The 57,671-nt window shown below is 43.1% G+C and carries 44 protein-coding genes, 15 tRNA genes, 3 rRNA genes and 2 pseudogenes (2 of these 64 cut by a window edge); 4 read left to right on the top strand and 60 right to left on the bottom strand.

Annotated elements, in window-relative coordinates; genetic code table 11:
- The 5 genes from I6G42_RS03540 to rpoB all read right to left on the bottom strand — a co-directional run.
- Positions 1 to 386: the 5' portion of a GNAT family N-acetyltransferase gene (locus I6G42_RS03540; protein ID WP_038804177.1), read on the bottom strand. The gene continues 136 nt to the left of window position 1, outside the view; the window shows 386 of its 522 coding nt (coding positions 1-386); the start codon lies at positions 384 to 386; its stop codon lies off the left edge, out of view.
- Positions 376 to 819, bottom strand: a complete 444-nt coding sequence (tsaE, locus tag I6G42_RS03535; protein ID WP_000288225.1) for a tRNA (adenosine(37)-N6)-threonylcarbamoyltransferase complex ATPase subunit type 1 TsaE — start codon at positions 817 to 819, stop codon at positions 376 to 378. Before tsaE ends, I6G42_RS03540 begins: the two co-directional genes overlap by 11 nt.
- 103 nt (positions 820 to 922) lie before the next feature.
- The gene (locus I6G42_RS03530; protein WP_080641267.1) at positions 923 to 1,546 is read right to left on the bottom strand and encodes a hypothetical protein; all 624 of its coding nucleotides are present in this window, start codon (positions 1,544 to 1,546) and stop codon (positions 923 to 925) included.
- A gap of 281 nt (positions 1,547 to 1,827) precedes the next feature.
- Positions 1,828 to 5,493, bottom strand: a complete 3,666-nt coding sequence (gene rpoC / locus I6G42_RS03525; RefSeq protein ID WP_038804178.1) for a DNA-directed RNA polymerase subunit beta' — start codon at positions 5,491 to 5,493, stop codon at positions 1,828 to 1,830.
- 32 nt (positions 5,494 to 5,525) lie between these two features.
- The gene (rpoB, locus tag I6G42_RS03520) at positions 5,526 to 9,128 is read right to left on the bottom strand and encodes a DNA-directed RNA polymerase subunit beta (protein WP_038804179.1); all 3,603 of its coding nucleotides are present in this window, start codon (positions 9,126 to 9,128) and stop codon (positions 5,526 to 5,528) included.
- Positions 9,129 to 9,571: 443 nt separating this feature from the next.
- Here rpoB and I6G42_RS03515 point away from each other — a divergent pair, with 443 nt between their 5' ends.
- Entirely contained in the window at positions 9,572 to 13,288 is a 3,717-nt protein-coding gene (locus tag I6G42_RS03515; protein WP_038804180.1) for a pullulanase, read from the top strand.
- A 309-nt stretch (positions 13,289 to 13,597) separates the two neighbouring features.
- Positions 13,598 to 14,875: pseudogene (locus I6G42_RS03510) on the top strand (transposase).
- Positions 14,876 to 14,950: 75 nt separating this feature from the next.
- Here the strand turns inward: I6G42_RS03510 and I6G42_RS03505 are convergent.
- The 19 genes from I6G42_RS03505 to pbp2a form a co-directional block, all read right to left on the bottom strand.
- Positions 14,951 to 15,024 (bottom strand) — tRNA-Pro (locus tag I6G42_RS03505).
- Between the two features lie 16 nt (positions 15,025 to 15,040).
- Positions 15,041 to 15,114: transfer RNA gene (locus I6G42_RS03500), tRNA-Arg, on the bottom strand.
- Positions 15,115 to 15,125: 11 nt separating this feature from the next.
- Positions 15,126 to 15,211 (bottom strand) — tRNA-Leu (locus I6G42_RS03495).
- A gap of 7 nt (positions 15,212 to 15,218) precedes the next feature.
- A tRNA-Gly gene (locus I6G42_RS03490) sits at positions 15,219 to 15,290 on the bottom strand.
- Between the two features lie 21 nt (positions 15,291 to 15,311).
- Positions 15,312 to 15,384 (bottom strand) — tRNA-Thr (locus I6G42_RS03485).
- A 12-nt stretch (positions 15,385 to 15,396) separates the two neighbouring features.
- A tRNA-Leu gene (locus I6G42_RS03480) sits at positions 15,397 to 15,478 on the bottom strand.
- A gap of 5 nt (positions 15,479 to 15,483) precedes the next feature.
- Positions 15,484 to 15,556 (bottom strand) — tRNA-Lys (locus I6G42_RS03475).
- 22 nt (positions 15,557 to 15,578) lie between these two features.
- Positions 15,579 to 15,651, bottom strand: a tRNA-Asp gene (locus tag I6G42_RS03470).
- Between the two features lie 2 nt (positions 15,652 to 15,653).
- Positions 15,654 to 15,726: transfer RNA gene (locus tag I6G42_RS03465), tRNA-Val, on the bottom strand.
- Between the two features lie 29 nt (positions 15,727 to 15,755).
- A 5S ribosomal RNA gene (rrf, locus tag I6G42_RS03460) occupies positions 15,756 to 15,871 on the bottom strand.
- Between the two features lie 77 nt (positions 15,872 to 15,948).
- Positions 15,949 to 18,852, bottom strand: a 23S ribosomal RNA gene (locus tag I6G42_RS03455).
- A gap of 122 nt (positions 18,853 to 18,974) precedes the next feature.
- Positions 18,975 to 19,047: transfer RNA gene (locus I6G42_RS03450), tRNA-Ala, on the bottom strand.
- A gap of 51 nt (positions 19,048 to 19,098) precedes the next feature.
- Positions 19,099 to 20,645, bottom strand: a 16S ribosomal RNA gene (locus I6G42_RS03445).
- The 16S, 23S and 5S rRNA genes sit together here with 11 tRNA genes alongside, the layout of an rRNA operon.
- 233 nt (positions 20,646 to 20,878) lie before the next feature.
- Positions 20,879 to 20,950 (bottom strand) — tRNA-Glu (locus I6G42_RS03440).
- A gap of 72 nt (positions 20,951 to 21,022) precedes the next feature.
- A complete protein-coding gene (locus I6G42_RS03435) occupies positions 21,023 to 21,496 on the bottom strand; it encodes a sigma-70 family RNA polymerase sigma factor (protein WP_197906202.1) in 474 nt (157 codons plus the stop codon).
- Positions 21,497 to 21,615: 119 nt separating this feature from the next.
- A complete protein-coding gene (gene nusG / locus I6G42_RS03430; RefSeq protein ID WP_000376732.1) occupies positions 21,616 to 22,152 on the bottom strand; it encodes a transcription termination/antitermination protein NusG in 537 nt (178 codons plus the stop codon).
- Between the two features lie 56 nt (positions 22,153 to 22,208).
- Positions 22,209 to 22,385 (bottom strand): preprotein translocase subunit SecE, encoded by a 177-nt coding sequence (gene secE, locus I6G42_RS03425; protein ID WP_000505776.1) that lies wholly within the window; start codon positions 22,383 to 22,385, stop codon positions 22,209 to 22,211.
- 9 nt (positions 22,386 to 22,394) lie between these two features.
- On the bottom strand, positions 22,395 to 22,547 hold the full coding sequence (gene rpmG, locus I6G42_RS03420) for a 50S ribosomal protein L33 (RefSeq protein WP_038804034.1): 153 nt from the start codon (positions 22,545 to 22,547) through the stop codon (positions 22,395 to 22,397).
- Between the two features lie 52 nt (positions 22,548 to 22,599).
- The gene (gene pbp2a, locus I6G42_RS03415; protein ID WP_038804035.1) at positions 22,600 to 24,795 is read right to left on the bottom strand and encodes a penicillin-binding protein PBP2A; all 2,196 of its coding nucleotides are present in this window, start codon (positions 24,793 to 24,795) and stop codon (positions 22,600 to 22,602) included.
- A gap of 86 nt (positions 24,796 to 24,881) precedes the next feature.
- Between pbp2a and I6G42_RS03410 the strand changes: the two genes are divergently transcribed.
- Positions 24,882 to 25,757, top strand: coding sequence for an RluA family pseudouridine synthase (locus I6G42_RS03410; RefSeq protein ID WP_152417900.1), 876 nt, complete (start codon positions 24,882 to 24,884; stop codon positions 25,755 to 25,757).
- 80 nt (positions 25,758 to 25,837) lie between these two features.
- Here the strand turns inward: I6G42_RS03410 and gap are convergent, their stop codons facing one another.
- The 24 genes and pseudogenes from gap to tgt all read right to left on the bottom strand — a co-directional run bounded on the left by gap (position 25,838) and on the right by tgt (position 48,057).
- Positions 25,838 to 26,848: a type I glyceraldehyde-3-phosphate dehydrogenase gene (gap, locus tag I6G42_RS03405; protein ID WP_038804036.1), complete on the bottom strand. Its 1,011-nt coding sequence runs from the start codon at positions 26,846 to 26,848 to the stop codon at positions 25,838 to 25,840.
- Between the two features lie 285 nt (positions 26,849 to 27,133).
- Positions 27,134 to 29,785 carry a bifunctional acetaldehyde-CoA/alcohol dehydrogenase gene (gene adhE / locus I6G42_RS03400; RefSeq protein WP_038804038.1) on the bottom strand — a complete coding sequence of 884 codons (2,652 nt, stop codon included), beginning with the start codon at positions 29,783 to 29,785 and terminating at the stop codon, positions 27,134 to 27,136.
- A 296-nt stretch (positions 29,786 to 30,081) separates the two neighbouring features.
- Complete coding sequence (locus I6G42_RS03395) at positions 30,082 to 30,495, bottom strand: MORN repeat-containing protein (RefSeq protein ID WP_000413120.1); 414 nt, start codon at positions 30,493 to 30,495, stop codon at positions 30,082 to 30,084.
- The gene (locus I6G42_RS03390) at positions 30,482 to 30,925 is read right to left on the bottom strand and encodes a low molecular weight protein-tyrosine-phosphatase (protein WP_038804039.1); all 444 of its coding nucleotides are present in this window, start codon (positions 30,923 to 30,925) and stop codon (positions 30,482 to 30,484) included. Before I6G42_RS03390 ends, I6G42_RS03395 begins: the two co-directional genes overlap by 14 nt.
- Positions 30,926 to 30,973: 48 nt before the next feature.
- Positions 30,974 to 31,294 carry a preprotein translocase subunit YajC gene (gene yajC / locus I6G42_RS03385; RefSeq protein ID WP_000371436.1) on the bottom strand — a complete coding sequence of 107 codons (321 nt, stop codon included), beginning with the start codon at positions 31,292 to 31,294 and terminating at the stop codon, positions 30,974 to 30,976.
- Positions 31,295 to 31,411: 117 nt separating this feature from the next.
- Positions 31,412 to 33,388, bottom strand: a complete 1,977-nt coding sequence (tkt, locus tag I6G42_RS03380; protein ID WP_038804040.1) for a transketolase — start codon at positions 33,386 to 33,388, stop codon at positions 31,412 to 31,414.
- Between the two features lie 118 nt (positions 33,389 to 33,506).
- Positions 33,507 to 34,130, bottom strand: a complete 624-nt coding sequence (locus I6G42_RS03375) for a hypothetical protein (RefSeq protein WP_038804041.1) — start codon at positions 34,128 to 34,130, stop codon at positions 33,507 to 33,509.
- Positions 34,131 to 34,181: 51 nt separating this feature from the next.
- A complete protein-coding gene (gene jag, locus I6G42_RS03370; protein WP_038804042.1) occupies positions 34,182 to 35,171 on the bottom strand; it encodes an RNA-binding cell elongation regulator Jag/EloR in 990 nt (329 codons plus the stop codon).
- A 17-nt stretch (positions 35,172 to 35,188) separates the two neighbouring features.
- Positions 35,189 to 36,001, bottom strand: a complete 813-nt coding sequence (locus tag I6G42_RS03365) for a YidC/Oxa1 family membrane protein insertase (protein WP_038804043.1) — start codon at positions 35,999 to 36,001, stop codon at positions 35,189 to 35,191.
- Positions 35,976 to 36,347: a ribonuclease P protein component gene (gene rnpA, locus I6G42_RS03360; RefSeq protein WP_000748124.1), complete on the bottom strand. Its 372-nt coding sequence runs from the start codon at positions 36,345 to 36,347 to the stop codon at positions 35,976 to 35,978. Before rnpA ends, I6G42_RS03365 begins: the two co-directional genes overlap by 26 nt.
- A 159-nt stretch (positions 36,348 to 36,506) precedes the next feature.
- The gene (locus I6G42_RS03355) at positions 36,507 to 37,697 is read right to left on the bottom strand and encodes an acetate kinase (RefSeq protein WP_038804045.1); all 1,191 of its coding nucleotides are present in this window, start codon (positions 37,695 to 37,697) and stop codon (positions 36,507 to 36,509) included.
- Between the two features lie 49 nt (positions 37,698 to 37,746).
- Positions 37,747 to 38,700: a class I SAM-dependent methyltransferase gene (locus tag I6G42_RS03350; RefSeq protein ID WP_038804046.1), complete on the bottom strand. Its 954-nt coding sequence runs from the start codon at positions 38,698 to 38,700 to the stop codon at positions 37,747 to 37,749.
- Positions 38,701 to 38,758: 58 nt separating this feature from the next.
- On the bottom strand, positions 38,759 to 39,349 hold the full coding sequence (locus tag I6G42_RS03345; RefSeq protein WP_038804047.1) for a class I SAM-dependent methyltransferase: 591 nt from the start codon (positions 39,347 to 39,349) through the stop codon (positions 38,759 to 38,761).
- A gap of 32 nt (positions 39,350 to 39,381) precedes the next feature.
- A pseudogene (comGG, locus tag I6G42_RS03340) lies at positions 39,382 to 39,794 on the bottom strand (competence type IV pilus minor pilin ComGG).
- On the bottom strand, positions 39,772 to 40,233 hold the full coding sequence (comGF, locus tag I6G42_RS03335) for a competence type IV pilus minor pilin ComGF (RefSeq protein WP_038804049.1): 462 nt from the start codon (positions 40,231 to 40,233) through the stop codon (positions 39,772 to 39,774). The pseudogene comGG and the gene comGF overlap by 23 nt, the downstream one beginning before the upstream one ends.
- A complete protein-coding gene (comGE, locus tag I6G42_RS03330; RefSeq protein WP_265101009.1) occupies positions 40,196 to 40,498 on the bottom strand; it encodes a competence type IV pilus minor pilin ComGE in 303 nt (100 codons plus the stop codon). The genes comGF and comGE overlap by 38 nt, the downstream gene beginning before the upstream one ends.
- Positions 40,461 to 40,895: a competence type IV pilus minor pilin ComGD gene (comGD, locus tag I6G42_RS03325; RefSeq protein ID WP_038804051.1), complete on the bottom strand. Its 435-nt coding sequence runs from the start codon at positions 40,893 to 40,895 to the stop codon at positions 40,461 to 40,463. Before comGD ends, comGE begins: the two co-directional genes overlap by 38 nt.
- Entirely contained in the window at positions 40,858 to 41,181 is a 324-nt protein-coding gene (comGC, locus tag I6G42_RS03320; protein WP_038804052.1) for a competence type IV pilus major pilin ComGC, read from the bottom strand. The genes comGD and comGC overlap by 38 nt, the downstream gene beginning before the upstream one ends.
- A 1-nt stretch (position 41,182) precedes the next feature.
- A complete protein-coding gene (gene comGB / locus I6G42_RS03315) occupies positions 41,183 to 42,199 on the bottom strand; it encodes a competence type IV pilus assembly protein ComGB (protein ID WP_068981894.1) in 1,017 nt (338 codons plus the stop codon).
- Positions 42,147 to 43,088, bottom strand: a complete 942-nt coding sequence (gene comGA / locus I6G42_RS03310) for a competence type IV pilus ATPase ComGA (protein WP_038804053.1) — start codon at positions 43,086 to 43,088, stop codon at positions 42,147 to 42,149. The genes comGB and comGA overlap by 53 nt, the downstream gene beginning before the upstream one ends.
- Before the next feature lie 69 nt (positions 43,089 to 43,157).
- Positions 43,158 to 43,523 (bottom strand): DUF1033 family protein, encoded by a 366-nt coding sequence (locus I6G42_RS03305; RefSeq protein ID WP_000286399.1) that lies wholly within the window; start codon positions 43,521 to 43,523, stop codon positions 43,158 to 43,160.
- Between the two features lie 148 nt (positions 43,524 to 43,671).
- Entirely contained in the window at positions 43,672 to 44,823 is a 1,152-nt protein-coding gene (nagA, locus tag I6G42_RS03300; RefSeq protein WP_038804054.1) for an N-acetylglucosamine-6-phosphate deacetylase, read from the bottom strand.
- A gap of 140 nt (positions 44,824 to 44,963) precedes the next feature.
- On the bottom strand, positions 44,964 to 46,781 hold the full coding sequence (locus I6G42_RS03295) for an acyltransferase family protein (RefSeq protein ID WP_038804055.1): 1,818 nt from the start codon (positions 46,779 to 46,781) through the stop codon (positions 44,964 to 44,966).
- Positions 46,782 to 46,914: 133 nt separating this feature from the next.
- Entirely contained in the window at positions 46,915 to 48,057 is a 1,143-nt protein-coding gene (tgt, locus tag I6G42_RS03290; protein WP_038804056.1) for a tRNA guanosine(34) transglycosylase Tgt, read from the bottom strand.
- A gap of 116 nt (positions 48,058 to 48,173) precedes the next feature.
- On the opposite strand from tgt, the gene I6G42_RS03285 reads away from it, so the two are divergent.
- Entirely contained in the window at positions 48,174 to 49,031 is an 858-nt protein-coding gene (locus I6G42_RS03285) for a DUF975 family protein (protein ID WP_038804057.1), read from the top strand.
- A gap of 40 nt (positions 49,032 to 49,071) precedes the next feature.
- Here I6G42_RS03285 and I6G42_RS03280 read toward each other — a convergent pair whose 3' ends face one another.
- The 12 genes from I6G42_RS03280 to I6G42_RS03225 form a co-directional block, all read right to left on the bottom strand.
- Positions 49,072 to 49,434 carry a DUF1304 domain-containing protein gene (locus I6G42_RS03280; RefSeq protein ID WP_038804058.1) on the bottom strand — a complete coding sequence of 121 codons (363 nt, stop codon included), beginning with the start codon at positions 49,432 to 49,434 and terminating at the stop codon, positions 49,072 to 49,074.
- A 10-nt stretch (positions 49,435 to 49,444) separates the two neighbouring features.
- Complete coding sequence (locus tag I6G42_RS03275) at positions 49,445 to 49,822, bottom strand: MarR family winged helix-turn-helix transcriptional regulator (protein WP_050562285.1); 378 nt, start codon at positions 49,820 to 49,822, stop codon at positions 49,445 to 49,447.
- A gap of 205 nt (positions 49,823 to 50,027) precedes the next feature.
- The gene (locus I6G42_RS03270; protein WP_038804060.1) at positions 50,028 to 50,891 is read right to left on the bottom strand and encodes a DUF2262 domain-containing protein; all 864 of its coding nucleotides are present in this window, start codon (positions 50,889 to 50,891) and stop codon (positions 50,028 to 50,030) included.
- Between the two features lie 149 nt (positions 50,892 to 51,040).
- Positions 51,041 to 52,249 carry a LysM peptidoglycan-binding domain-containing protein gene (locus tag I6G42_RS03265; RefSeq protein ID WP_038804061.1) on the bottom strand — a complete coding sequence of 403 codons (1,209 nt, stop codon included), beginning with the start codon at positions 52,247 to 52,249 and terminating at the stop codon, positions 51,041 to 51,043.
- Positions 52,250 to 52,414: 165 nt separating this feature from the next.
- Positions 52,415 to 53,035 carry an HAD family hydrolase gene (locus tag I6G42_RS03260; protein ID WP_038804062.1) on the bottom strand — a complete coding sequence of 207 codons (621 nt, stop codon included), beginning with the start codon at positions 53,033 to 53,035 and terminating at the stop codon, positions 52,415 to 52,417.
- A 3-nt stretch (positions 53,036 to 53,038) separates the two neighbouring features.
- On the bottom strand, positions 53,039 to 54,319 hold the full coding sequence (locus tag I6G42_RS03255) for an MATE family efflux transporter (RefSeq protein ID WP_038804063.1): 1,281 nt from the start codon (positions 54,317 to 54,319) through the stop codon (positions 53,039 to 53,041).
- A gap of 60 nt (positions 54,320 to 54,379) precedes the next feature.
- Entirely contained in the window at positions 54,380 to 55,864 is a 1,485-nt protein-coding gene (gene thrC, locus I6G42_RS03250; RefSeq protein WP_038804064.1) for a threonine synthase, read from the bottom strand.
- A 75-nt stretch (positions 55,865 to 55,939) separates the two neighbouring features.
- Positions 55,940 to 57,217 carry a glutamyl-tRNA synthetase gene (locus I6G42_RS03245; protein WP_038804065.1) on the bottom strand — a complete coding sequence of 426 codons (1,278 nt, stop codon included), beginning with the start codon at positions 57,215 to 57,217 and terminating at the stop codon, positions 55,940 to 55,942.
- Positions 57,218 to 57,400: 183 nt separating this feature from the next.
- Positions 57,401 to 57,484, bottom strand: a tRNA-Leu gene (locus tag I6G42_RS03240).
- A gap of 9 nt (positions 57,485 to 57,493) precedes the next feature.
- A tRNA-Gln gene (locus I6G42_RS03235) sits at positions 57,494 to 57,565 on the bottom strand.
- 13 nt (positions 57,566 to 57,578) lie between these two features.
- Positions 57,579 to 57,651, bottom strand: a tRNA-His gene (locus I6G42_RS03230).
- Between the two features lie 14 nt (positions 57,652 to 57,665).
- Positions 57,666 to 57,671 (bottom strand) — tRNA-Trp (locus I6G42_RS03225); it runs 65 nt beyond the window's last position.

Raw genomic sequence — 57,671 nt, 5'->3', positions numbered from 1 at the left:
TGTACACTGAGCTGCAACCGATGCAAAACTCCACTAGTTTTAGCCCACTCAATACCTTCTTCAAGGAGCATGCTTCCTAAGCCATGATTCCAAAACTTCCTTTGGATGACCAAAAAGATATCCCCGATGTGGCGAATCCGTATACGCTGCTCTGCCGTGATGTTCAAAACACCTGCAATTTCATCATTCAGGAAGGCTAGGAGAGTGATTTGGTTATCTGAAGTCGCTTGCTTTTCAATAAAAAGAGCCATTTCAGATTCTGTCATCAGGATACCATTTTCATCCAAACTGGTGAAATCTGTCTCCTGACCAACTAGATCCAAGAATGCAACCAAAGCAGCTGCATCATGAGCTTCAGCCTCACGAATACAAAGTTCATACTCCATCTTGAAGCTCCTTAATCAATTCCTCAGCACGAGGACCCTGAGCGGAAAAATAGAGGCGACGACCCTCAGCCTCTTTCAAGAGTTCCAATTCCAAGTAGGAATCTGGCAAATCCTCACCCAAAAGATGTCCCCACTCTATAACGGTCACACCATCACCAAAGAGAAACTCATCCAAGTCAATCGAATCAGCATCCCCCTCAATCCGATAGACATCCAAGTGGTAGAGCGGAAGGCGACCCTCATACTCTCTCACGATGGTGTAAGTTGGACTTTTGATCATCTGACGAATACCCAAGCCCTTGGCAAGACCCTTGGTAAAGGTTGTTTTACCAGCACCCAATTCCCCAGACAAGATCAAAACATCATTTTTTTGGAGCAAGGTCCCTAAGCGTTCTCCCAGATTGATCAGCTCTTCTTCATTTTTTGTGTACATATTACTATTATACCAAAAAGTTTTCTTTTATGTAAATTTTCTTTACAAACTTACTATAACAAATTTGGTAAAATAAGAGATTTTTATCGATCGAAAAGTGTTTTTAAAAGAATATACACACGGCGCTAACAAGTAAAATATCTCGGATCACATGACCGTAAAAGGAAAATTCTCTTCTCATAGATTTTGGAAATAAAAACCGAGCAAAAATGAATCCCAAACCGACATAAAAAACAATGGATAAAACTGTCATTGGATTTCTCAAGAACAGCAAGGTTGCCAGAACCGTCAGGACAACTGTTTTTTTCTTATTGAGAGTGCTTCCCAATTCTCGACTGTATTTTTCAAGCGGTAAAAAGACAAGTAAATCAATGCCAAACAAGAAAAAGAAGGAAGGCAAGAAAAGGTCTACCAACTCTTGCTGAAAAGCTGTCTGTGTTAAAATAGTCTCCGACAATACCAGACAGACACCTACTAGGTTTAAGACCAACAAGGTACTATAAAATAGTTTCACTTTTTTCTGACTGTTTATAATGCTATGAACATCCTGATCTCGAGTATAAAAGAAATTCATGCCCGCACACAGACCTGATGTCAATACGATAAACACTAGAAAATAGGCGCTTGACTGCTTTAAGGTTAAGATGGCTCCCTTCCACAGCAAGCAACTACTCAGACTAATCTGAAGCAAAGCCAGTAACAATAAGATGCGAATTGATTTTATCATTTTCAGTACCCCCTTCGTATACATGATTATACTCTGCAAGAAAGATAAAATCCCTCCCCTCTTCTCAAGTGTCCTATTTTAACGCTCAACTGACAAAAATGGAAAATTATTGGTGAGGATTATTTTTAAGCTCTGACAGACTCCTATCCGATATTTACTTTTTAAAAATGAACTATAAAAAATGGTTGAAGCGATTTGAGAGATATTGCGTCGTGCTCACCTAACCCCAATAGACAGAAGAGTAAAACAAAAGAGAACCCGAAGGCCCTCTTATTTGCTTTTTATTCTACTGTTTCTTCAACTTGGATTTCCACAGCTTCCTCTACTGGAGCATTTTCTGTCTCTTCTTGTTCTGGAGCCAGATATGCTTCTTCATTGATAGCTTGTGGTTCAAGGTTACGGTAGCGAGCCATACCAGTACCTGCTGGGATGATCTTACCGATGATAACATTTTCCTTGAGTCCAAGGAGATGGTCTTTCTTACCACGGATAGCTGCGTCTGTAAGGACACGAGTTGTTTCCTGGAAGGAAGCCGCTGACAAGAAACTGTTTGTTTCAAGTGAGGCTTTGGTGATTCCCATAAGGACTGGACGACCTGTCGCTGGAACTCCACCTGAGATAAGAACATCTTTGTTGGCATCTGTAAAGTCATTGATGTCCATGAGGGTACCCATGAGGAGGTCTGTGTCTCCTGGATCCATGACACGAACTTTACGGATCATTTGACGAACCATTACCTCGATGTGTTTGTCACCGATTTCTACCCCTTGGCTACGGTAAACTTTTTGTACTTCACCGAGAAGGTAGGTTTCAACTGACAAGACATCGCGAACAGCAAGGAGACGTTTCGGTTGGATAGAACCTTCTGTCAATGCTGCACCGCGAGAGACTTGGTCTCCAACTTCGACACGCATACGTGCTGTAAATGGCACCACGTATTCACCTTCGCCAGTTTCACCCTTAACGAAGACTTTCTTAGTACGAGTTGATGCGTCTTCTTCGATGGCTGTAACCTCACCCTTGACTTCAGTGATGACCGCTTCCCCTTTCGGATTGCGGGCTTCAAAGATTTCTTGGACACGAGGAAGACCTTGAGTGATATCGGTATTTGAGGCAACCCCACCCGTGTGGAAGGTACGCATTGTAAGCTGTGTACCAGGTTCCCCGATAGATTGGGCAGCGATTGTACCAACTGCTTCACCAACTTCAACCGCATCACCTGTCGCCAAGTTGATACCATAACAGTGACGGCAGACACCATGACGAGTGTTACATGTAAATACGGAACGGATGGTTACTTCTTCCACGCCAGCATTAACAATTTCACGCGCCTTGTCTTCTGTAATCAACTCATTTGGACCGATGATCACTGCACCAGTTTCTGGATGTTTAACAGTTTTCTTAGTGTAACGACCATTGAGGCGTTCTTCGAGAGACTCGATCATCTCTTTTCCTTCTGCGATAGAGCGGATCAAGAGACCACGGTCTGTTCCACAGTCGTCCTCACGGATGATCACATCTTGGGCAACGTCAACCAAACGACGAGTCAAGTAACCTGAGTCGGCTGTCTTAAGGGCTGTATCGGTCATACCTTTACGCGCACCGTGAGTTGAGAAGAACATTTCGAGTACTGACAAACCTTCACGGAAGTTTGAAAGGATTGGCAATTCCATGATACGTCCGTTCGGAGCAGCCATCAGACCACGCATACCGGCAAGCTGTGAGAAGTTTGAGATGTTACCACGAGCTCCAGAGTCCATCATCATAACGATTGGGTTCTTAGGATCTTGGTTGGCAACCAAACGTTTCTCTAATTTTTCACGGGCAGCACGCCATTCAGCTGTAACGGCATTGTAACGCTCGTCGTCTGTGATCATACCACGACGGAATTGTTTGGTGATTTGTTCTACACGTTTGTGTGATTCTTCAATGATTTCAGCCTTGTCATCAACGACTGGGATATCGGCAATACCCACTGTCAATCCCGCAAGAGTTGAGTGGTGGTAACCGAGGTTCTTCATGCGGTCAAGTAAGGCAGAAGTTTCTGTCGTACGGAAACGTTTGAAGATTTCAGCGATGATATTTCCAAGGTTTTTCTTCTTGAATGGAGGATTGAGTTCAAGATTGCGAATAGCTTCCTTGATGTCTCCACCTAGTGGCAAGAAGTATTTAGCTGGAACACCTTCTGTTAAGTTAGCATTTGTTGGTTCTTGCAAGTAAGGCAGACCCTCTGGCATGATGTCGTTGAAGAGGATTTTACCAACTGTTGTAAGCAAGACCTTGTGTTTTTGCTCTTCTGTCCATGGTTTGTTGAGGCTGTCTGTTGCAATACCAACACGTGAGTGGAGGTGAACATAACCATTACGGTAAGCCATAACAGCTTCGTCACGGTCTTTGAAGACCATTCCTTCACCTTCACGACCAGCTTCTTCCATAGTCAAGTAGTAGTTACCCAAAACCATGTCCTGAGATGGAGTAACAACTGGTTTACCATCTTTCGGGTTCAAGATATGCTCAGCAGCAAGCATGAGGATACGCGCTTCTGCTTGAGCTTCTTCTGAAAGCGGTACGTGGATGGCCATTTGGTCACCGTCAAAGTCGGCATTGTAGGCTTCACAGACAAGCGGGTGCAAGCGAAGGGCCTTACCATCGATTAAGACTGGCTCGAAAGCTTGGATACCCAAACGGTGAAGGGTCGGTGCGCGGTTCAAAAGTACTGGGTGTTCTTTGATGACTTCCTCAAGGATATCCCAGATACGCTCATCTCCACGTTCTACCAAGCGTTTAGCTGCTTTAACGTTTTGCACGATGTCACGAGCGACAATTTCACGCATAACGAATGGTTTAAAGAGCTCGATGGCCATTTCACGTGGCACACCACATTGGTACATCTTAAGGGTTGGACCAACGGCGATAACAGAACGTCCTGAGAAGTCGACACGTTTACCGAGCAAGTTTTGACGGAAGCGCCCTTGTTTCCCTTTGAGCATGTGGCTCAATGATTTGAGTGGACGGCTACCTGGTCCTGTGATTGGGCGACCACGACGACCGTTGTCAATCAACGCGTCAACCGCTTCTTGAAGCATACGCTTCTCATTTTGAACGATGATACCTGGGGCATTCAACTCAAGCAAACGAGCCAAACGGTTGTTACGGTTGATAACACGACGGTAAAGGTCATTCAAGTCAGATGAGGCAAAGCGGCCACCATCCAACTGCAACATTGGACGAAGATCTGGTGGAATAACTGGAAGGATATTGAGAATCATCCATTCAGGTTTGTTCCCAGACTTGTAAAAGGCATCTAAAACATCCAAACGGCGGATGGCTTTGACACGTTTTTGTCCAGTAGCTGTTTTCAACTCTTCTTTGAGTTCAGCAATTTCTTTTTCAAGATCTACTTGTTTCAAAAGGTCTTGGATGGCTTCGGCACCCATCTTGGCAACGAATGATCCATAACCGTACTCACGCAAGCGCTCACGGTATTCGCGCTCTGTCATGATAGACTTATGCTCAAGTGGTGTATCCTTAGGATCAATGACCACATAAGCCGCAAAGTAGATAACTTCCTCGAGGGCACGAGGGCTCATATCAAGGGTCAAGCCCATACGGCTTGGAATCCCCTTGAAATACCAGATGTGAGATACAGGAGCTTTCAACTCGATGTGCCCCATACGCTCACGACGAACTTTCGTACGCGTTACTTCAACCCCACAGCGGTCACAAACAATCCCTCTGTAACGAATGCGTTTGTACTTACCACAAGCACATTCCCAGTCTTTTGTAGGACCAAAGATGACTTCGTCAAAGAGTCCTTCACGTTCTGGTTTCAAGGTACGGTAATTGATTGTTTCAGGTTTTTTGACTTCTCCATAAGACCATGAACGGACTTTGCTTGGAGAAGCTAGGGTGATTTGCATACTTTTAAAACGATTTACATCAACCACTATTTCTTCCCTTTCTATTCTAAGTGAACTGCTTATTCTTGGTCAGCAGCTTCTTCTGTTGTTCCCGCTTTTGCAGTTTCTTCAGCTTCAAATGCTGCTTTTGCATCTTGGGCTGCTTTTTCGCGGGCTTTTTCAAGGTCATCTACGTGGATGACATCTTCGTCCATTCCTTCATCCAAGTCACGAAGTTCCACTTCTTGATCATCTTCGTCAAGGACACGCATGTCAAGACCAAGAGACTGCAATTCTTTTACAAGAACTCGGAAGGATTCTGGGACACCTGGTTTTGGAATTGGTTTTCCTTTTGTAATGGCTTCATAAGCTTTCAAACGTCCGTTGATATCGTCAGACTTGTAGGTCAAGATTTCTTGAAGGACATTTGACGCACCGTAGGCTTCAAGAGCCCAAACCTCCATCTCACCGAAACGTTGTCCACCAAACTGAGCTTTACCTCCGAGTGGTTGTTGGGTAACGGTTGAGTATGGTCCGACTGAACGCGCGTGCAATTTATCGTCAACCATGTGGTGGAGTTTGATCATGTACATGACACCAACTGATACACGGTTGTCAAACGGCTCACCTGTACGTCCATCGTAAAGGATTGTCTTGGCATCGCTATCCATCCCTGCTTCTTTAACGGTTGACCAAAGGTCTTCAGAACTTGCTCCGTCAAAGACTGGCGTCGCGATGTGGATACCAAGAGTACGAGCTGCCATACCAAGGTGAAGCTCCATAACCTGACCGATATTCATACGTGATGGCACCCCAAGTGGGTTCAACATGATATCGACTGGAGTTCCATCTGGAAGGTAAGGCATGTCTTCTACAGGAACGATACGAGAGACAACCCCTTTGTTTCCGTGACGTCCGGCCATCTTATCTCCGACCTTGATCTTACGTTTTTGAGCGATGTAGACACGAACTAGCATGTTAACACCTGATTGCAACTCATCTCCATTTGCACGTGTAAAGATCTTAACATCACGAACGACACCATCGGCACCGTGAGGTACACGAAGAGAAGTGTCACGAACTTCACGAGACTTGTCTCCGAAGATAGCGTGCAAGAGACGTTCTTCAGCTGAAAGGTCTTTTTCACCCTTAGGTGTTACTTTACCTACAAGAATATCGCCTTCTTTAACCTCAGCACCGATACGGATAATACCCATCTCGTCAAGGTCTTTAAGGGCATCTTCACCAACGTTTGGAATTTCACGAGTAATTTCTTCAGGCCCAAGCTTTGTATCGCGGGTTTCTGATTCATATTCTTCGAGGTGGACAGATGTGTAGACATCGTCTTTGACCAAGCGTTCGCTCATGATAACGGCATCCTCGAAGTTGTAACCTTCCCATGTCATGTAGGCAACGATTGGGTTTTGTCCAAGCGCCATTTCCCCTTTTTCCATAGAAGGTCCGTCAGCGATAAAGTCGCCTTTTTCAACGACATCGCCAACTTTAACGAGAGTGCGTTGGTTGTAGGCAGTACCTGAGTTTGAACGACGGAATTTTTGGATGTGGTAAACATCTAGTGAACCATCTTCACGGCGTACTTCTACCTTGTCAGCATCTGCGTATGTAACTTTACCATCATACTGAGCAATAACAGCAGCACCAGAGTCATGAGCTGCTTGGTATTCCATACCAGTACCAACATAAGGTGCTTTTGGATCAATCAATGGCACAGCCTGACGTTGCATGTTGGCACCCATGAGGGCACGGTTGGAGTCATCGTTTTCCAAGAAAGGAATACATGCTGTCGCAACAGCAACTACCTGCTTTGGTGATACGTCCATGTAGTCAACCACTTCTGCTGGATACTCTTGGTTGACCCCTTGGTGACGTCCCATGACAACTTTCTCAGCAAAAGTACCGTCTTCGTTGAGGCGAGAGTTAGCCTGCGCTACAGTAAATTCATCTTCTTCATCGGCTGTCAACCAAACGATTTCATTGGTCACAACACCTGTTTCACGGTCAACCTTACGGTATGGTGTTTGAACAAAACCATATTTGTTCAAGTGTCCGTATGAGGACAAGTTATTGATCAAACCGATGTTCGGTCCTTCAGGTGTCTCGATTGGACACATACGACCGTAGTGAGTGTAATGCACGTCACGTACTTCATATCCAGCACGGTCACGTGTCAAACCACCAGGTCCCAAGGCTGACAAGCGACGTTTGTGAGACAACTCAGAAAGCGGGTTGTGTTGGTCCATGAACTGTGACAACTGTGATGAACCAAAGAATTCTTTGACTGCAGCTGTTACAGGACGGATGTTAATGATTTGTTGCGGTGTCAAAACTTCATTGTCTTGAACAGACATACGCTCACGGACATTACGTTCCATACGAGAAAGTCCAAGGCGAACTTGATTTGCAAGCAATTCACCAACTGCACGGATACGACGGTTTCCGAGGTGGTCGATATCATCCACACGTCCGATACCTTCAGCCAAGTTGAGGAAGTAGCTCATCTCAGCAAGGATATCCGCAGGAGTTACAACACGAACCTTGTCATCAGGATTAGCATTACCAATGATAGTTACAACACGGTCTGGATCCGTTGGCGCAACAACCTTGAATTTTTGAAGGACAACTGGTTCTGTCAGAACAGCTGCATCATTTGGAATATAAACGATCTTGTTCAAGTCGCCATCCAAGTGGTGCTCGATGCTTTCAATCACGCTACGAGTCATAACGGTTCCAGCTTCTACCAAGATTTCACCCGTTTCAGGATCTACCAATGGCTCAGCGATGGTTTGGTTGAGCAAGCGTGTTTTTACATTGAGTTTTTTATTGATTTTGTAGCGACCAACGGCTGCCAAATCGTAGCGACGTGGGTCGAAGAATCGTGCCACAAGCAAGCTACGTGAGCTTTCGGCAGTCTTAGGCTCACCTGGACGAAGGCGTTCGTAGATTTCCTTCAATGCTTCGTCTGTGCGAGAGTCCATTGGGTTCTTGTGGATATCTTTTTCAACAGTATTGCGAACCAATTCGCTGTCACCAAAGATATCAAAGATTTCATCATCACCAGAGAAACCAAGCGCACGAACCAAGGTCGTAAATGGAATCTTACGAGTACGGTCGATACGAGTATAAGCGATGTCTTTTGAGTCGCTTTCAAGTTCCAACCAAGCTCCACGGTTAGGGATAACAGTAGAACCGTAGCCCACTTTACCGTTCTTGTCTACTTTGTCATTAAAGTAAACACCTGGTGAGCGGACCAACTGAGAAACGATAATACGTTCACCACCATTGATGATGAAAGTACCCATTTCGGTCATGATTGGGAAATCACCAAAGAAGACTTCTTGGGTCTTGATTTCGCCTGTTTCTTTATTAATCAAGCGGAAGGTTACAAAAATTGGTGCTGAGTAGCTAGCATCGTGGATACGTGCTTCTTCGAGCGTGTATTTGGGTTCCTTGATTTCATAGCCAACAAATTCCAACTCCATTGTGTCTGTGAAGTTTGAAATTGGCAATACATCTTCAAACACTTCCTTAAGACCATGGTCTAGGAAAGCTTTGAATGAATCTGTTTGAATTTCAATCAAATTTGGTAAGTCAAGAACTTCTTTGATTCTTGAAAAACTACGACGGGTACGATGTTTCCCGTATTGAACGTCATGTCCTGCCAAGATGATTCTCCTTTGTAAATAAGTTCCAAGCCTGCTTCATCAGGCTATTGATTATCATTAAATGGTTGTCAAACCCCTATCACCTTGTCCTTTTGATAAATTTTCAGAATCTTTAAATTTTTGTTACAAGCACTCGAGAACCTGAAAAAAAGCACAAAAAGAGCAGCTAAATCCGACTTTTTCAGAAGATTTAACTGCTGTGAGTCCTGTCTGGACAATATTTCAGACAAAACCTACGACAAATGATTATTCATATTATACCTTATTTAGCTAGATTTTTCAAGATTTTTTTACTATTTTTTAAACAATCTTTTCCTATATATTATTTTAAAATTTCAAGAGAATGAAGCATTATATTTTCTCTCAAAAAACTAGGAAAACGCTTGCACTAATATTTACCTCGTGCTATACTGATAAGGAACAACTACACAAGGAGAATTGTGATGAAAAAGATCCCATCTCAAACTGAGAAAAAAATGATTTACGGTATCCGTTCCTTGAAGAACGGAACTGGTTCTGTCCTTATTGGTGCTAGCATTGTCTTGCTTTCTGCTACAATGCCAACTATTTCGGCCAACGAAAACCTTCCTCAAACTCAGAAAAATACCAGCGCTGTGACCAAGGCCCCTACTGAGACTGAAATTAGTCAAACTCAAACGGGAACGCCTATTTCTAAACAAAAGAATGCAAACGCTTCCCTGGACGCTAAAAAAGAAGCTCCAGCTGTGGAAACTACTACAGCACCAGAAACACCTAAAACAGAAGATACTACTACAAGCCAAGCTAACAGCAAGGAAGAGAAAGTAAATGCCAGCACTTCGACGCCAACTTCAGATCAAAAACCACAAGCTGATGCATCCTCTGAAGAACCCATCGCAGACAACCACTTCCGCATCCATGTAAAAAAACTCCCTGAAGAAAACAAAGATTCTCAAGGTCTTTGGACTTGGGACGATGTTGAAAAACCGTCTGAAAACTGGCCCAATGGAGCCAAGTCCTTCAAGGATGCCAAGCAAGATGACTACGGCTATTATCTAGATGTCAAACTCAAAAATGTGCAAGCCAAGAAAGTCAGCTTCCTTATCAACAATACCAAGGGGGATAACCTGACAGGGGATCGTTCTGTAGAGCGCCTCTCTCCAAAAATGAACGAGGCCTGGCTAGATGAAAACTACAAGGTATACAACTACCGCCCTCAACCAGCAGGAACTATTCGTGTCAACTACTATCGCACCGATGGCAACTATGACAAAAAATCTCTCTGGTATTGGGGCGATGTCAAAAACCCAAGCAGTGGAGAATGGCCTGACGGTACTGACTTTACCGCAACTGGAAAACATGGCCGTTACATTGATATCCCACTCAATGAAGCTGCGAGAGAATTTGGATTTTTATTACTAGACGAAAGCAAGAAAGGCGATGATGTGAAAATCAGAAAAGAAGATTATAAATTCACTGATCTAAAAAATCACAGTCAGATTTTCCTCAAAGATGATGACGAAACCATCTATACCAACCCCTACTACGTTCACGATATCCGCATGACTGGTGCCCAACACGTGGCTAAATCTCGTATCGAAAGCAGTTTTTCTACCCTCGTTGGAGCTAAGAAAGACGATATCCTCAAACACTCCAGCATCACTGATTACCAAGGGAATAAAGTAGCTATCACAGACGCAGAAGTGGATGAGGCAGGTAAAAAAGTGACCTACATCGGCGACTTCTCTGACACCCAACACCCGTACACTGTCAGCTACAATTCAGACCGCTTTACGACACGTTCAAGCTGGCGCCTCAAGGATGAGACCTACAGTTACGATGGTCCACTCGGCGCAACTCTGAAAGAAGATGGCAAGCGTGTTGACCTCACCCTCTGGTCTCCAAGTGCTGATAAGGTTTCCGTTGTTGTCTATGACAAGAAAGACCCTGAAAAGGTAGTCGGAACTGTCGCCCTTGAAAAAGGAGAAAAAGGAACCTGGAAACAAACTCTGGATGTAAACTCTGGTCTCGGTATCAGCAACTACACTGGCTATTACTACCACTACCAAATCGAGCGACAAGGTAAAACTGTCCTCGTTCTTGACCCTTATGCCAAATCATTAGCGGCTTGGAACAGTGACCTAGCAAAAACAGATGCCGCTCATAAGGTCGCTAAAGCTGCCTTTGTCGATCCAGCGAAGTTAGGTCCGCAAGACTTGACCTATGGGAAGATTCGCAACTTCAAATCGCGTGAAGATGCCATCATCTATGAGGCTCATGTACGTGACTTCACTTCGGATCCTGCCATCGCAAAAGACTTGACCAAACCATTTGGTACCTTTGAAGCCTTTATCGAAAAACTAGACTATCTCAAAGACTTGGGTGTGACTCATATCCAGCTCCTTCCAGTCTTGTCTTACTACTTTGTCAATGAATTGAAGAACCAAGAACGTTTGTCTGCCTACGCTTCAAGCAACAGCAACTACAACTGGGGATATGACCCTCAAAACTACTTCTCCTTGACTGGTATGTACTCAAGCGATCCTAAGGATCCAGAAAAACGAATTGCCGAATTCAAAAATCTCATCAACGAAATCCACAAACGTGGCATGGGGGCTATCTTGGACGTGGTCTACAACCATACTGCCAATGTTGATATTTTTGAGGATATTGAGCCAAACTACTATCACTTTATGGACGCAGACGGAACTCCACGTACTAACTTTGGAGGCGGTCGTTTGGGAACAACCCACTACATGTCTAAACGTGTCTTGGTAGACTCTATCAAGTATCTGGTTGAAACCTACAAAGTGGATGGTTTCCGCTTCGATATGATGGGTGATCACGATGCGGCTTCAATCGAAGAAGCATACAAGGCTGCACGCGCCCTCAATCCAAATCTTATCATGCTAGGTGAAGGCTGGAGAACCTATACTGGTGATGAAAATACGCCTGTACAACCTGCTGACCAAGATTGGATGAAGAAAACAGATACTGTCGCTGTCTTTTCAGACGACATCCGCAACAACCTCAAGTCTGGCTATCCAAACGAAGGTCAACCGGCCTTTATCACAGGTGGCAAACGCGATATCAATACCATCTTTAAAAATCTCATTGCCCAACCAACCAACTTTGAAGCAGACAACCCTGGAGATGTTATCCAGTATATCGCAGCCCATGATAACTTGACCCTCTTTGACATCATTGCCCAGTCTATCAAAAAAGACCCTAGCAAGGCTGAGAACTATGCTGAAATCCATCGTCGTTTGCGACTTGGAAACCTCATGGTCTTGACTGCTCAAGGAACTCCCTTTATCCACTCTGGTCAGGAATATGGACGTACCAAACAATTCCTAGATCCAGCCTATAAGACTCCTGTTCCTGAAGATAAGGTTCCAAACAAGTCTCACTTGTTGCGTGACAAAGACGGCAAGCCATTTGTCTATCCTTACTTTATCCATGACTCTTACGACTCTAGTGATGCTGTCAACAAGTTTGATTGGACCAAGGCTACAGATGGCAAAGCATATCCTGAAAATGTCAAGAGCCGTGACTACATGAAAGGATTGATCGCTCTTCGTCAATCTACAGACGCCTTCCGCCTCAAGAGTCTACAAGATATCAAAGAACGCGTCCAACTCATTACTGTCCCAGGCCAAAATGGTGTTGAAAAAGAAGACGTGGTCATCGGCTACCAAATCACCGCTCCAAATGGAGATGTCTACGCAGTCTTTGTCAATGCGGATAGTAAGGCTCGAGAATTCAACTTGGGAACTGCATTTGCTCACTTAAGAAAGGCCGAAGTTTTGGCTGATGAAAACCAAGCAGGATCCGTAGGAATTGCCAACCCTCAAGGTCTCGAATGGACTGAAAAAGGCTTGAAATTGAACGCTCTCACTGCTGTCGTTCTCCGCTTATCTCAAGGTGGTGCCATTGTCGCTCCAGCTGTGGAAGAAAAACCAGAATTTGATCTTTCTAGCTTGGAAGTTGAACCAGAACATGGCCAAATCCAAAACCTAGCAGCCAATCCTGAAACTCAAGAAACTGCTACAGAGGCTCACTCTCGGAACCTCCTTCCAAACACAGGAACTGAGAGCAAATCCCTCCTTGCTCTTGCTGGATTCAGCATCCTTGCTCTTCTCGGACTTGGATGGTTGATGAAAAACAAGAAAAAGAACTAATACTCAATGAAAATCAAAGAGTAAACTAGAAAGCTAGCCGCAGGCTGCTCAAAGCACAGCTTTGAGGTTGTAGATAAGGCGAAGCTGACGTGGTTTAAAGAGATTTTCGAAGAGTATAACCTAGCCCTCCTATAGAGAAAACACCCCATGGTTAGAAGAATCTTCTAGTCATGGGGTGTTGTTTGCAGGCTCTATAATATTTGTAGTGGGTAAATCCCCTATGGATATTATGGAGCCTATTTTGTTGTAGAAAAAAGTCCCAAAAGATCTATAATGAAAAGCGACCAAACCATCATTAGAAAGAATCATATGGAACCATTACATTTTATCACAAAACTACTCGATATTAAAGACCCTAACATCAAGAGTGTAGATATTATCAATATGGATCCCCCAAAAGGAAATCACTGAAGAAATATGATTTTCAAAAACCGTCTAAGATTCCTTCCCCTGAAACGACTGGCATGCCTACTAGAATTCTTCTGAAAAAGCGTCGTTTCAAGTGCTATCATTGTTCGAAAATGTTGGTCGCTGAGACTTCTCTCGTCAAGAAAAAGCACCAAATCCCTCGTATTATCAACCAAAAAATTGCTCAAAAGTTGATTGAAAAGACCTCTATGACTGATATTACTTATCAGCTGGCCATTTCAACTTCAACTGTCATTCGCAAGCTCAATGACTTTCACTTTAAACATGACTTTAGCCGACTTCCAGAGATTATGTCTTGGGATGTTGAAACAGTCAGGGGAGTGACTGTTTCAATCGGGAGATGAAGATGAGTTTCATTGCACAAGATTTTGACAAGCTCAATATCATCACTGTCCTTGAAGGCAGGACACAAACTATCATCCGAAATCACTTTCTGCGCTGCGATCGAGCTGTTCGTTGTCAGGTGAAAATCATTACGATGGATATGTTTAGCCCTTACTATGACTTGGCTAAACAGCTTCGCTTTCGAATTTCTAGGCTCAGGCTGAAACAGTCTACCAGACTGTTTCACTCCCAAATGCAAAAATTGTATTGGATCGCTTTCACATTGTGCAACACTTAAGCCGTGCTATGAGCCGTGTGCGGGTCCAAATCATGAACCAATTCGATAGAAAATCCCATGAATACAAGGCTATCAAGCGCTACTGGAAGCTCATTCAACAAGAAAGCCGTAAACTCAGCGATAAGAGATTTTATCGCCCTGCTTTTCGTATGCACTTAACGAATAGAGAAATTCTAGACAAGCTTTTGAGCTATTCAGAAGACTTAAAACACCACTATCATCTCTACCAACTCTTGCTTTTTCACTTTCAGAATAAGGAACCCGAGAAATTTTTCGGACTCATTGAGGACAATCTAAAGCTGGTTCATCCTCTTTTTCAGACTGTCTTTAAAACCTTCCTCAAAGATAAAGAGAACATTGTCAACGCCCTTCAACTACCCTATTCTAACGCAAAATTAGAGGCGACTAATAATCTCATTAAACTCATCAAACGAAATGCCTTTGGTTTTCGAAACTTTGAAAACTTCAAAAAAAAGATTTTCATCACTCTGAACATAAAAAAAGAAAGGACAAAATTTGTCCTTTCTCGATCTTAGCTTTTCTTCAATCCACTACAGTTGACAAAGAGCCAAAAAAAGATACTCACTTAAGTATCTTAGTCAATAAATCAATCGGGAAGACAGGATTCGAACCTGCGACACCTTGGTCCCAAACCAAGTACTCTACCAAGCTGAGCTACTTCCCGAGTTAAATAGAAAAAATGCACCCTAGAGGATTCGAACCTCTAACCGCCTGATTCGTAGTCAGGTACTCTATCCAGTTGAGCTAAGGGTGCTCATTATTATATGCCGAGGACCGGGATCGAACCGGTACGATCGTTTCCAATCGCAGGATTTTAAGTCCTGTGCGTCTGCCAGTTCCGCCACCCCGGCCTCTCTAAGCGAACGACGGGATTCGAACCCGCGACCCCCACCTTGGCAAGGTGGTGTTCTACCACTGAACTACGTTCGCATCGACCTCTTCTAGTTCTAATGCCGGCTACATGACTTGAACACGCGACCCTCTGATTACAAATCAGATGCTCTACCAACTGAGCTAAGCCGGCTAATTTCTACTATGCGGGTTAAGGGACTTGAACCCCCACGCCGTTAAGCGCCAGATCCTAAATCTGGTGCGTCTGCCAATTCCGCCAAACCCGCAAATATGACCCGTACTGGGCTCGAACCAGTGACCCATTGATTAAAAGTCAATTGCTCTACCAACTGAGCTAACGAGTCTAAAATAACTTCCGTTATCTTACGGTCCCGACGGGAATCGAACCCGCGATCTTCGCCGTGACAGGGCGACGTGATAACCGCTACACTACGGGACCTATGGGAGTTAACGGGATCGAACCGCTGACCCTCTGCTTGTAAGGCAGATGCTCTCCCAGCTGAGCTAAACTCCCAAAAAGGAAGCCTCTAAACTTCCTATTCTGCTAAGCGACTTCCATATCTCACAGGGGGCAACCCCCAACTACTTCCGGCGTTCTAGGGCTTAACTGCTGTGTTCGGCATGGGTACAGGTGTATCTCCTAGGCTATCGTCACTTAACTCTGAGTAATACCTACTCAAAATTGAATATCTATCAAATAATTAGAAAAACCATACGCTAAGTTTTCTCAGTTACTTTGGATAAGTCCTCGAGCTATTAGTATTAGTCCGCTACATGTGTCACCACACTTCCACTTCTAACCTATCTACCTGATCATCTCTCAGGGCTCTTACTGATATAAAATCATGGGAAATCTCATCTTGAGGTGGGTTTCACACTTAGATGCTTTCAGCGTTTATCCCTTCCCTACATAGCTACCCAGCGATGCCTTTGGCAAGACAACTGGTACACCAGCGGTAAGTCCACTCTGGTCCTCTCGTACTAGGAGCAGATCCTCTCAAATTTCCTACGCCCGCGACGGATAGGGACCGAACTGTCTCACGACGTTCTGAACCCAGCTCGCGTGCCGCTTTAATGGGCGAACAGCCCAACCCTTGGGACCGACTACAGCCCCAGGATGCGACGAGCCGACATCGAGGTGCCAAACCTCCCCGTCGATGTGAACTCTTGGGGGAGATAAGCCTGTTATCCCCAGGGTAGCTTTTATCCGTTGAGCGATGGCCCTTCCATGCGGAACCACCGGATCACTAAGCCCGACTTTCGTCCCTGCTCGAGTTGTAGCTCTCGCAGTCAAGCTCCCTTATACCTTTACACTCTGCGAATGATTTCCAACCATTCTGAGGGAACCTTTGGGCGCCTCCGTTACCTTTTAGGAGGCGACCGCCCCAGTCAAACTGCCCGTCAGACACTGTCTCCGATAGGGATAACCTATCCGGGTTAGAGTGGCCATAACACAAGGGTAGTATCCCAACAACGTCTCCTTCGAAACTGGCGTCCCGATCTCATAGACTCCTACCTATCCTGTACATGTGGTACAGACACTCAATATCAAACTGCAGTAAAGCTCCATGGGGTCTTTCCGTCCTGTCGCGGGTAACCTGCATCTTCACAGGTACTAAAATTTCACCGAGTCTCTCGTTGAGACAGTGCCCAAATCATTACGCCTTTCGTGCGGGTCGGAACTTACCCGACAAGGAATTTCGCTACCTTAGGACCGTTATAGTTACGGCCGCCGTTTACTGGGGCTTCAATTCATACCTTCGCGTTACCGCTAAGCACTCCTCTTAACCTTCCAGCACCGGGCAGGCGTCACCCCCTATACATCATCTTACGATTTAGCAGAGAGCTGTGTTTTTGATAAACAGTTGCTTGGGCCTATTCACTGCGGCTGACGTAAAGTCAGCACCCCTTCTCCCGAAGTTACGGGGTCATTTTGCCGAGTTCCTTAACGAGAGTTCTCTCGCTCACCTGAGGCTACTCGCCTCGACTACCTGTGTCGGTTTGCGGTACGGGTAGAGTATGTTTAAACGCTAGAAGCTTTTCTTGGCAGTGTGACGTCACTAACTTCGCTACTAAACTTCGCTCCCCATCACAGCTCAATGTTATAGATATAAGCATTTGACTCATATCACACCTCACTGCTTAGACAGACACTTCCAATCGTCTGCTTTAGTTAGCCTACTGCGTCCCTCCATCACTACATACTCTAGTACAGGAATATCAACCTGTTGTCCATCGGATACACCTTTCGGTCTCTCCTTAGGTCCCGACTAACCCAGGGCGGACGAGCCTTCCCCTGGAAACCTTAGTCTTACGGTGGACAGGATTCTCACCTGTCTTTCGCTACTCATACCGGCATTCTCACTTCTATGCGTTCCAGCACTCCTCACGGTATACCTTCATCACACATAGAACGCTCTCCTACCATACCTATAAAGGTATCCACAGCTTCGGTAAATTGTTTTAGCCCCGGTACATTTTCGGCGCAGGGTCACTCGACTAGTGAGCTATTACGCACTCTTTGAATGAATAGCTGCTTCTAAGCTAACATCCTAGTTGTCTGTGCAACCCCACATCCTTTTCCACTTAACAATTATTTTGGGACCTTAGCTGGTGGTCTGGGCTGTTTCCCTTTCGACTACGGATCTTAGCACTCGCAGTCTGACTGCCGACCATAATTCTTTGGCATTCGGAGTTTATCTGAGATTGGTAATCCGGGATGGACCCCTCACCCAAACAGTGCTCTACCTCCAAGAATCTCTAATGTCGACGCTAGCCCTAAAGCTATTTCGGAGAGAACCAGCTATCTCCAAGTTCGTTTGGAATTTCTCCGCTACCCACAAGTCATCCAAGCACTTTTCAACGTGCCCTGGTTCGGTCCTCCAGTGCGTCTTACCGCACCTTCAACCTGCTCATGGGTAGGTCACATGGTTTCGGGTCTACGACATGATACTAATGCGCCCTATTCAGACTCGGTTTCCCTGCGGCTCCGTCTCTTCAACTTAACCTCGCATCATATCGTAACTCGCCGGTTCATTCTACAAAAGGCACGCTCTCACCCATTAACGGGCTCGAACTTGTTGTAGGCACACGGTTTCAGGTTCTATTTCACTCCCCTCCCGGGGTGCTTTTCACCTTTCCCTCACGGTACTGGTTCACTATCGGTCACTAGGGAGTATTTAGGGTTGGGAGATGGTCCTCCCAGATTCCGACGGGATTTCTCGTGTCCCGCCGTACTCAGGATACTGCTAGGTACAAAGACTATTTTAAATACGAGGCTGTTACTCTCTTTGGCTGATCTTCCCAAATCATTCTTCTATAATCTTTGAGTCCACATTGCAGTCCTACAACCCCGAAGAGTAAACTCTTCGGTTTGCCCTCCTGCCGTTTCGCTCGCCGCTACTAAGGCAATCGCTTTTGCTTTCTCTTCCTGCAGCTACTTAGATGTTTCAGTTCACTGCGTCTTCCTCCTCACATCCTTAACAGATATGGGTAACAGGTAGTACCTGTTGGGTTCCCCCATTCGGAAATCCCTGGATCATCGCTTACTTACAGCTACCCAAGGCATATCGTCGTTTGTCACGTCCTTCTTCGGCTCCTAGTGCCAAGGCATCCACCGTGCGCCCTTATTAACTTAACCTTATTTTCTGACCTTTCAGTCAGTAACTCTTTTAATACTACAGCGTTTCGGTTTATTTTCTTGTTACTATTTGATATAGATATTCAATTTTCAATGTGCATTACTTGGTGATCTCTCACCAATGGAGCCTAGCGGGATCGAACCGCTGACCTCCTGCGTGCAAAGCAGGCGCTCTCCCAGCTGAGCTAAGGCCCCACAAGACCTCTCAAGACTAAACAAGACCAATGCGCAGTTCCTTATCCTTAGAAAGGAGGTGATCCAGCCGCACCTTCCGATACGGCTACCTTGTTACGACTTCACCCCAATCATCTATCCCACCTTAGGCGGCTGGCTCCTAAAAGGTTACCTCACCGACTTCGGGTGTTACAAACTCTCGTGGTGTGACGGGCGGTGTGTACAAGGCCCGGGAACGTATTCACCGCGGCGTGCTGATCCGCGATTACTAGCGATTCCGACTTCATGTAGGCGAGTTGCAGCCTACAATCCGAACTGAGACTGGCTTTAAGAGATTAGCTTGCCGTCACCGGCTTGCGACTCGTTGTACCAGCCATTGTAGCACGTGTGTAGCCCAGGTCATAAGGGGCATGATGATTTGACGTCATCCCCACCTTCCTCCGGTTTATTACCGGCAGTCTCGCTAGAGTGCCCAACTGAATGATGGCAACTAACAATAGGGGTTGCGCTCGTTGCGGGACTTAACCCAACATCTCACGACACGAGCTGACGACAACCATGCACCACCTGTCACCTCTGTCCCGAAGGAAAGCTCTATCTCTAGAGCGGTCAGAGGGATGTCAAGACCTGGTAAGGTTCTTCGCGTTGCTTCGAATTAAACCACATGCTCCACCGCTTGTGCGGGCCCCCGTCAATTCCTTTGAGTTTCAACCTTGCGGTCGTACTCCCCAGGCGGAGTGCTTAATGCGTTAGCTGCGGCACTAAACCCCGGAAAGGGTCTAACACCTAGCACTCATCGTTTACGGCGTGGACTACCAGGGTATCTAATCCTGTTTGCTCCCCACGCTTTCGAGCCTCAGCGTCAGTTACAAGCCAGAGAGCCGCTTTCGCCACCGGTGTTCCTCCATATATCTACGCATTTCACCGCTACACATGGAATTCCACTCTCCCCTCTTGCACTCAAGTTAAACAGTTTCCAAAGCGTACTATGGTTAAGCCACAGCCTTTAACTTCAGACTTATCTAACCGCCTGCGCTCGCTTTACGCCCAATAAATCCGGACAACGCTCGGGACCTACGTATTACCGCGGCTGCTGGCACGTAGTTAGCCGTCCCTTTCTGGTAAGATACCGTCACAGTGTGAACTTTCCACTCTCACACTCGTTCTTCTCTTACAACAGAGCTTTACGATCCGAAAACCTTCTTCACTCACGCGGCGTTGCTCGGTCAGACTTCCGTCCATTGCCGAAGATTCCCTACTGCTGCCTCCCGTAGGAGTCTGGGCCGTGTCTCAGTCCCAGTGTGGCCGATCACCCTCTCAGGTCGGCTATGTATCGTCGCCTTGGTGAGCCGTTACCCCACCAACTAGCTAATACAACGCAGGTCCATCTGGTAGTGGTGCAATTGCACCTTTCAAACAGTTATCATGCAATAACTGCTATTATGCGGTATTAGCTATCGTTTCCAATAGTTATCCCCCGCTACCAGGCAGGTTACCTACGCGTTACTCACCCGTTCGCAACTCATCCGGAGAAGCAAGCTCCTCCTTCAGCGTTCTACTTGCATGTATTAGGCACGCCGCCAGCGTTCGTCCTGAGCCAGGATCAAACTCTCATTAAAAGTTTGAGTTCTCACTCATTTCTGTCACTGACAGATTTATTGTTTTTTTCATTGTTCAGTACTATAACCTTTGTTATAGTGCCCTGCACATTGGTTCGTCTTGTTCAGTTTTCAAAGGTCTTTGTCACTCAATCTCTCTCAAGCGACAACTATATTAGTATATCACAGCTGTTGACCTATGTCAACACTTTTTTGAAACTTTTTTTACTTTTTTCGTCCCTGCGATACACACATAGTCCGTACGGGATTCGAACCCGTGTTACCGCCGTGAAAAGGCGGTGTCTTAACCCCTTGACCAACGGACCTTGAGCTTTTCAACTCTTTCTATTATACCTACTTTTCAAACTTTGTCAAGGGATTTTTTGCCTATTTTCAGTTTATCTAAAATCACTCAATACCACTCTTAATTCTCCTAGAAGTGCCTTGCGTCCTTTGAAACATTCTCCTCCCATCAGACGTTCTAGTTGTTCTTGTTTTTCTTTCCCCTGACTTGCCTTGTAATTCTTTAGAAGCTCATGAAAGAGATAATAATCATCCAGTCTCAGTCCTTTTTCTCCTAGGCGATGGCTGATTTCACTCACCTCCTCATAAGGCTCTTTGTCGAAACGGCGCTTGTGACTTTCCTGTTTACGGATGTAGTCTAGGATGCGATTGCGGAATTTGGTTTTAAAGCACACATATAATCGGCGACGTTCACCAACTAGTAACTCTGGATGGTGACTGACCAGCTCATACAGGCACATCATCCCCTCCTGGTCCCAGTCCTCTTTCTCCCACAGATGTAAATGGTATTCTTTGCGGCACTTATGGACAATCCCCTTGCTTTCTTCGTATAGTTCTTTCAGATTCATAGACCTCTCCTTTCTGCATTTAGTTTAACAAAATGCATCAAGCCTTTGATCTACTTCTCCTCTTCTGTACTTCTCGCTACCTCAACTGCATACAAAAAGAGAGGCCCTGCCTCTCTGGGTTATAATTCTGCAATTTGGTTGAGATTCACTTCTGCAATCGTGTCATTACCAAACATAGAGATAATCATCTTCACTTTGTTGTTATCAATTTCAGTAATTTTACCTGTATAGTCTGCAAAAGCGCCATCAATGATGCGGACTGTCTGGCCGACTTCAACGTCAATATCAAACTCTTGAACGGTTTGTCCCATAGAAACCAGAATATCACGGATTTCCTGTTCCAATAGCGGAGTTGGTTTTGATCTGTTCCCGTGTGAGCCGACGAATCCTGTTACGTTAGGTGTGTTTCGAACAACGAACCACGCTTCATCGGTCATGACCATTTCTACAAGGACATAACCTGGAAAGCGATTCTCTTCGACTTCCTTTTTCTTTCCATTTTTCTCAACTTGCACGGTTTGTGTTGGAATCTCAACACGTAGAATATTATCCAACATGTTATATGTTTGCGCACGTTGCAATAGATTTTCTTTTACCTTATTTTCATAGCCAGAATAAGTTTGTAGAACAAACCATCCCTTGTCAAAACTATCCATGATATTTCCTTTCATACATAATAGAAGAAAGCCAGCAGAAGTCTTCCGCTTTTCTTCTAAAAAATGTTAATAAATCGAATCAAACCTGAAACAATCAACTGGTCAAAAATGTAAATGATAACCACAAAGAAGGCTGTGTATTCCATAATTGAGCGAAAATCTCTCCAGCTTTCTTTGCGAGTCGGCCATGTTGTTTCCTTAAGAAGTTTAAAAATATCCTTAATAAAACCCATCGTTCTCTCCTATCTCGTTTCTCTATGTGTCGTATATTTTCCACAATGTCTACAAAATTTATTTACTTCTAGTCGTGTTGGCTTGGGGTTCCCACTAATTTTAATCGAATAATTTCTTGAACCGCAAACTGCACAAGCTAGGCTTGCTTTTTTTAGTGCCATAACGCCTCCATCTTATCTATTATAACAAGAAACCTAGGCTTTGACAAGCCTCTTAACGAAAGAGATTGACGAAAGAGTCCCAGATTGTCTGGGCTTTTTCTTTTATCTTTGCATCCGAAATCGCACGTCCTGCTTCATCTACAAGATTTTGTGCACGACTACGAATATCTCCTATCGGGTCCTCAGACTGGTTTGCCTCATTTTCAACAACCTGCTTTTTCGTATTTTCTGGTTCAATACCATTTTGTTTATAAGCATTCTCAACTGTAAAAGTGCTACCTGGAGTGTATGGCAAAATGGTATTAGCCATACTTCTAAAGACATGGGCTGCTCCATTCGAGGTCGAACCTGCTAGATAATGGTTCTCATCCGTCGTCGGGAAGCCGAGCCAGTGGGTAATTACCACATCTGGAGTATAGCCAATCACCCACTGGTCACTAGTATATACTGAATTAAAAGCAGCCTCAGTAGTACCTGTCTTTCCAGCCATAACATAATCTGTTGGCGATGAACTAATTCCTGTACCATTGGTAAATGTCCCTAGCATCATGCTGGTCATTTTATCGGCTACCGACTTATCAATTACTCGTTTTTGAGAATTTTTATGACTCTTGATGACCTGACCACTGGCATTTTCAATACGAGTGATGAAATGTGCTTCAGGCATTAGACCTCCATTAGCAAAGGCTGCATAGGCTTGCGCCATCTGGAGAGGATTCGTCTCCACACCTCCACCAAGAGCAACTCCAAGAACTCGGTCAACTTTTTCCATATTCAGGCCAAATCTCTCCCCAGCGTCAAAAGCTTTGTCAATACCTAATTCATTTACAGTCGCAACTGCTGGTAGGTTGAGTGATTCCGCCAAAGCCTGATACATAGGTACTTCTGGAGATGTCTTAATACCCGCATAGTTGTCTACTTGATAACTGTCATATTGCATGGTGTGGTTGTCCAGTTGCTTGTTCAGAGTCCATCCGGCTTCCACAGCTGGAGTATAAACCACTAAAGGTTTGATAGTTGAACCCGGGCTACGCTTAGACTGAGTGGCATAGTTGAAATTACGGAATCCTGATTTGTCATCACCAGCTACGCGACCGACAACTCCACGCACCCCACCTGTTTTAGGCTCTAGAGCAACACTACCTGATTCAGCATGCGTTCCGTCTTCTGCTGTTGGAAATAGGGAAGTGTTTTCGTAAATAACCTGCATGTTTGCTTGGTAGTTTTGGTCAAGTTCCGTATAGATTCGATAGCCGTTGTTGACAATCTCTTCTTCTGTGAGATTGTACTTGGAAACTGCTTCGTTGACAACTGCATCAAAATAGGATGGATAACGATAATCAGAAATTTTACCCTCATACTTATCTTGCAGTTGAGAAGCCATATCTACTCCAGCTGCTTCGGTCTCTTGATTTTTATCAATATAGCCCGCTGCAACCATATTTTGCAAAACAGTATCCCTACGGTTGGTCGAAGTCTCAACAGAATTTAATGGATTATACAATTCTGGTCCCTTGAGCATACCTGCTAGAGTCGCCGCCTGATCAAGCGTTAGTTGTGAAGCCGATACGCCGAAATATTTCTTACTTGCATCTTCAACACCCCATACCCCATTCCCGAAGTAGGCGTTATTGAGATACATAGTAAGGATTTGCTCCTTGCTGTATTTCTTTGTCAATTCTAAGGCCAGGAAAAACTCCTTGGCCTTTCGTTCAACGGTTTGGTCCTGAGACAAATAGGCATTTTTTGCCAACTGTTGAGTGATGGTGGAGCCCCCTCCAGAACGACCCGCTGTGATAATAGCTAGAAAGAAACGACCGTAGTTAATCCCATCATTTTTATAAAAGGAACGGTCCTCTGTCGCGACGACAGCATTTTGCAAGTCTTTGCTGATACCTGCCAGCTCAACATAGGTTCCCTTTTGACCTGATAGGGCCCCCGCCTCTTTTTCTTCGCGGTCAAAAATCAGAGTTCGCGTTTTCAAGGCATTTTGCAAGTCATTGACATTGGTAGACTTGGCTATTGCAAATAGGTAGGTTCCTACGAGCAAACCTGCACTTAACCCTAAAATGATGACGATTTTTGTCAGATGATAACGACGCCAAAATTTCCGAATTGGGCCTACTTGGGACAATTTTTTTCTATCGCTCCGTGAACGACGCATGCTAGTAGAATCAGACTCCGCCGATTCACTCGTTTCTTTTTTAAAGAGAGAAAGGAACTTCTCAAATAATTTATCTAATTTCATGCGTTTATTTTATCATCTTCACCATAGGAACTCAAGAATTTAGCTATTCCCTATCCAAATAGGGCTTTTTTTGTTACAATATCTGTATGCAATTCACATTTACATTACCCAAATCCTTGCATCAAATGACGGTCAAACAATTTCTAGAGGAACAGCTCCTCATTCCTAGAAAAATCCGTCATTTTTTGAGAATAAAGAAGAACATCTTAATTAATCACGAAGAAGTTCACTGGAACGAGATGGTGAAGCCAGGGGATATTTGCCAATTGACTTTTGACGAGGAGGATTACCCCTCAAAGAAAATCCTCTGGGGCAACCCAGACCTTGTTCAGGAGATTTACCAAGACCAACATCTCATTGTTGTCAACAAACCCGAAGGCATGAAAACACACGGTAATCAACCAGATGAAATTGCCCTGCTCAACCATGCCTCTGCCTACGTCGGCCAAACCTGTTATGTCGTTCATCGCCTGGATATGGAAACAAGCGGTTTAGTGCTTTTTGCTAAAAATCCTTTTATCCTACCCATTCTCAATCGTTTGTTGGAGAAAAAGGAAATCGCTCGCGAGTACTGGGCACTCGTAGAAGGACGAGTAGAGAGTAAAGAACTTATCTTCCGAGATAAAATTGGTCGCGATCGACACGATCGCAGAAAACGAGTCGTAGATCCCAAAAATGGACAACATGCTGAAACACAGATAAGTCGATTAAAACAATTTCCAAATAAGACTTCTCTGGTTCGTTGCAAACTAAAGACAGGTCGAACCCATCAAATCCGTGTTCACCTTTCTCACCATAACTTCCCTATCTTGGGTGATCCTCTCTATAATAGTAAATCAAAAACAAGTCGGCTTATGCTCCATGCCTTTCGACTTTCCTTTACCCATCCACTTACTTTAGAAAAGTTAAGTTTCACTGCCCTTTCTGATACATTTGAAAGAGAATTAAAAAAGAATGGATGACCGCTAAATCATCCATTTTGTTTTATCTAAAAATAGAAAAAGCAAGACCAAAAGGCCTTACTTTTTTATCGACTCAGGAATTATTTAGCGATTTTTGCAAAGTATTCAAGAGTACGAACAAGTTGTGCAGTGTATGACATTTCATTGTCGTACCATGATACAACTTTAACCAATTGTTTACCGTCAACATCAAGAACTTTAGTTTGAGTTGCGTCAAACAATGAACCGTAAGACATACCTACGATATCTGAAGATACGATTGGATCTTCTGTGTAACCGTATGATTCGTTTGAAGCTGCTTTCATAGCTGCGTTCACTTCATCAACAGTAACGTTCTTTTCAAGAACTGCTACCAACTCAGTAACTGATCCAGTCGGAGTTGGAACGCGTTGTGCAGAACCGTCAAGTTTACCGTTCAATTCTGGGATTACCAAGCCGATAGCTTTAGCAGCACCAGTTGAGTTAGGAACGATGTTAGCAGCACCAGCGCGAGCACGGCGAAGGTCACCACCACGGTGTGGTCCGTCAAGGATCATTTGGTCACCAGTGTAAGCGTGGATAGTAGTCATCAATCCTTCAACAACACCGAAGTTGTCTTGGAGAGCTTTAGCCATTGGAGCCAAGCAGTTTGTAGTACATGAAGCACCTGAGATAACTGTTTCAGTACCGTCAAGAACGTCGTGGTTAGTGTTAAATACAACTGTTTTAACGTCGTTTCCACCAGGAGCAGTGATAACAACTTTTTTAGCCCCACCAGCGTGCAAGTGTTTTTCAGCTGCTGCTTTCTTAGCAAAGAAACCAGTTGCTTCAAGAACGATTTCTACACCGTCGTTAGCCCAGTCGATTTGTTCTGGATCACGTTCAGCAGAAACTTTAACGAATTTACCGTTAACTTCAAATCCGCCTTCTCTAACTTCTACAGTACCGTCGAAACGACCTTGAGTTGTGTCGTATTTCAACAAGTGTGCAAGCATAACTGGATCTGTAAGGTCGTTGATGCGAGTAACTTCAACACCTTCTACGTTTTGGATACGGCGGAAAGCAAGACGACCGATACGTCCGAAACCGTTAATACCAACTTTAACTACCATTAGTGATTTCCTCCTTATGAAAATCCTGAAAATTTTATTGTGAAAAGAGTAACTTGAATCACTACAAATCACCTTTCAACATCATTATTATATAACTATTTAAGTAGAATTGCAAGTACGGGCGTTGTTTTTCTACTTTTCAATTTCCTTCATTCACCTAAGCTTTTATTTCTAGGCCCTTCTATCCTATCCGCATAATCTTCTCTTCTCATAGTTCAACTCTAACTTCAGAAATAGGACTATGAAAAGAGACAGGATTTCTCCTGCCTCTAGGCTGATAAACGATTATTTACGACGTCCTGGACGTTCTGCATAGCCATAGTAAGCATCTGCCATGATTTCTTCCATGTCAGCTACCATTGGCAAGCGTGGGTTAGCAGGTGAACATTGGTCTTCATAAGCAAGCAAGGCGATTTCATGCAAGCTGTCTTTCCAAGCTTTTTCATCGATTCCTTGGTCTTTGAAGTTCATCTTGATACCTACTGCAACACCAAGGTCGTAAACAGCTTTAGCGTATGCTTCAACTGCTTCTTCTGGAGTTGAGTGAGGCAAGCCAAGCATTTTCGCGATGTCTTGGAATTTCTCATCAGCTTTCCAGTAGTTGTATTTAGGCCATGTAGTTGTCTTAGATGGGCGAGTTCCGTTGTAACGGATAACGTATGGAAGCAAGATTGCGTTTGTACGTCCGTGAACAGTATGGTGAACACCACCAATCTTATGAGCCATTGAGTGGCTCATACCAAGGAAGGCATTGGCAAAGGCCATACCAGCCATTGTAGACGCATTATGCATTTTCTCACGTGCTTCTGGATCAGCCGTCTTAACAGATTTTTCCAACCATTCAAAGACAAGTTTGATTGTTTGAAGCGCAATACCGTCTGTGTAGTCGTTGGCAAAGTTTGAAGTATAAGCTTCAGTAGCATGAGTCAAGACGTCCATACCAGTGTCAGCTGCGATGAAGTCTGGAACTGATTCAACCAAAGCAGGGTCAACAATCGCAATAGTTGGTGTCAATGAGTAGTCAGCCAATGGGTATTTGCGGTTGTTTTTCTTGTCAGAGATAACGGCAAATGGTGTTACTTCTGAACCTGTACCTGAAGTTGTTGGGATACCAATGTACTTCGCTTTCTTACCAAGTGATGGGAAGCGGAAGGCACGTTTACGGATATCCATGAATTTTTGAACCAAGTCACGGAAGTCGATTTCTGGTTGTTCGTAGAAGAGCCACATCACTTTAGCCGCGTCCATTGGAGAACCACCACCAAGAGCGATGATTGTGTCTGGTTCAAATGCTTTCATCACTTCAGCACCACGTTCTACAGTTGTGATGTCTGGATCTGGTTCAACATCTGAGAAGACTTGGATGGTTACACGGTTGTTACGTGCGTTCAATTGATCAATAACACGTTGAACAAAGCCAAGTTTTTCGATAGATTTGTCTGTAACGATCATAACGCGTTCAATATCTTCACAAGTTTGAAGGTATTGGATAGAATTGCGTTCGAAGTAAATTTTTGAAGGAACTTTAAACCATTGCATATTATTTCTACGTTTCCCTACTTTCTTGATGTTTAGAAGGTTAATAGCGCTCACGTTATCACCAACTGAGTTGCGTCCGTATGAACCACATCCAAGTGTCAATGATGGGATGAAGGCATTGTATACGTCACCGATACCACCGAAAGTAGATGGAGAGTTCCAGATAATACGCATTGCTTTGATTTCTGTACCAAAGCGTTTAGCAAGAGCTTCGTCTTTTGTATGGATGGCCGCTGAGTGACCAAGTCCGTTAAACTCAACCATTTGACGTGCTTTTGTAAGACCGTCTTCTGTATCTTCAGCTTTTAGGACAGCGATAACTGGTGACAATTTTTCACGAGTCAATGGTTCTTTTGGTCCTACTTCTGCACATTCTGCAGCCAAGATGTTTGTTCCTTCTGGAACGCTGAATCCTGCTTGTTCTGCAATCCATGCAGCTGGTTTACCAACGATGTTTGCATTTAGTTTAGCGCCTGCACAGTTTTTGCTGTTTGCTTTCACGCCAAAACAGAATTCTTCAAGAAGTGCTTTTTCTTTTTTGTTTACAAAGTAAGTGTGGTATGATTTGAATTCTTCTACAAATTCGTCATACACTTCTTTATCAATGATAACCGCTTGCTCTGATGCACAGACCATACCATTATCAAATGATTTAGACATGACGATATCATGAGCAGCTTGACGGAGGTCAGCAGATTTTTCTACATAAGCAGGAACGTTTCCGGCACCTACCCCAAGAGCTGGTTTCCCACATGAGTAAGCCGCCTTAACCATAGCATTACCACCAGTTGCAAGGATAGTTGCAACACCTTCGTGGTTCATAAGCGCTCCAGTTGCTTCCATAGATGGTTGAGTAATCCATTGAACACAGTTTTCAGGTGCTCCAGCTGCGATAGCTGCATCACGAACAATTTGTGCTGCGTGAGCAGAAGATTCTTGAGCTGATGGGTGGAAAGCAAACACGATTGGATTACGTGTTTTCAAAGCAATCAATGATTTGAAAATAGCTGTTGATGTTGGGTTCGTTGTTGGAGTGACACCACACACTACACCGACAGGTTCTGCAATCTTAGTCAATCCTGTAACGGGATCATCTTCGATAACTCCAACAGTTTTAACACCACGCATATTATTCACAACGTGCTCACAGGCAAAAAGGTTTTTTGTAGCCTTGTCTTCAAATACACCACGACCAGTTTCTTCAACTGCGTGTTGAGCGAGGATACCGTGCGCATCAAGTGCTGCCACTGACGCTTTTGCCACAATGTAGTCAACTTGTTCTTGGTTCAACTTGCGCATTTCATCAAGCGCAACCAAGGCTTTTTTCACGAGTCCATCAACATGCTTTTCAGCAGCGAGTTGTTTTTCCTCAGGTGTTAACGTTTTTTTATCAGCCATATCGTCCTCCATAGCCTTCAAGGATTTAATCCTTTGTTAATTTTTTCACAATTTTATTATAACTCTTTTTTTATTCTTTGTAAACCGTTTCATAAGCATTTCACAAAGAAATTTTATGAGTTTGTGAATTTTTTCTCAACCTACCTGTGCAATAGAGTTTTATCTGGATGATTGTGAAATTATGAAAAATATTTTTTTATTTCACAAAGTTTTTTCTAGTTGATAGTTATTTACCGAACTTAATCACAGAAAGCGCTTTCTTTCTTGCTTTTAAAAATAGCCTCCTCATCTGGAGACTACTGTTTTTGTTGGAAAACTCCTTGTTTAAAGCTTCCTTCATAGATAACTTCTTGCTCTGTCGTCAACTTTCCTTGACCTTCAGCCTGGCCATTTACAAAATCACCTTCGTATTTCCAGCCAGATTTGGACTGGAAGGTTCCTTTACCATTGAAGGCCCCATTGTTGAACTCACCTGTGTATTGGTCCCCATTTTCAAAGGTCATGGTTCCTTGACCATTCATTTTCCCTCGTACCAGGGTACCATCATAAACAAGTGCACCACCATCAAGTGTCAGGACACCCTTTTTGGGTGTATTTAGTAGAAATACCGAGATGGCACAGATAGCGATTAGAAGGACTGTTGCAATCTCTACACGTGGGCGAGTTAGATAAACTCGATATTTTTCGAAGATTTCTTTAAGCTTTTCCATTGTCACTCTCATTTTCTAATCGATCTAGCCAGCTTTTACAGCCACTTGTGATGCGAGCATAGGTTTCCTCAAAATCTCCTGTATACCAAGGATCTGGAACACTTTCAGATGCAAAAGGGTAGATCTTATGCTGCAATTCCTGAGGACACATTTGATGCAGATCTGAAACGTTTGAAGCATCCATACCGATAATGTAATCAAACGACTCAAAGTCTTCTCTGCCAATCTGAAGCGATGTTTTGTCTTTGTCATACGGGATCCGATATTGCTGGAAAATTCCTTGCGTTCCCTTATGAATCGGATTGCCATGTTCCCAAGATGACGTTGCTCGACTCTCAACTTGGTAGTCACTCGTCATGGACTTCATCACAAACTCTGCCATGGGGCTGCGGCAAATATTTCCTAGGCAAACAAATACTATTTTTTTCATCCCTTTTCCTCTCATCTCATAGAAAAACGGGAGTGATAGGATCCCGTTTTATTCTTCAATTGCTCCACTTTCGTCGATAACTGCTCCTTCTGGTGTCACAGCTTCTTTGAGTGGCAACACTGTCTTGATAGCAGCTAATTCAAAAGTCAAATAAACACCATCTACGTCTAGTACGATTGTTCGTTTCTCAGTATCTACTTCATCCACTGTTCCGTAGAGTCCACCAATTGTAATGACTTCATAGCCTTTTTGAAGCTTGTTCAAGCTTTCCATACGCTTTTGAGCTTGTTTCTTTTGAGAACGTTGCATAAAGAACATCAAGGCCATCATCCCTACAAGCATGATTAAGAAAGTAATATTTGGATCCATTGTTTTCTCCTTTGTATTTTACATAGGACTACTATATCAAATTTCAACTACTTTTACAAGGTTGTGCCTTGTTTTATGGCAATAAAAAAATCAGAGTTTTCACTCTGATTTCTGCGATTATTTCAAGTTTTGAACGACTTTTACAAGATTTTCGACAGTAAAGCCATGTTCTGCCAATACTTTTGGTGCTGGGGCAGATGCTCCGAAGGTATCAATACCTAGAACTGCACCATCAAGACCAACATATTTGTACCAGTTTTGAGTTGCTCCCATTTCGACTGCAACACGACGACGAACTGCATTTGGAAGAATTTCTTCCTTGTAAGCTGCGTCTTGTGCGTCAAAGACATCTGTAGATGGCATGCTGACTACACGGACTTTTGCGCCTTGACTAGCCAATTCTTTGGCAGCTGCGACAGCGAGATTGACCTCTGAACCTGTTGCGATCAAGATGGTATCAAAGTCTGCTGCGTTTTCATAGACAACATAGGCACCTTTTGCAACCTTATCAAAGTCTGTTCCTTCTTCGACAGTCAAGTTTTGACGTGTCAAGACAAGGGCAGTTGGTGTTTTCTCACTCGTCACTGCAAGGTACCAAGCTGCTTGAGTTTCACGCGCATCTGCTGGGCGAAAAACATTTAGATTTGGCATAGCACGAAGACCTGCTAAGTGTTCAACTGGTTCGTGAGTTGGACCATCCTCACCAACCGCAATAGAGTCATGGGTGAAGACATAAGTCACAGGAAGTCCTTGTAAGGCTGACAAGCGGACAGCTGCTTTCACATAGTCAGAGAAGACGAAGAAAGTACCACCGTATACACGAAGTCCACCGTGAAGAGCCATCCCGTTCAAGATCGTTCCCATTGCAAATTCACGAACACCAAACTGAATGTTTCGATTCAAGCGATTAGCGTCGTCTTGAAGTCCGTCCGTTTTGATATAAGTCATGTTTGAGTGAGCAAGGTCAGCTGATCCACCTAGGAAGGTTGGTAGCTTAGCTGCTACAACATTCAAGGCATCCTGACTCGAGTTACGAGTTGCTTGAGAAAATCCATTTTCTAAGGCTGGGAAGTCTGCTGGAGTTACCTCAACTGGGTCACGCCCATCAATGATGGCTTCAACTTCTGCTGCAAGTTCGGGATAAGCTTCTTTATAATCAGCAACTACTTTTGTCCAAGCTTCGTAAGCAGACGCGCCACGATCTGCAACATTTTCTTTAAAATCAGCATAAACTTGCTCTGGGATTTCAAATGGTTCATAGTCCCAACCGAGCGCTTGGCGAGTTGCTGCAGTTTCATCTTCTCCAAGAGGGGCACCGTGTACCGCATTAGTTCCTTGTTTGTTTGGAGAACCGTATCCAATCACAGTCTTCACTTCAATCAAAGATGGTTTGCCTGAAGCTTTGGCTGATTCGATAGCAGCATGGATTGCTTCCAAGTCTGTTCCATCTTCAACCAAGGCTGTATGCCAACCGTAGGCGTTGTAACGGTCACGAACACTTTCTGTAAAGGAATCCTTTGTCTCACCATCCAAGTTAATGTCATTTGAATCATAAAGAACAACCAACTTGTCGAGTTTTTGCAAACCTGCGTATGAAGCTGCCTCGCTTGAAACACCTTCCATCAAATCTCCGTCGCCACAGATAACGTAAGTATAGTGGTCAAAGATATTATATCCTTCGCGGTTATATTTGGCCGCAAGGAAACGTTCTGCTTGGGCAAAACCAGTAGCAGTAGAAATCCCTTGTCCTAGAGGACCAGTTGTCGCATCAACCCCTGCAGTATGGCCAAATTCTGGGTGACCTGGCGTTTTAGAACCCCATTGGCGGAAGTTCTTGACTTCATCCATGCTGACATCTTCAAAACCAGAAAGGTGAAGAAGGGCATAAAGAAGCATAGAACCGTGACCTGCTGAAAGAATAAAACGGTCGCGGTTAATCCAGTTTGGTTGAGCTGGATTGATGCGAAGTTGTTTTGTAAAGAGGCTATAAGCCATTGGAGCAGCCCCCATAACCACCCCTGGGTGACCTGAGTTTGCTTTGTTGATGGCGTCAATACCTAGAAAACGAATTGCATTAACAGATAGATTTGACATAGAATTTCCTTTCTCTTTGAGGTGATTAATGAATCACACATCCTATCCTACTATTATATGAAAAAATGCATAGAATAGCAATTAAACAATTTGAGCTCCTCTAGTACATTTGATTTGTCTATCCTCTCGTCACCTCATAGTAAGGAAGCAAGCGCGTATAAGCATCTTCTAGCTTATCCAATATCACTTCTACTGACTGATTTTCAATGAAGGAAACATCTGACTTGACCAAAACTTTACGGAATTCCTGACTTCTCACCTTCTCTCGTAAAGTACGACGATTTTCTTCTGTAGCTTCTACCTTTTGACTCTGGTCGTCGGTATATGCTAGATAATACATTCCTTCTACCGGTGGAATATCTAAAACCTTGGCTTGTTTGCCCAGAGTCTGCTCATCCTTCTTGCGCTCGATGAAACTGACTTCTAAGGAAATTCCAAAGTCAGCGGATGTTCCATACAAACGCAAGGCCATCATAGGTTCTGTCATTTCTCCGTCTCTCTGTAGATAGGCCCAGAAATGTGGTCGTAAGCGCTGCGCTTTATTCATCCACTGACTAGTTTGTTGCAGTTGCCATTCTGGATGCTTTTCTTGGAAGGCCTTGGCTAGGTTCGTAAAAGCCTTGCGAGCCTCCTGCCCTTTGTGGCGCAACGCCAGCATCTTCTCTCGCTCATCTCCAGCTTTATCTGGATTACGGTACTGGATTTCTGCGTAAGATAGATAGTTTCTGATTGTTTCCAACATTTGTCTCTTCTCCCTTTTTCTAACAAAAAATCAGGACAAGCCTGATTTTATTTATTCTGTGTCTACGACTACATAGCGATTTGGCTCATCACCCTCAGAATAACTCGTCACGCCATCCATGCGTGAAATAATGCGATGAATAATCTTGCGTTCGCTATTCGACATTGGATCTGTTTGTTGGCTTCGACCTTCTTCTAGAACGCGAGTCGCCAATTTTTGTGCATAGGTTTGCAACACTTCTGCACGGTGTTCAACGTAATCATTGACGTTGATTGTGATATAGAAAGTTCTTGAATAGCGATTGTAGAGGTAGTTTTGTGCCAAAAGCTGAAGTGCTTTCAATACTTTTCCGTGGTAGCCGATAATACGACCTGGTTCATTTGTGTCAATTTGAAGATTGATGGTGCGGCGATTGTAATCGCTTGAAATCGTCCCTTCAACATCCATATCATCCACAATGGTTTGAACATAGTTAGCCACTTGAGCTGCTACTTGTTCGATGTCATAACTCGGCTCCACCTTCAAACCTAGATCTTCCAAAGACTGGCTTTCTACCGATTCTGACACAGATACAAATTCTTCACACTCTGCTGGGGCTTCCACTCCAGCATCTCCTGTCTGCAATTCATTTAAAATCGCGATGTGACCTGTTTCTTCTAAGATCGTGCTAGCATGTTTCTCATTTTTCAAGATTTCAGCCTTGATTTCATCAGAAACACCCTGACCTTCCTCTTCTATTTTTTTAATCGCCTCAACAACATGACCAAGATCAACTGTAGCCTCTGTTACTGTCTTAACAGGTTCGTTTTGTTCATTGATTTCTTTCGGAACACCTTTTACAGCTTGTTGATTGGCCTTAATCACAGTCGTCTCACTAATCGCCTCAATATCAACTTGAGCTGGGTTTTTCCCAAATAAGCCTAAAAAACCTTTCTTCTCTTTGGACACGACCTTGATGTGAGTCTTCATTCTCGGAATACCTAACTCTTTCAATCCTTTCTGGATTGCTTCTTCAACAGTTGAACCTGTAAATAATACCATTATCAGATTCCTCCTTATTATTTCGTTTTCTGAGCCTTTTTCTTGGCTTTTCTTTTTCTATTTTCCAAATCTTTTTTAGCTTGTACTTCCGCCTCACGCGCTGCAATAATCTTAAAAGGATTATTTAAGAAGTAAGTTTGCAAAACTTGATAAGCATTGGATACTGCCCAGTACAAGGCTACGCCACTAGGTGAAGAGATGGCAAAGATAAAGATCAGTACAGGCATCCCGTACATCATCCCTGTCATAGCTCCACTTCTTTCAGGTAAAGCCTTATTCGATAACCAGCTACTTAAGAAGGTAAAGACTGCTGCCAAAATCGGAAGGATAAAGCTTGTGTCTACTCCCCCAAGGTTCACCCACAAAAAATGCCCTGTTTTCAAAAAGTCTACTCGAGTCAAGGCTTGGAAGAGAGCCAAGAGAACCGGCATTTGAATCAAAATCGGCCAGAGAGAAGAAGAGTGTTTGACCCCTAATTCTTTATAGACCTTCCGCATCTCCTGATCCAGCTTGGTTCTACTTTCCATATCACGACCTGGATATTGTTCTTGCAGAGCCTTGATGCGTGGTTGAGCCTCTTGCATTTTTCTAGAGGCCACCATCTGAGTCTGAAAGACTGGTAATAGAATCGTACGAATCAGGATCGTAAAGAGGATAATCCCCACTCCGATACTAATGTCAAAGGACAAGAAGCGGATGATTTCAGCAAAAAAATAGACAAATTTACTCCATATATCTGTAGAATCTGCTGCAACATCGCTTGTCCCACAGGCTGTCATGATAAATAGGGACAGCCCCAGCAAACTAGTCAACTGTAGTTTCTTTTTCACTCCTAATTCCTTCCCGGTAAATCTTTGATAACTTTAATACGTGGAGTAGATTTTTCTCCATTTCTGCATAATCCAAGCCTTCAACCCCTTTTCGAGCAATTACGACAAAATCAACGTTATCAGCTAACTGCTCCCTTACACTTAGCAAAATGTGTCGAATCCGTCTTTTAATTTGATTTCTGGTGACTGCATTCCCTAATTTCTTACTGACGGACAGCCCTACTCGAAAATGACTTTTCTGATTTTCCAATTGGTAGACAACAAATTTACGATTAGCAAAACTTGTTCCATCCGTGAAAATAGCCTTAAAATCTTTCTCTCTTTTTACACGAAAGCTTTTCTTCAAAACTCAACTCCATCTATTAAATTACTACTATTATACCATAAATTTCAAAAAAGCCAATAATGACAAGGTTTTAGACTGTTTTAACAACAAAAAGTTGGGAAAATTTATCTCCCAACTCCTTTTTATTGTCTCTTACCTTGTAATTTTATTCAGTTCATCTTACTTTTTCAAGCGTTCAACGTCACGAGCGATGACCAATTCTTCATCAGTCGGGATGACTAAGACACGAACTTTAGCAGCTTCTGTTGAGATATCTCCTGTAGCGCCAAAGACATTCTTTTCAGGATCCACATCACAACCAAACCAAGAAATGCCTTCAATAACCATCTGACGAATCGTTACAGAATTTTCTCCAATTCCAGCTGTAAAGATAATGGCATCTGCACCGTTCAAAACTGCCAAATACTGACCAATATACTTTTGGATACGATCCACAAAAATCTCATTTGCCAGCTGCGCTTTCTCGTCACCTGTACGCATAGCTTCGTGAATATCACGCATATCGCTTGATCTCTCAGAAACACCCAAAAGTCCTGACTCACGATTGAGAATTCGACTGATATCCTCTGGTGTATTGAAGTCATCTGTATGTTGCATTAAATAGGGGATAATTGCCGGATCAATATCACCTGTACGAGTCCCCATCATAATACCACCAAGTGGAGTGAATCCCATGGATGTATCAACAGACTGACCGCCTTTGACAGCTGTAATAGAACCACCATTTCCAATATGACAAGTAATCAATTTCAACTCTTCTAGTGGTCGACCCAAAATTTTTGCTGCTTCTCCCGCCACAAACTGATGACTTGTCCCATGGGCACCATACTTACGAACTTTATTTTCAGTGTAGTATTTGTTTGGAAGAGGGTAACGATAGGCTTTCTCTGGCATGGTTGTATGGAATGATGTATCAAAAACAACAACGCTGGTAATATCTGGAAGCAACTCCTTGAAGGCACGAATTCCTGCCGCGTTGGCTGGATTGTGAAGAGGAGCCAAGAGTCCCAATTCCTCAACTTTTTCTAACACATCTCCCTCAACGACTGTTGATTCCTTGAAATATTCACCACCAGCCACGACACGGTGCCCGACACCAGTAATTTCATCATAACCTTTGATAATGTCAAAACGAATCAAATCATCTAATAAAATTTTAACAGCTTGTGTGTGATCTTCAATATCAAGAATTTGTTGTTCAGAACGGCCGTCGAATTTTACAGTTGAGATAGAGTCCTTCAAGCCAATACGTTCAATCAAGCCTTTCGCTAATACTATTTCTTCTGGCATTTGGTAAAGTTGCCATTTCAAACTCGAGCTTCCTGCATTGATTGCAATTGTTTTAGTCATAACATGATACCTCTTTTAAGCGTTTTCAACTATTATAACAAAATTTACCTTACATTTCAGTACCTTTGCTCCATTTTTGAAAATTTTCTTTGAATTTCAATAGTGCAGCTGGATCTTGCAGACTGGTCAAAGGATAGACAAATGGTTCTATTTCCTTGTCTCTTTTCTTCTGTAAGACAAAAATACTTTTAGCTTGGCTTGCAGTTGAGAAAATATCCTCTGGCAGAGCGATGATAGCAGCCAGACTCACTTCGTCTTTGAGCCAACCTTTTAACAAATCACTTTGAGGACTGGTCAACAAGTCGCTCGGAGCTAGAAAAATAGCATAGCCATCTGACTTGAGGTACTTGAGGCCTTGCTCCATCAGCAAATGATGGGCATAGGTATGTTCTTGGCTAGAAGCCACTTGATAGCGTGAAGCGATGGCATCGTCTGGGTAATAGCCAACAGGCAAGTCGCTAATGACCACATCGCTTTCTTTAAGCATTTGCGGACGAACGGCATCACCTTGGACAAATCCTGCCTGCAAACCGATCACATCTGCCATACTAGCCGCCAAATCAATCAGCAAATCATCCACTTCAATTCCCAAGTAATCTACTTTTTTAGCAAGAGATATCAAGAAAGTAGCACCCAGAATTCCCATTCCAGAACCTATTTCGAGGATGCTAATTTCCTCTTTATGAAGCAACTCTTCCACAATAAGTACCAAGAGGAGGGCAATGGCATCCGGCGTAAACTGGTGATTGGCCTGCAAAGGCTCCATTTGTCCTGCCTTCATCAAGAGAAACTGGTAGGTCTTGAGCCACTCTTCCTTGCGAAGCGCTAAGCGTTTAAGAGCTTGATTGTTCTCCTTGACCTGCTCTAATTCGGTCTCACCATCTAGGTAGATACTATTTTGCTCTACCAAGGCGTCATAAAAGTTGGTCGCCAAATCACTTTGGATGACTTGGACATTCTCTAGTAAATACGTATAAGCTTGTTCAATTTTTTCAAAATCCATATTCCTATCTTATCAAATTTCCCCTATTTTTTCCATCTGAAGAGAAAAAATCACTGCTTTAGTCAGCGAGTGATTTTTGGGCTACTGTTAAAAAGAGCTCTGCGTAATTTCCTAAGAAAAGACCTTCTGCACTGTAGAGGATCTGACTGCCAATGCTCGAAAAACCAAACTGGGCGAGCTTGTTTTCCAGTTCAGCCAATTCAAAGCCGTGATGGTTGGTATCTGTCTTGACAAAATCGGCAATGAGGACTTGCCCATTCTCCCCAAGGTGATGGTGAAACACGGCAAGAGTCGCATCTAGATCAGGCATATGATGAAGAACCCGACTGACAACAATCAGATCAAATTGTTGCTCCAAAGGATTCACCAGTAAATCCTGCTCCAAGAGTTGAAGATTCCTGATTCCTTGCTCTTCTGCTTTTAAACGTGCTTGCTCCAGCATTTTCTCAGAGATGTCTACAAGGGTAACCGACTTAGCCTGCTTGGCTAGGGGCAAGGCTAATAGACCTGTCCCTCCACCGAAATCCAGTATTTCCTTGTCTGATAGAAGAGCAATCTGTTTTTCAACCGCTTGACAAACCAAGTTTGCAAGAAAGATGTTTTTGGGCGAATCAAAGGTTTCTGCTTTGTGATTAAAATCATGTTTCATGCTTTTAGTTTAACACAAAGTAGTTGAATTGACTAGGAATTGTCTTTCTTATCTGCCTTATTTTCTGTTTTTTCTGATTTGGTTCTTGGCTTGAATCAGTCGCTACCTCTTCCTTTTTAGCTGTTTTCTTTTCTTGGGTTTTCATCGGAGGAAAGAGAAATTCATAGTTCCCCTTATTCATACGAACACTTGTTGCAAAACCTGTTTTCGTATTTTGATACCTGACTTTTCCTAAGTTGAAGACTCGTTCCCCACTTTCTTGCTCAGCCTTATCTTTACTTCGCTTGGCCATGGCAAAAGCAGCCAACTTTTCTTTGTTTAGGGCAAAGTCTTTGTGATGGGCTACTTGCCGATTCAAATAAAACTGCAACAAAAGACTAAAGATGGCTGCCATGGTGACTGCATATAGGAGAACACCTGCCTTAACTTTTTGATTTTTCAACACGATAGATAAACTCTCTTTCTAAGCCTTTTTGAAATTGGAAACGAAAGCGAACCAATTGATTTTCCTCTGTAATCTGAGCGGATTTAAGTCCATAAACCATAGGCTGATAGCCCCGGCCACTGCTATCAGTCTTCCGAAAATCATCCGATTTAGACTTACCCATAGCGATATCCTTACCATCCTGTTTCATGTAGATGCGATTGCCTTCCACCTTTTCAAACTGCGAACGCTCTAACTCTGCCTCCAGTTGATCCACAAACAAGAGCCACTCTTTTTGCTCGCTTTGCTTCTGGTAACGAACTTCTGAAATGAGGAGCTGACTCATAGCTTGAAAAAGGAGTAAGCCTCCACTAATGACGATAAGGGCAATCAGAGATTCCAACAAGGTAAAAGCCTTGATCTTATGGCTCTTTGATAGCCAACAACTGTTCTGAACCATGATAAACCTCCAATCCCTTTTCACTAGAAAACACCTGAATCTCCACTCCATTTACCCTCACTTGATTTTGACCCGTCTGCAAGGCCATCTTAGCGACACGTAAGACTTCTTCCTTTTGCAAGATTTCTGCCTCTTCTTGTCTATTTTTCTGAATTTGTCCCAAGAGGAGGGTTGCAATACTGGCAAATATAGCTAGCGCTACTACTGCTTCTAGTAAGATCACTGCCCTAATTTTTAGTTTCCTTAATGCGTTTAATTTTTCCATTTCCTAAATATAATCGATAACTGATTGCTCCTTTTCTGGTCTGAAATTCAACCTTAGCCAGAGATCTATTTCCACCAGCTCGGTCAAATATAATGCTTTGTCCTGATGGTCCCTGAATTCCTTTAGGAACGGTCAATTTTTGACTGCCATTGTTGATTGTCTGCCCATCTAAGTTTAAGCTGGTCTTTTGCTGACTTGCTAGACTACGTTTTTGAGTTTCCCGATAGAGTTCTTCAAATTCCATAAAGAAAATCTGTTCTTCCACCGCTGCAAAACTGGACTGGACTGAGCCGGACAAGCCCAAAGCAAGGATACTCACAAGCCCCAAAACCAAGAGACTTTCCAGCATGGTAAAGGCCTTAATCCGCAACAGTTTGACTTGTTTTTTGTTTTGCATGGTAGTCTTTATAAGCCTTGGCTTGCTCAGCTGTGATACGGCCGTCTGCCTGCAATTTGCTTAGACTCGCATCTTCATTCTTGTCCAGACTATAGAGTTCTGCCTGACTTTCCACCACCTTAACAACAGCAGCTTTTCCTTTGTCATCAACGGCATCCTTTTGCTTGGTCAAATTAGGTACAAAGAGCAAGAGAAGTACGCTGATGATGAGCAAGACGACTAACATTTCTACCAGAGTGAAGGCTTGCGCCTTGGCTTTTTTTAGTTTTATCATGAGTTTTTTCATTTTAAAAATTTACCTCCATATTTTGATACATGGGCATGAGCATTGCCGCATAAAGTAAAACGATAATCAGGGCCACAAAGATAAAAACCAGTGGCTGTACTAAGTTCATAGTGCGGTTGACTCGGGTAAAAAAGGCTTCCCAAGTCTTTTCTGCGTAGATTTCCAACTCACTCCCTAGCTTGGACTTGACTTCCCCATACTCGATGATGAGACTCAACTCCTTCTTAAAGAATGGATATCTCGCTATGGTTTGAGAAAATTCGCGGCCATTTTGCAGGGCTTTAGCCAGATCTTGACCGATTTCTTTAAAGAGCTGGGAACCTTGTTCCTGCATGATCTGAAAAATCTGCGTCAGCTCCATTCCCTGCGAAATCATATTTCCCCATTCACGCGCATAATAAGCTGTCAGATAGGTCTGGACAAATATTCCAAGAAAGGGAATCCGTGCTAACATCGAGAAGACCCGCATCTTAGAACCTCTTTTGTAGAAAGTGAGAGCTAAAAGTAAAGATAGAGAGCAAACCAGCACTAGTCCCAGAAAAATTTGTGGCAGATTGCCGATGATTTGGGTGGCAATATTGCTACTGTCCAGTTGGGGTAGTAGATAGTTTCTCAATCCCAGCATGATTAGCAGGAGAAATCCCAGCAAAATCAGGGGATAGGTCGCCACTTCGATTAACTTTTTCTTAACCTTGGCCAAATTATCCAAATATTCTTCTATCTTTCCCAAACTCAGATGAAGATTCCCATGAACTTCAGCTAGAGATAATTGGGTCACAATAGCACTTGAAAAACCCAAGCTGTCCATCATCTCTGAAAAGGATTTCCCCTGAGACAGCCCTTGGTGCATCTGTGTCACATAGTCCTTTTCTAGCAAGGCACTTCTCCCCAAGAAAGAAATAATTTCCACCAAATGAAAACCACTGGAGAAGAGATTGTTAAACAGGGTGATGATTTTCTTCTGCTTAGCTGTAGCTAATTTTTTCCGTTTCAGCCTGAAGACTTGTGATATGTCCATCTTTAAGAAGCTGGTCAATCTGCGCATTCCAGCTGGTTGGCTGATGTTCTTGATAGTCTTTGTTTGCAAAGTCAACGATTCCTCCTCCCCCGATTAATCTCTGATAGCAGACACCTTGTAGGACAACTGCTAGTTCCTCCTCCGTCACACCCAACTCCAGAAGGCGTTCATAAACACCTCGGATACTCTTGGCATGAATGGTCGAAAAGACTGTCGCCCCTGTCAAACTGGCTCTGACAACTGCACGTGCCGTCTCACTATCACGAATTTCACCGATAATCAAGAGGTCAGGACGATGACGTAGAGACAGTTTGATCAGATTTTCATAGGTCAAGCCAATCGCTTCATTCAACTGCAACTGGAGCATGTCTTCCTGCTTGATCTCGACAGGATCTTCAATAGACATAACTTGTTGCCCCTTAAAGAGAGACTGGGCTAATTCGTGCATCAGCGTCGTCTTGCCACTTCCGACTGGACCTGCAAAGAGATAGAGTCCCCGTTGCCTGTACTGCTCACCCAGTTCGTTCATATCCTGAAACCAGAAATGCAGGTCCTGCTCCTCATCGTGCAACAAACGAATAACCAAACTCTCATGCCCCCGATAATCTCCCACGGTAGACAAACGCAGTGAAGAAACCTTTTCGTCATACTGATAATCACAAGAACCCAGCTGACTGCGACGCTTTTCTCCTACATTCATCCCAGCCACAAACTTGAAATGACTAATCACAGCAGCTAAAACATCAAACTCATAGGAATCAACTAGACACCGTTCGTCTCCAATCCGCATGTGAAGCTCGTAGGACTTTTCCTTGGGGATAAAATAGATATCCTGAGCCTTCTTTTCTTTCGCAGTCGCAATAATTTTCTGTGCAATTTCTTGAACCATACTTACCTCCTCACCTATACTATTCGAAAAAATTGGAAAAAATAAAAAGCAACTTAAAAAGTTACTTTTTTATCTCCATTTCATGCGGCAAGAACGGTGTTTTTCTTGACCTGTTTGTTTTTCGTAGCCTGGACGTAGCTTTTCATCGGGGATGACTTGCTCATCCTGTAAAAGTGCCAAAGAATGATACTGCTGCAAATACTCATCACACTCATCACACCAACGTTGGTCTGCAGGATCCCAAAAGATAGTCATCAAATCACTCCGACTCTTATAAAGAGGATTCTTCTTTTCCAACTCAAACCAGCATGATTTATAATATTTTAGAGCATCATAATACTTGTCAAAAGATTGACTCATGATGACATCTTCTTCCCAGCCTTCTATAAACCACCACGGTTCAAAATCCCCATACATTTCTATAACACGATACATTTTCACTACTTCCTTTGTACCGTATATTATAACGAATTTTCTAGAACAATGAAAGGATTTTGCTTCATTATAGAACAATCTTCTAGCTTTCTGAAGATACCTCTAAATAGAAAAGCAAAGGCTGAGTCATCACAGCCTCTGCTTTTTACTATGCTTGATAACGTTTCACACCATCTAGGTAGGTTGCTACCAATTCCAAATCTTTATCTAGTACGATAAAGTCAGCGTCATAGCCTTCACGGATTTGACCACAGACATCATCGATGTGAACGGATTTTGCTGGGTTGAGGCTGGCCATCATGACCGCTTCATGTGGATTCGCAATGCCCCATTCGACCACATTCTTCAAACCGTCTTTGAGTTTGAGAATAGAACCTGCCAAGTTACCTGTAGATTTGAGACGAGCAGTTCCATTGGCAACCACTACCGGGAATTCTCCCAGCATGTAGTCGCCGTCTTCCAAGCCACCAGCTGTCATACAGTCTGTGATAAGAGCAATATTTTCTGTTCCTTTTTGTTTGATAAGGATTTCGCAGGCTTTTGGATCCACGTGATGACCATCACAGATCAACTCTGCATAGGTATGAGGCAATTCATACATGGCTCCCACCATACCGAGCTCACGGTGAGTCAACCCACGCATCCCATTGTAGGCATGTACCCAAACGCTCGCTCCAGCATCTACTGCCTTTTTAGCTTCATCAAAAGTCGCATTTGAGTGCCCAAGAGCAACGGTCACTCCTTCACCCGTAACTGTACGAACAAAGTCTTCTACACCTTCACGCTCTGGCGCAAGGGCAATTTTATTAAGCAAGCCATTTGCTGCTTTTTGCCAAGCACGAAACTCATCCATACGAGGATCTTTCATGTAGGCAGGGTTTTGAGCTCCCTTGTATTTCTCTGTGAAATACGGACCTTCGAAATAGATTCCCCGAATCTTAGCTCCACTTGCTTCCTGATAACGGGCACCGATATTTTCTGTTACCGCGAGCAATTGCTCATAAGATGAGGTCAAAGTAGTTGGCAAGAAACTCGTTACTCCCATGCTGAGGAGCCCTTCACTCATGGTATGAAGGGTTCCTTCGATGTTATTATCCATAACATCCACCCCACCGAATCCATGAATGTGGGTATCCACAAGTCCTGGTGCAATGCTGTAGCCTGTATAGTCAATGACCTCAGCTCCTTCAGGAATCTGTTCTACATGCTTTCCAAACTTGCCATCCACAAGTTCCAAGTAACCGCCACGACGAACTCCGTGTGGGTAGAAAAACTGATCCGCTTTAATATAATTAGGCATAATGATGACCTCCTTAATAGATTGATTCTAGAATTTATTATGTCAATTACATTATAAACCTTTCTTTTCCATTTGTAAATGGTATAGACCTATTTTCTAGAGATATTTTAAAAGAGCTGGATTTCTCCAACTCTTTGACCTTATTTTGATTTTACAGGCAGTTCTTGAGCAGCCTTAACAGCAGCTGCAATCGTTTCTGCGTATAGCTTAGCACCTTCTTCGATCATGTTGCTATCATTTCCAAAGTGGACTTGGTCGGTTCCAGCCCAGATTTCAGGGTGCTCCTTAGCGACCTTATTCCAGTCAGCGATGCTCACATAAGGATTCTTTTCAGCTAATTCCCGCGCATAAGCCGCATACTGCTCCACTGATTTGTAAGTTTCCTTGCTCTTGTCACCTTCATAAGGTGTTACCAGAATCAGATGGTGACCTTTGGGGAGATTTTTAACGATCGTATCTAAGTCATCTTTATAATTCTCTGGTCCGTTTACACCCGTTGCGATGACAACTGTTTTTAGAAGTACCTTGTTCTGGCTGTTATTGAGCATGATGTCATTGGCTTGCTTCGTCGTTCGACTAACTTGGGCATTGATATTTGCTTCAGGAAGCGTCTCTTGCAAGGCTGTATTGGCTCGTAAGGCTACAGAATCTCCAATCAAGGTGGTTCCCTCAGAAATTCCAAATCGGCTAGCCTCTGCTTGCTCAGCCAATTTCTTCATCTGATCCAAGTTGGTCTGGGCTTGCTTGAAACCATTGACCATCAAGTCTGTCTCAAAAGCTCCAACTTGAGGAGCCACAGTTATGATAATCAAGGTAATCAAGGTAAGAATGCCAGCACCAGCAGCACTAATTGGTTTAATATGAGGTAATCGACTAATCTTCCGTATTAAAGGATTGGATTTACCGGCAATCAGTGGCTCAATAATATAGAAGGATAGGATAGCAAAGAAATAAGAAAAGATGACTGTTAAAATAACAGCGGGCAAATTACTCATCAACTGAGAAAAGATAATATAAAAAGGCCAGTGGAAGAGATAAACCGCGTAGCTAGTATCCGCTAAAAATGTAATTATCCTAGGTTCTTGTATCTCAGGCGTTTTCTCATGCAAGACACGCGCAGCAAAAATCATGACAACGGCTGCTAAGCTGGCAAGCAAGAATCCAAACAAGTAAGCGAACAGGTAGGTGAACTTGACAAAGAAAGTCAGAAGCAACAATACCAAGAGACCTGCCGCTAACACCAGTAGATTTTGACGAAGATCCCACGTCCGATCAAATTGCTTTACTAAATCGCTCGTCTGACGAACCCCCACAACCGTCGCTAAAATACTTCCTAAAAAGAAGGGATAGACATGGGTCAGACTTGAAAAGTAGACAGATGAATAGGAACTAGCCATTAGACTACCAATAAACATGGAGAAAAAGCTAATGATAAAAGCTCCCGCAGAAAGGAGAAAAACCATCCCTCTCAACTGACTACTAGATTTTGAACGTTTGGATAAGAACCAAACCGCTAAGCCCCAAAGAATATAGTAGTGAACCTCAACAGCCAGACTCCAGTTATGAACAAAGAGATGCGGAATGAACTGGGATTCATAACTTCCACCTGTTAACATTTCATAGAAGTTGGTCATAAAACCGAGAACTCCAGCAATCTGACCGCCAATTCCAGCAACATAGTCTTGACGAACCAAGAAAGTAAAAGGCATAGTCACTAAAACCATCAGCACCACAGGTGGCACGATACGATAAAACCGTCTCTTAAAAAAGCCCAGCAAATCAATCTGACGTGCCTTCCCAAATTCTTCTAAAAGGAGGGAAGTGATCAAAAATCCTGAAAAAGTAAAAAAGACATCTACCCCAAAGAAGCCTCCAGGAAAGATCGTTTGAAAGAAGTGGTACAAAAGCACCAAAAGTAAACCTGTAATCCTAATCAAGGAAAACCATTTAATACGCATACGAGTCTATTCTCCATTAAATTAGGAAGCAAAACACCACCTAATTTCCATTCCATTATACTCCCTATTCTATCAAAAAAAGAAGAAAAATCCTACGAGAAAACGTAGGATTTTGGCATTCTAATTTTACACTTTAAAAATTGCGCCCTGACTTATTGTAACCATATTTTTCCACAAAATACTCACGGAATTCCAAGAGATTGTCATCCATGATGGCTTGACGGACCTGCTTCATCAGATTGATCAAGAAGTAAAGATTGTGATAACTAGTCAAGCGGATACCGAAGGTTTCGTCAGCCTTGAGCAAGTGACGAAGGTAGGCGCGTGTGTAATTCTTACATGTATAGCAATCACACTCAGGATCCAGTGGCGTAAAATCCTCAGCAAACTGGGTATTTTTGACAACCAAACGACCTTGACTGGTCATACAAGTCCCGTTACGAGCGATACGAGTCGGCAAGACACAGTCAAACATATCCACACCACGAATGACCCCATCGATCAAGCTATCTGGCGCTCCCACTCCCATCAAATAGCGAGGTTTGTTTTCAGGAAGGAGTTGGGTTGTGAAATCCAAGACTGCATTCATCTCTTCGTGGGTTTCTCCTACTGCTAAACCACCGATAGAGTAACCAGGGAAGTCCATGCTGACAAGGTCGTGAGCTGACTGACGGCGAAGGTCTTCAAATCCCGCTCCCTGCACAATCCCAAACAAGCCTTGGTCATGCGGACGACGGTGAGCCTTCAAACCACGTTCAGCCCAACGGCTGGTACGTTCGATTGATTTCTTAACGTAATCATAGGGTTGGTAAAACTGAGGACATTCGTCAAAGGACATCATGATGTCTGAGCCCAGATTATTCTGGATGGAGATGGCTTTTTCTGGTGATAGGAACATCTTGGAACCATTGAGATGGTTTTTAAAGGTTACCCCTTCTTCTGTGATATTTCGGCTATCAGCTAGGGAATAGACCTGGAAACCACCACTATCCGTCAAGATTGGCTGGTCCCAGTTCATGAACTTGTGGAGACCACCTGCGCGGGCAATGAGTTCATCACCTGGACGAAGCCACAGATGATAGGTATTAGAGAGGATAATCCCTGATCCCATCTCCTTCAACTCCTCTGGTGACTGAGTCTTGACAGTGGCTTGGGTCCCAACTGGCATAAACATAGGTGTTGGGAAGGTACCATGCGGGGTGATGATTTCTCCCAGACGAGCTCCCGTGTGTTTTTCTTTCTTAATCAAACGGTATTTGATTGGTGAATCTGACATTTTCTACCTCCGAAGCTGGGAAAGACAGTCCCAGTTCATACTTTGTGCCCAAAGGCATACTGTATGATTTTATCAAAAAAACTAGGAACTGTCACGAACTATGGTATAATGAAAGAATGAAATACCAAAAAATTGATTTAAAAACTATTCGTCTGCAGACTAGGCAATTTCAGGCTGAGAATCCCCGCCTCTTTCTCGTCTATCTCTTACCTAGCATACTGGTCATCTTATCAGGCTTTCTCAACCCCTTGGCTCGTCTCCAAGAAAGTGTTTTAGAGCAATCCTTTTTCAGCATGCTGGCGCAAGTGCTCCAAACCTATCTCTTCCCACTAGTGGTTTCTTTTGTGAGCACGATTTTTCTAGCAGGTGCTGCTTTTGCGACACTCCGACTCTTCAAGGATCCTGATACGGAACTCTCAGTAAAATCAAGCCTGACCCTCTTTGCTGAAGAGCGCTTCTCACAAACCTTTCTAACCCTGCTTCTCAAACGTTTCTATCTTTTTTTATGGAGTATTCCAAACTTAGTAGGCGTTTATTTTCTCTTTTATAGCAATCTCTTGGCTCGGAGATTTGTAGCCCTACATCCTGAATTTCCAAAATTAGACCTCTCATCCGTTGAAACCGAGCAGTTCCTTATGACCTTTGGCCTCTACTTTTTCGCGAGCCTCATCTTGATGATTGTGGGCAATCTCCTCTACGTACCGCAACATTATGCCTACTCGCAGGTAGAATTCCTCCTCTGCGATACTCTGGATTTAGGACAGGCTAAACCCAGTCAAATCCTTAAAACCAGCCGTTTCTTGATGAAAGGCTATAAATTCCAACGCTTTGTCCTCGACCTACAACTACTCCCTTGGTATTTCCTCAATTGGATTACTTTGGGAATTGCTAGCTTTTCAATCCTTCCCTATATCCAAAACAATCACATCTTCTTCTACAGAGCCCTACTAGCCCGTAAACGTCGAAATGGATAAGAGCATACAAAAACCAGCGTCTTTCAGGACGCTGGTTTTCTTATTTCAAAAGCAACATACTCAGCAGAGTCAAAATAGCAGGCCCACCTTGCTTCAGAAGAATCTTCTTGTCTGCTGTTAGAGAACCGTAGGTCGCTGCACCAAGCACAAATAAAACAAAAATAGTCACAATTTCCAAGCTTTGCGAAAAATAAATTCCGTATAAGAGAAAGACACCTATCAAAGCATTATAAATTCCTTGATTTTTAAATAATGAACTCACTGAAGGACGAGCCAGTTCTTCCTTATCCACATTAAACACTCGACTAGTAGTATCTGATTGCGTAGCCACACTTTCCAGATAAAAAATGTAAAAATGCTCCAAAGCAACAATAGTTGCTAAAATAATTGTAAAAATAGACATATTCTTCTCCTTAAATTTCTATCTCTTCTAAACCAGATAGCAACTTTTCTAACAAGCGACTGAACTCTTCTCGCTCTCCTTTTGTAAGCACACTCTCCATCTGACTCTTTACGTTTATATGGTGTTGGGGAGAGTTGGTTATTAGTTGTTCTCTCGCAAAGTCTGTCACTTCCACCAAAACCTCCCTCTGGTTTTCAGGATTCCGACGTCGATTAACCAAACCTTCCTTTTCCAAAATTTTAAAGTGCCGTGTCAAGGCAGCTTGATCAATCTTCAATCTCTCCTGAACTGCTATTTGATTACACGGTGACTGATCGATTAAGAAACATAAAATTTGATAACGAGTCAGACTAATCCCCAATTGTTTCTCAAAAAGTTGAGTGATCATCTGATCTGTTAAATGGAGCTGGTACAGTAAGTCGTTAATTTTTTCATTTCTACCTCCTTGCGTACACTTGATTTATCAACTATTGAGTTATCAAGTATATTACAGAAAGATTAAAAACGCAACTATTTTGCTTACTCACGAAAAATAGCCTCTTGGTTTCAATCCCAAAAGGCTATTATTTCTATATTCTAGATAAAATCCAGCACTAACCTACCAAATCTGCTCGAAGGATTTCTTCCTCTTTATCAATGACAACTTCGATGGCATGGCCTGCAAAAATTTCCTCGCTATCATCATAGTAGAGGGTCAATTCCCCGTCTTCGTTGATCGATAGTTCACTCAAGGAAAGAGAGTTGGTAAAATACTCTTCTGTTAACTCCACATCATTTTCATCTGAATCTATCCAGTCTTGAGCTGTTTCCCACAGTTCTTTGACAATATAGTCTTTAATCCGAGTATCTTGAACTTGGAAATTTCCCATAAATTTCTTTAGATCATCAAAAGAACTTGGAGGGAGACTTTCATCTGCACTCGCAGCAAAGATAGCATGAATCTTACCACCCTCGTAAGTGATAAATCCTTCAAACCAAGAATAGGCTCTGTTTAAGGTGAATTCGCCAATATCGTCTTGAATGATGACCGGTTTTTGATAGGTTTCAATCAAGGTCTCTAATCTAGAGTCTGAGGATTGGTCATCTAGGTATTCCAGCAAGTGGTAGCAGTTATTAGCTACTTCTGACATATATGGCTCTAACTCCATGAAGGGGCGTTTTTGACATTTGATATTATGAATTTTGTAGGGTTCAAAACTAAAGCCCCATCTCTTTTCTTCAAACTCCTCAGGAGTCAATACCCATTCCAAACGTCCCTCACGTTCAGAGAATTCCTGGGTTGCAACATTGACACTAGCTTTAAAATGAACGGACGGCATTTTACAACCATCTTTTAAAGAAGCGGCCCCAGTTACATTTTGGAGGGTAAAAATCAAGAATTCGACAATTTCACCACAAAATTCCTCTTCAAAATCATCTCTTGTTTTCTCAAATGGAGTTTTTAATCGATTTGTCATTCACTTCATCCTTTCTCTCTATGCTTAAAAGCGTTAGTATAGTTTTGTATCCGCTTACATTTTAACATGTTTTGGATTTTATTTCACTTATCAATACTATTTTACACAAAAAGAAGCTACACTTTTAAATGTATAGCTTCTTATTATTCTTAATTCATTGATACGTGGACATGGTCATAGTGGTTTTCGGTTACGCTACCACGGTCTGGCATTGGATTCCACGTGTAGGCTGGTCCATATTTACTATCATATGGAGCATAGAAACGTTGTTTCCAGATGATGTAGTTGATACCACGGCTAGCCATATTTTGGACTGCATATTCTGCAATTTGATCTCCGAGTGCTGAATTCACTGGAACCATAAAGTCGATGGCCAAACCTTTTCCATGGTCGCCACTGTCTCCAGGACGGTAACCACTAAAGGATGTAATCCCAAACAAGTTGGCGATTTCTTCCTTAAAGGCTGCAGTTTGTGGTTGAAGGCCAGCATTCTCAGACTTAGCTACAGCAAGTCCTGCATAGTCAGGAGCCGCTGGAGCTGAATAAGTTCTTGAAGGAGTTTGGCTTTGCTCTGCTTGATAAGTCGAAGTTGCAGTGTCAGAAGTTGCTGTTGATGCTGCTTCTTCTGTTGCACTTGATCCTGTTGTATCAGTAGGTGTTTCGGTTGCTTTTTCTTCTACTGGAGTTGTAGTCGCTTCCACTATTGACTCAGCTTGAGGGCTAACTTGTGTTTCTTGCTTCTCAGCTGGAGTCGTTGCCTGAGGAGCTGCTTCTTCAACTGGACTGGTTGTTTCGACTGTTTGCTCAGCTGACGTAGAAGTGTTTGTAGATGATGTCACTTCTTCTGCAGCTGTCGCTGTCTCAGAAACTTCTGAACTTGACGCTACTTCTGCTGGTTTTTCCGTCTCGGTTGCAGTTGGAGCTTCCTCAATTGGTTGAGAAAGGTCTTCTACTTGAACTGTTTGTTCATCGACTGTTACTTGGTTGGTCGTCAAATCAGCTGTCGCAGTTGTCGCTTCTTCACTAGCGTCTGCTTGAGGAGTTTGGATTTTAACTTCCGTTACCTCTTCTGCCTCATTGACAGTTGTAGTGAGGACAGTATCTGGGAAAATCAAGTCCATATTGGTGATTTTGTTCAAATTAGCAAGAACTGTCACATCTACTCCCAAAGCTTCCGCAATCGTGCTCAGGGTATCACCATACTGGACTGTATAGCTGTTCTTGTTTTCGTTTTTAGTCACATCGTTTTTGATTTGCTCAACGCTACGTGCTGTCCAAAGGATTTCCTCTGCTTGAGTTGCCAATGCTGGCGCAAAAGACAAGGCTACTGTTGAGGCTAAAATAATTCTTTTCTTCATTCGTTCATATTCCTTTCAAATGAGTACCCGTCTATCATAACACAAAAAAAGTAGAAAAAAAGCCCTCTCGGGCCTATTTAACAGAACTGTCCATTCCTTGTAACAAACTCGATTACTTGAAATAGTTTGTTAGGTCTCTGTCACACAACTGACACAATCTTATCGTTACTTACTCTCAAAAATATGAGGAATATCTGCTAGTGCTTGAATCATGTGATTGCCTTCAAAAGAAGATTCTAAAAAGTTGATGCTTTGAATACCGCTATTCTTGGCAAATTCCACATCTAAAGTCCGGTCCCCTATATAATAGGTAGCCCTAGGATCCAACTCATACTTGTCTAGCAGATAGTTAGTCGCTTCTGGACTGGGCTTGCGTGCAAAACCACTCTGACTGGTTAGAATCTCTGTGAAATAGGACTCCAACCCCAAGTCTCTTAGGATAGTAAAAGCATTGTCCCCCTTATGAGTATAGACAAACTGCTGAATTCCTACCTCATCTACCCAAGCTAGCACTTCACGCGCGCCTGGCATCAAAACTACCTGAGCATTCTTCTCAGACAGGTTCTGGGCACGCACCTGATTGAGCACTTCCGCATCCAGATTTCTCTCTTCTGCCAACTGCTCCAGCAAATCCTGTACCGAAAATTTGAGGATAAACTCTCTCACTTTTTCCTTATCATAAGGAATAGCAAACTGAGCAAAGGTCTCCTCAATCCCTGACAAAATCGCTTCGTAAGAATCCAATAAGGTCCCGTCTAAATCCCAAATAAAAGCTGTTTTTTGCATTTCCTATCCTTCCAACATCATATAACGCTGGTAACGGTAGCGTAGAAATAACCAGCGAAAACCATTATCCAAAAGTGTTCCTGCCCAAATACCAGGTAAGCCCCAACCAAGAACAATGCCCATCAGATAGGCTGTCCCTATGCGGATACACCACATCCCGATACTTGTTGCATAAAAGGGAAGGCGAGCATTCCCCAAGCCCTGCCAAACTGCAGTATAGATGACTGTCCCTGTCGCCATGGGAGTTCCTAGTAGAGAGAACAGTGCCACCAAAACGCTCGCTTCAACTGCTACAGGATCGGTCGTATAGAGATGAGTCAGTGGTGTCCCTAAGGCATAGATACTGAGAGTTAAGGGCAACATGAGAAGCAGAGAAAGCCAAAAGGTTTGCTTGCTTACCTCGTCTACTCTTTCCCAGTTATCCTCTCCAACTGCTCGAGCCACCTGCATGACCGTTGCCGTAGCGACACCAAAGGCAGGCATGTAGTTAAACTGAGTCAAGACTTCTCCGACTGCATTCCCCGCTACTGCCTCCGTCCCAAAAGAAACAACCAAGGCAATGATCACTACATCTCCAGCCCGCATCATGAGACGTTCTCCTGCTGCTGGCAAAGCCAAGGTCAATAGTTCCTTATCTAAAGCAAAAGTCGGTTTCTTAAAAGGCAACTTTAATTGCGACCACAAAATCACAAGACCGACTAAGCGAGACAAGATAGTCCCCCAAGCAACACCCGCTATCCCCATATCAAGAATAAAAATAGCTAGACTTGAAAAAAGAATATTCAAGGCATTGGATAAAAGACTAACATAGAGAGGTAGACGCGGATTATGCGTTGCACGAATCAAGGCACCTAGACTCGTCATCAAGCCCAAGAGAACAATCGAACCACCCACCAAAGATAGGTAGAGTCCACCACTCTCGGCCACAGTCTGCTCAGTTCCCAAAAGTCCTATCATCTCTTGCCCAGCAAAGATGGATAAAGCGCCTAAAAGTGCACTCAGCAATAAGGTTATCTTGAGAGCCTCTGTCACGTGATAAGCCAACTTGGACTGATCTTTCTGCCCCAAACTTTTTGAAATAACACTGGAAATAGCAGCTCCCAGAGCGATAAAAATCGCCTGGTAAATCGTGATAATATTGCCAGCTACTGAAACACCTGAAATAGCGATTAAGCCCAAGTGAGCGACCAAGTAACTATCCACCATGCCCATGAGCATTTGCAAAAAGTTTTCACCCATAGCTGGCAAGGCAATGTTGAGAATGTCTTTATTTTTCTTAATCAATCCTTCCTCCTGATGAAAAGAAACTCAGTTGGTTTCCCAACCGAGTTTACTCCCTCTGTCTTAAAGCCCTAGATAAGCCTCCACCGCTGCTTGCATGTCAGCAGCTGCTACAGTTGTCTTGTGACGAACTGGAGCTGTTTCAAGGCCATCAACCGCTGGTGGCACTGCCACTCCTGAAATGTTATGTAATTGAGCCAAGGCTTCAAAGTCTGTCAAGCCTGCTTTTCCTGTTACCGCTTCTACGGCAACCACTGGGAACTTGTACGGACTAGCTGTTGAAGCAATCACTGTCTTAGTCGCATCGCCAGTAGCCACTTGGTATTTTCTATAAACAGCTGAGGCAACCGCCGTATGTGGGTCCTCGATATAGCCATCTGTTTGATAAACACGTTTAATTTCTGCCGCAGTTTCTTCCTCAGTCGCATATTCAGCTGCAAAGAGATCCAGAATCGCTGCATCAAAGTCTGTCAATTCATATTGTCCTTGTGTACTCAAGGCATTCATGAGTTCAGCTGTCTTAACCGCATCATTCCCCAAAAGATGGAAAATTAAACGCTCCAAGTTTGAAGATACCAAGATATCCATAGATGGGCTAGTTGTCACCTTAAACTCACGTTTCTTATCGTAAACACGAGTTTTAAAGAAGTCAGTTAAAACATTATTGTCATTTGAAGCACAGATCAATTTGCCAACTGGCAGACCAATTTGTTTAGCATAGAAGGCAGCCAAGATATTTCCAAAGTTTCCTGTTGGTACTGTGAAGTTGACCTTTTCTCCAGCCACAATATCACCAGACTTGACCAACTGAGCGTAAGCATAGACATAATAAACAATCTGTGGTACCAGACGACCAATGTTCATAGAGTTAGCTGATGAAAATTGCAGTTTATTGGCAGCCAATTTTTCACGAAGAGCTACATCGTTAAACATATGTTTCACATTTGTTTGTGCATCATCAAAGTTTCCATCAATAGCAATAACATGAGTATTGTCGCCAGTCTGAGTAGTCATTTGCAACTCTTGTACCTTGCTGACACCATCCTTTGGATAAAAGACGATAATCTCAGTTCCAGGCACATCGGCAAACCCCGCCATAGCAGCTTTCCCAGTATCACCAGATGTCGCTGTCAAAATGACAATCTTGTTCTCTAAACCATGCTTTTTAGCGGCCGTCGTCATAAAGTATGGCAAGATAGACAAGGCCATATCCTTAAAGGCAATCGTTGAACCATGGAACAATTCCAAGTTGTATTGCCCATCCAGTTTCACCAATGGCGCAATCGATGGAGTATCAAACTTGCTATCGTAGGCATTGTTGATACAGTAGTCCAACTCCTCTGCAGTAAAGTCATCTAAAAATGCTGACAAAACTAACTTAGCAACTTCCTGGTAAGAAGCATCTTTCAATTTTTCAAAGTCCAAATCTACCTTTGGATAAGTAAGCGGTGTAAACAAACCACCATCCGTCGCCAAACCTTGCAAAATAGCTTGGCTAGCAGTTACTGTATTATTGGCATCACGCGTTGATTGATAAACTAATGTCATGAATCTCTATCCTTTATCTATAGTCTCTTCCATTATATCATGATTTTTCAGAAAATTCTCCCTTTATAAGAGAATTTATAATCCCAATTCTTTCTTTAAAGGCTGTAAATAAATCATTTCTTGCTTATCTCTTTGCTCCAATCCTTCCTCAGCTAGAAGGAGTAAGTCTTTTGAAAACTCAACAATTGCAGTTTCTTCCTGATCTGTAAGTTTTTTCTTAGAAAATTGTCGCCTTAAAGACTTGTAATCACGACCAGCTGTGGTAAAAAACGGAGCCTTTTGCAAATAAGTTTCTAATTGATCTAAATTAACCAACAATCCCAAGTGAAAGGCAGCAGAAGCAAAAGTCCTATCAAGCGGCTGAGTACACACACTACGAAACTCAACTGTTCCTCGAGTCGTTAAGTCTTGGTACTGGTAACTACGATGAGTTTGGAAATCCTCCTCCTGAGGATAGATCAATACCTCATCCCCATTAAGGGTAAATGCCTGGATTTCAGGTGTAGTCAAATAGTTCCTAGCCTGAACAGGATAAAAATAATAGGTCTGCCCATCACGCTCCGCTGTGAAAATCGCAGAATGATCTAGATAGTCAAAAAAATCCTCCTCATCCTTAAAGAGTCTAGCATTGACACCTACATTCTCTGGATAGATACCATGCATAGATTCTTCCCAAAAAATATCTCTCGAAATTTTGGTATCCCAATCTGCCCCTGAAAACTCAGAATTTGCAAACAAATAAGCTTTTGCTGCTTCAATTTGAGTAAAAGCATTGATAACACGCAGAAAGTTAGACTTTGAAACGTCCAGTTGAACCTGACTTCCACAGATAAAGGCACCATACTCAGGGAAATGATGTAAATCTGATTTAGTTACATTTCTACTCAAATTCAGATAATCCATCAACATCTGATAGCGGGGATAAGCCACTGGACAATTCTCATTTTTATCCCAGTTGGGATGAATGCCGCAGCCAACAATAGCATGATTAGCTTCACCCAACTTATTCTGAATCGTAGCCATATAGAAGTTAAAGCGTTCTTCTACCTCTTGGATAGATTTAGCCCTACCAAAGGCAAACTCAACGGTCGTATAAGCAACTTCAAATAAGATTGTATCCCGACTGACCGGATCTAGTAACTGAATTGGATTCCCAAAATCATCAACTTTCTCAACTGTAAACTTCAGAACAGAAGATAAATACCAAAACAGTTCCTTAACAACCTCAATATCCGTAGCCTTACCCTCTAAATTTACAACAGGATACTCCAGCTCAACCCCAACAAATAAATCAGGCTTCTCTTTTATATTTTCTAAGTAGCGCTTCTTAAGCAAGTCAACCGAACGAGACATTAACCACCAAACTCTTTCATAATCTACATAAAATGTGAATAAGTAATATTATACCAAAAACACACTAAAAATGATTAGAATAAGAAGAAAAAGATCATTCATCAGTTATCTGTACTTAAAGAAAAATATCAAAATCTTCACTAAATCAAAAAACAAGGTCCGAAAACCTTGTCTTTCATACTATACCGGCGGCCGGGGTCGAACCGGCACGTCCTTGCGGACACTGGATTTTGAGTCCAGCGCGTCTGCCAATTCCGCCACGCCGGCAAATAGTAACTGGGGTAGCTGGATTCGAACCAACGCATGAGGGAGTCAAAGTCCCTTGCCTTACCGCTTGGCTATACCCCAATAATATAAAATAGGCGAGTGATGGGGATCGAACCCACGCATGCCAGAGTCACAATCTGGTGTGTTAACCACTTCACCACACCCGCCATAATTCTATAAACACGGG

It is taken from the genome of Streptococcus oralis (assembly GCF_016028255.1).
In the GTDB taxonomy this organism is placed as follows: Bacteria; Bacillota; Bacilli; order Lactobacillales; family Streptococcaceae; genus Streptococcus; species Streptococcus oralis_AC.
The sequence above is the reverse complement of the archived record's forward strand: the minus strand, read 5'-3'. Positions and strand labels throughout refer to the sequence as shown.

What these genes read in the sequence shown, in the direction of transcription:
- tsaE (WP_000288225.1), bottom strand. Translation starts at nt 819, where the DNA reads ATGTACACAAAAAATGAAGAAGAGCTGATCAATCTGGGAGAACGCTTA.
- I6G42_RS03530 (WP_080641267.1), bottom strand. Translation starts at nt 1,546, where the DNA reads ATGATAAAATCAATTCGCATCTTATTGTTACTGGCTTTGCTTCAGATT.
- I6G42_RS03515 (WP_038804180.1), top strand. Translation starts at nt 9,572, where the DNA reads ATGAAAAAGATCCCATCTCAAACTGAGAAAAAAATGATTTACGGTATC.
- I6G42_RS03435 (WP_197906202.1), bottom strand. Translation starts at nt 21,496, where the DNA reads ATGAATCTGAAAGAACTATACGAAGAAAGCAAGGGGATTGTCCATAAG.
- nusG (WP_000376732.1), bottom strand. Translation starts at nt 22,152, where the DNA reads ATGGATAGTTTTGACAAGGGATGGTTTGTTCTACAAACTTATTCTGGC.
- secE (WP_000505776.1), bottom strand. Translation starts at nt 22,385, where the DNA reads ATGGGTTTTATTAAGGATATTTTTAAACTTCTTAAGGAAACAACATGG.
- rpmG (WP_038804034.1), bottom strand. Translation starts at nt 22,547, where the DNA reads ATGGCACTAAAAAAAGCAAGCCTAGCTTGTGCAGTTTGCGGTTCAAGA.
- pbp2a (WP_038804035.1), bottom strand. Translation starts at nt 24,795, where the DNA reads ATGAAATTAGATAAATTATTTGAGAAGTTCCTTTCTCTCTTTAAAAAA.
- I6G42_RS03410 (WP_152417900.1), top strand. Translation starts at nt 24,882, where the DNA reads ATGCAATTCACATTTACATTACCCAAATCCTTGCATCAAATGACGGTC.
- gap (WP_038804036.1), bottom strand. Translation starts at nt 26,848, where the DNA reads ATGGTAGTTAAAGTTGGTATTAACGGTTTCGGACGTATCGGTCGTCTT.
- adhE (WP_038804038.1), bottom strand. Translation starts at nt 29,785, where the DNA reads ATGGCTGATAAAAAAACGTTAACACCTGAGGAAAAACAACTCGCTGCT.
- I6G42_RS03395 (WP_000413120.1), bottom strand. Translation starts at nt 30,495, where the DNA reads ATGGAAAAGCTTAAAGAAATCTTCGAAAAATATCGAGTTTATCTAACT.
- I6G42_RS03390 (WP_038804039.1), bottom strand. Translation starts at nt 30,925, where the DNA reads ATGAAAAAAATAGTATTTGTTTGCCTAGGAAATATTTGCCGCAGCCCC.
- yajC (WP_000371436.1), bottom strand. Translation starts at nt 31,294, where the DNA reads ATGGATCCAAATATTACTTTCTTAATCATGCTTGTAGGGATGATGGCC.
- tkt (WP_038804040.1), bottom strand. Translation starts at nt 33,388, where the DNA reads ATGTCAAATCTATCTGTTAATGCAATTCGTTTTCTAGGTATTGACGCC.
- I6G42_RS03375 (WP_038804041.1), bottom strand. Translation starts at nt 34,130, where the DNA reads ATGTTGGAAACAATCAGAAACTATCTATCTTACGCAGAAATCCAGTAC.
- jag (WP_038804042.1), bottom strand. Translation starts at nt 35,171, where the DNA reads ATGGTATTATTTACAGGTTCAACTGTTGAAGAAGCAATCCAGAAAGGA.
- I6G42_RS03355 (WP_038804045.1), bottom strand. Translation starts at nt 37,697, where the DNA reads ATGACTAAAACAATTGCAATCAATGCAGGAAGCTCGAGTTTGAAATGG.
- I6G42_RS03350 (WP_038804046.1), bottom strand. Translation starts at nt 38,700, where the DNA reads ATGGATTTTGAAAAAATTGAACAAGCTTATACGTATTTACTAGAGAAT.
- I6G42_RS03345 (WP_038804047.1), bottom strand. Translation starts at nt 39,349, where the DNA reads ATGAAACATGATTTTAATCACAAAGCAGAAACCTTTGATTCGCCCAAA.
- comGF (WP_038804049.1), bottom strand. Translation starts at nt 40,233, where the DNA reads ATGGTTCAGAACAGTTGTTGGCTATCAAAGAGCCATAAGATCAAGGCT.
- comGE (WP_265101009.1), bottom strand. Translation starts at nt 40,498, where the DNA reads ATGGAAAAATTAAACGCATTAAGGAAACTAAAAATTAGGGCAGTGATC.
- comGD (WP_038804051.1), bottom strand. Translation starts at nt 40,895, where the DNA reads ATGCAAAACAAAAAACAAGTCAAACTGTTGCGGATTAAGGCCTTTACC.
- comGC (WP_038804052.1), bottom strand. Translation starts at nt 41,181, where the DNA reads ATGAAAAAACTCATGATAAAACTAAAAAAAGCCAAGGCGCAAGCCTTC.
- comGB (WP_068981894.1), bottom strand. Translation starts at nt 42,199, where the DNA reads ATGGACATATCACAAGTCTTCAGGCTGAAACGGAAAAAATTAGCTACA.
- comGA (WP_038804053.1), bottom strand. Translation starts at nt 43,088, where the DNA reads ATGGTTCAAGAAATTGCACAGAAAATTATTGCGACTGCGAAAGAAAAG.
- I6G42_RS03305 (WP_000286399.1), bottom strand. Translation starts at nt 43,523, where the DNA reads ATGTATCGTGTTATAGAAATGTATGGGGATTTTGAACCGTGGTGGTTT.
- nagA (WP_038804054.1), bottom strand. Translation starts at nt 44,823, where the DNA reads ATGCCTAATTATATTAAAGCGGATCAGTTTTTCTACCCACACGGAGTT.
- I6G42_RS03295 (WP_038804055.1), bottom strand. Translation starts at nt 46,781, where the DNA reads ATGCGTATTAAATGGTTTTCCTTGATTAGGATTACAGGTTTACTTTTG.
- tgt (WP_038804056.1), bottom strand. Translation starts at nt 48,057, where the DNA reads ATGTCAGATTCACCAATCAAATACCGTTTGATTAAGAAAGAAAAACAC.
- I6G42_RS03285 (WP_038804057.1), top strand. Translation starts at nt 48,174, where the DNA reads ATGAAATACCAAAAAATTGATTTAAAAACTATTCGTCTGCAGACTAGG.
- I6G42_RS03280 (WP_038804058.1), bottom strand. Translation starts at nt 49,434, where the DNA reads ATGTCTATTTTTACAATTATTTTAGCAACTATTGTTGCTTTGGAGCAT.
- I6G42_RS03275 (WP_050562285.1), bottom strand. Translation starts at nt 49,822, where the DNA reads ATGATCACTCAACTTTTTGAGAAACAATTGGGGATTAGTCTGACTCGT.
- I6G42_RS03270 (WP_038804060.1), bottom strand. Translation starts at nt 50,891, where the DNA reads ATGACAAATCGATTAAAAACTCCATTTGAGAAAACAAGAGATGATTTT.
- I6G42_RS03265 (WP_038804061.1), bottom strand. Translation starts at nt 52,249, where the DNA reads ATGAAGAAAAGAATTATTTTAGCCTCAACAGTAGCCTTGTCTTTTGCG.
- I6G42_RS03260 (WP_038804062.1), bottom strand. Translation starts at nt 53,035, where the DNA reads ATGCAAAAAACAGCTTTTATTTGGGATTTAGACGGGACCTTATTGGAT.
- thrC (WP_038804064.1), bottom strand. Translation starts at nt 55,864, where the DNA reads ATGACATTAGTTTATCAATCAACGCGTGATGCCAATAATACAGTAACT.
- I6G42_RS03245 (WP_038804065.1), bottom strand. Translation starts at nt 57,217, where the DNA reads ATGTCTCGTTCGGTTGACTTGCTTAAGAAGCGCTACTTAGAAAATATA.